Source organism: Blautia sp. AF14-40 (assembly GCF_003479665.1).
In the GTDB taxonomy this organism is placed as follows: domain Bacteria; phylum Bacillota; class Clostridia; order Lachnospirales; family Lachnospiraceae; genus Fusicatenibacter; species Fusicatenibacter saccharivorans.
Genome location: NZ_QUHK01000024.1, coordinates 1 through 43,152 on the forward strand (window position 1 = coordinate 1; position 43,152 = coordinate 43,152).

The 43,152-nt window shown below is 49.1% G+C and carries 37 protein-coding genes, 3 tRNA genes and 1 pseudogene; 32 read left to right on the forward strand and 9 right to left on the reverse strand.

What is annotated here, in order from left to right; translation table 11 throughout:
- Window positions 1-184: 184 nt before the first annotated feature.
- A tRNA-Asn gene (locus DWW13_RS14335) sits at window positions 185-256 on the forward strand.
- Between the two features lie 158 nt (window positions 257-414).
- Here DWW13_RS14335 and DWW13_RS14340 read toward each other — a convergent pair.
- Window positions 415-1,272 (reverse strand): AraC family transcriptional regulator, encoded by an 858-nt coding sequence (locus DWW13_RS14340; protein ID WP_117761929.1) that lies wholly within the window; start codon window positions 1,270-1,272, stop codon window positions 415-417.
- Between the two features lie 245 nt (window positions 1,273-1,517).
- On the opposite strand from DWW13_RS14340, the gene DWW13_RS14345 reads away from it, so the two are divergent.
- Both DWW13_RS14345 and DWW13_RS14350 read left to right on the forward strand, forming a co-directional pair.
- A complete protein-coding gene (locus DWW13_RS14345) occupies window positions 1,518-3,713 on the forward strand; it encodes an alpha-galactosidase (RefSeq protein WP_117761930.1) in 2,196 nt (731 codons plus the stop codon).
- A gap of 197 nt (window positions 3,714-3,910) precedes the next feature.
- Entirely contained in the window at window positions 3,911-4,795 is an 885-nt protein-coding gene (locus tag DWW13_RS14350; protein WP_117761931.1) for an SH3 domain-containing protein, read from the forward strand.
- A gap of 110 nt (window positions 4,796-4,905) precedes the next feature.
- Here the strand turns inward: DWW13_RS14350 and DWW13_RS14355 are convergent.
- The 3 genes from DWW13_RS14355 to DWW13_RS14365 all read right to left on the reverse strand — a co-directional run bounded on the left by DWW13_RS14355 (window position 4,906) and on the right by DWW13_RS14365 (window position 6,165).
- A tRNA-Cys gene (locus DWW13_RS14355) sits at window positions 4,906-4,977 on the reverse strand.
- Window positions 4,978-4,980: 3 nt separating this feature from the next.
- Window positions 4,981-5,052, reverse strand: a tRNA-Glu gene (locus DWW13_RS14360).
- 150 nt (window positions 5,053-5,202) lie between these two features.
- Window positions 5,203-6,165, reverse strand: a complete 963-nt coding sequence (locus tag DWW13_RS14365) for an AraC family transcriptional regulator (protein ID WP_117761932.1) — start codon at window positions 6,163-6,165, stop codon at window positions 5,203-5,205.
- 101 nt (window positions 6,166-6,266) lie between these two features.
- On the opposite strand from DWW13_RS14365, the gene DWW13_RS14370 reads away from it, so the two are divergent.
- The 7 genes from DWW13_RS14370 (at window position 6,267) to DWW13_RS14400 (ending at window position 17,007) form a co-directional block, all read left to right on the forward strand.
- The gene (locus DWW13_RS14370; RefSeq protein ID WP_022461722.1) at window positions 6,267-7,898 is read left to right on the forward strand and encodes a glycoside hydrolase family 13 protein; all 1,632 of its coding nucleotides are present in this window, start codon (window positions 6,267-6,269) and stop codon (window positions 7,896-7,898) included.
- Between the two features lie 66 nt (window positions 7,899-7,964).
- Window positions 7,965-9,461 (forward strand): response regulator transcription factor, encoded by a 1,497-nt coding sequence (locus DWW13_RS14375; RefSeq protein WP_117761933.1) that lies wholly within the window; start codon window positions 7,965-7,967, stop codon window positions 9,459-9,461.
- Window positions 9,439-11,151 carry a sensor histidine kinase gene (locus tag DWW13_RS14380; RefSeq protein WP_117761934.1) on the forward strand — a complete coding sequence of 571 codons (1,713 nt, stop codon included), beginning with the start codon at window positions 9,439-9,441 and terminating at the stop codon, window positions 11,149-11,151. The genes DWW13_RS14375 and DWW13_RS14380 overlap by 23 nt, the downstream gene beginning before the upstream one ends.
- Window positions 11,152-11,404: 253 nt before the next feature.
- A complete protein-coding gene (locus DWW13_RS14385; RefSeq protein WP_243004588.1) occupies window positions 11,405-12,391 on the forward strand; it encodes an ABC transporter permease in 987 nt (328 codons plus the stop codon).
- 11 nt (window positions 12,392-12,402) lie between these two features.
- Window positions 12,403-13,302 (forward strand): carbohydrate ABC transporter permease, encoded by a 900-nt coding sequence (locus tag DWW13_RS14390; protein WP_022461726.1) that lies wholly within the window; start codon window positions 12,403-12,405, stop codon window positions 13,300-13,302.
- Window positions 13,303-13,323: 21 nt separating this feature from the next.
- Window positions 13,324-14,946 carry an extracellular solute-binding protein gene (locus DWW13_RS14395; RefSeq protein ID WP_117761935.1) on the forward strand — a complete coding sequence of 541 codons (1,623 nt, stop codon included), beginning with the start codon at window positions 13,324-13,326 and terminating at the stop codon, window positions 14,944-14,946.
- Window positions 14,947-15,123: 177 nt separating this feature from the next.
- Window positions 15,124-17,007, forward strand: coding sequence for a serine hydrolase domain-containing protein (locus DWW13_RS14400; RefSeq protein ID WP_158579774.1), 1,884 nt, complete (start codon window positions 15,124-15,126; stop codon window positions 17,005-17,007).
- A gap of 87 nt (window positions 17,008-17,094) precedes the next feature.
- Here DWW13_RS14400 and DWW13_RS14405 read toward each other — a convergent pair whose 3' ends face one another.
- Window positions 17,095-18,159: a PTS transporter subunit IIC gene (locus tag DWW13_RS14405; protein ID WP_117804871.1), complete on the reverse strand. Its 1,065-nt coding sequence runs from the start codon at window positions 18,157-18,159 to the stop codon at window positions 17,095-17,097.
- A 207-nt stretch (window positions 18,160-18,366) separates the two neighbouring features.
- Here DWW13_RS14405 and srtB point away from each other — a divergent pair, with 207 nt between their 5' ends.
- From srtB to DWW13_RS14455, 10 genes are all read left to right on the forward strand, one after another.
- Window positions 18,367-19,218, forward strand: coding sequence for a class B sortase (srtB, locus tag DWW13_RS14410; protein WP_117761938.1), 852 nt, complete (start codon window positions 18,367-18,369; stop codon window positions 19,216-19,218).
- Between the two features lie 26 nt (window positions 19,219-19,244).
- Window positions 19,245-19,979 carry an NAD-dependent protein deacylase gene (locus DWW13_RS14415; RefSeq protein WP_117761939.1) on the forward strand — a complete coding sequence of 245 codons (735 nt, stop codon included), beginning with the start codon at window positions 19,245-19,247 and terminating at the stop codon, window positions 19,977-19,979.
- Between the two features lie 32 nt (window positions 19,980-20,011).
- Window positions 20,012-20,203: a DUF951 domain-containing protein gene (locus tag DWW13_RS14420; RefSeq protein ID WP_022461609.1), complete on the forward strand. Its 192-nt coding sequence runs from the start codon at window positions 20,012-20,014 to the stop codon at window positions 20,201-20,203.
- A 147-nt stretch (window positions 20,204-20,350) separates the two neighbouring features.
- Complete coding sequence (gene rpsF, locus DWW13_RS14425) at window positions 20,351-20,638, forward strand: 30S ribosomal protein S6 (protein WP_022461610.1); 288 nt, start codon at window positions 20,351-20,353, stop codon at window positions 20,636-20,638.
- An 11-nt stretch (window positions 20,639-20,649) separates the two neighbouring features.
- Window positions 20,650-21,111 (forward strand): single-stranded DNA-binding protein, encoded by a 462-nt coding sequence (locus DWW13_RS14430; RefSeq protein ID WP_055220137.1) that lies wholly within the window; start codon window positions 20,650-20,652, stop codon window positions 21,109-21,111.
- Between the two features lie 20 nt (window positions 21,112-21,131).
- The gene (gene rpsR / locus DWW13_RS14435) at window positions 21,132-21,380 is read left to right on the forward strand and encodes a 30S ribosomal protein S18 (protein ID WP_022461611.1); all 249 of its coding nucleotides are present in this window, start codon (window positions 21,132-21,134) and stop codon (window positions 21,378-21,380) included.
- 189 nt (window positions 21,381-21,569) lie between these two features.
- Complete coding sequence (locus tag DWW13_RS14440) at window positions 21,570-23,615, forward strand: DHH family phosphoesterase (protein ID WP_117802327.1); 2,046 nt, start codon at window positions 21,570-21,572, stop codon at window positions 23,613-23,615.
- Window position 23,616: 1 nt separating this feature from the next.
- Window positions 23,617-24,063 (forward strand): 50S ribosomal protein L9, encoded by a 447-nt coding sequence (gene rplI / locus DWW13_RS14445; RefSeq protein ID WP_118659358.1) that lies wholly within the window; start codon window positions 23,617-23,619, stop codon window positions 24,061-24,063.
- Window positions 24,064-24,067: 4 nt separating this feature from the next.
- Window positions 24,068-25,402, forward strand: a complete 1,335-nt coding sequence (gene dnaB / locus DWW13_RS14450) for a replicative DNA helicase (protein WP_022461614.1) — start codon at window positions 24,068-24,070, stop codon at window positions 25,400-25,402.
- Between the two features lie 299 nt (window positions 25,403-25,701).
- Window positions 25,702-26,298, forward strand: a complete 597-nt coding sequence (locus DWW13_RS14455; protein ID WP_055220134.1) for a MerR family transcriptional regulator — start codon at window positions 25,702-25,704, stop codon at window positions 26,296-26,298.
- Window positions 26,299-26,361: 63 nt separating this feature from the next.
- Here the strand turns inward: DWW13_RS14455 and DWW13_RS14460 are convergent, their stop codons facing one another.
- A complete protein-coding gene (locus tag DWW13_RS14460; RefSeq protein WP_022461615.1) occupies window positions 26,362-26,565 on the reverse strand; it encodes a DUF1858 domain-containing protein in 204 nt (67 codons plus the stop codon).
- A 206-nt stretch (window positions 26,566-26,771) separates the two neighbouring features.
- On the opposite strand from DWW13_RS14460, the gene DWW13_RS14465 reads away from it, so the two are divergent.
- Entirely contained in the window at window positions 26,772-26,942 is a 171-nt protein-coding gene (locus DWW13_RS14465; RefSeq protein WP_022461616.1) for a DUF362 domain-containing protein, read from the forward strand.
- Window positions 26,943-27,010: 68 nt separating this feature from the next.
- Here the strand turns inward: DWW13_RS14465 and DWW13_RS14470 are convergent, their stop codons facing one another.
- Window positions 27,011-27,760: an adaptor protein MecA gene (locus tag DWW13_RS14470; protein ID WP_055220132.1), complete on the reverse strand. Its 750-nt coding sequence runs from the start codon at window positions 27,758-27,760 to the stop codon at window positions 27,011-27,013.
- A 695-nt stretch (window positions 27,761-28,455) separates the two neighbouring features.
- Between DWW13_RS14470 and DWW13_RS14475 the strand changes: the two genes are divergently transcribed.
- The 4 genes from DWW13_RS14475 (at window position 28,456) to DWW13_RS14490 (ending at window position 33,278) form a co-directional block, all read left to right on the forward strand.
- Window positions 28,456-30,156, forward strand: coding sequence for a glycosyl hydrolase family 18 protein (locus DWW13_RS14475; protein WP_158565888.1), 1,701 nt, complete (start codon window positions 28,456-28,458; stop codon window positions 30,154-30,156).
- A gap of 60 nt (window positions 30,157-30,216) precedes the next feature.
- The gene (locus DWW13_RS14480; RefSeq protein WP_118720414.1) at window positions 30,217-31,233 is read left to right on the forward strand and encodes a hypothetical protein; all 1,017 of its coding nucleotides are present in this window, start codon (window positions 30,217-30,219) and stop codon (window positions 31,231-31,233) included.
- Between the two features lie 82 nt (window positions 31,234-31,315).
- Window positions 31,316-32,107, forward strand: coding sequence for an N-acetylmuramoyl-L-alanine amidase (locus tag DWW13_RS14485; protein ID WP_330410121.1), 792 nt, complete (start codon window positions 31,316-31,318; stop codon window positions 32,105-32,107).
- Entirely contained in the window at window positions 32,004-33,278 is a 1,275-nt protein-coding gene (locus tag DWW13_RS14490) for a transglutaminase domain-containing protein (protein WP_118699997.1), read from the forward strand. Before DWW13_RS14485 ends, DWW13_RS14490 begins: the two co-directional genes overlap by 104 nt.
- Window positions 33,279-33,398: 120 nt before the next feature.
- On the opposite strand, the pseudogene DWW13_RS20200 reads toward DWW13_RS14490, so the two are convergent.
- Window positions 33,399-33,554, reverse strand: a pseudogene (locus tag DWW13_RS20200) (electron transfer flavoprotein subunit beta); the annotation flags it as partial.
- A gap of 144 nt (window positions 33,555-33,698) precedes the next feature.
- Between DWW13_RS20200 and DWW13_RS14500 the strand changes: the two are divergent.
- The 7 genes from DWW13_RS14500 to DWW13_RS14530 all read left to right on the forward strand — a co-directional run bounded on the left by DWW13_RS14500 (window position 33,699) and on the right by DWW13_RS14530 (window position 41,899).
- Window positions 33,699-35,360, forward strand: a complete 1,662-nt coding sequence (locus DWW13_RS14500; protein ID WP_117761975.1) for a class I SAM-dependent methyltransferase — start codon at window positions 33,699-33,701, stop codon at window positions 35,358-35,360.
- A 10-nt stretch (window positions 35,361-35,370) separates the two neighbouring features.
- On the forward strand, window positions 35,371-36,312 hold the full coding sequence (locus tag DWW13_RS14505; protein ID WP_118720416.1) for an ABC transporter permease: 942 nt from the start codon (window positions 35,371-35,373) through the stop codon (window positions 36,310-36,312).
- A complete protein-coding gene (nikC, locus tag DWW13_RS14510) occupies window positions 36,309-37,115 on the forward strand; it encodes a nickel transporter permease (protein WP_118640452.1) in 807 nt (268 codons plus the stop codon). The genes DWW13_RS14505 and nikC overlap by 4 nt, the downstream gene beginning before the upstream one ends.
- 36 nt (window positions 37,116-37,151) lie before the next feature.
- Window positions 37,152-37,988 carry an ABC transporter ATP-binding protein gene (locus DWW13_RS14515; protein ID WP_118640453.1) on the forward strand — a complete coding sequence of 279 codons (837 nt, stop codon included), beginning with the start codon at window positions 37,152-37,154 and terminating at the stop codon, window positions 37,986-37,988.
- The gene (locus DWW13_RS14520) at window positions 37,981-38,748 is read left to right on the forward strand and encodes an ABC transporter ATP-binding protein (RefSeq protein WP_243026157.1); all 768 of its coding nucleotides are present in this window, start codon (window positions 37,981-37,983) and stop codon (window positions 38,746-38,748) included. The genes DWW13_RS14515 and DWW13_RS14520 overlap by 8 nt, the downstream gene beginning before the upstream one ends.
- 71 nt (window positions 38,749-38,819) lie before the next feature.
- Window positions 38,820-40,382 carry an ABC transporter substrate-binding protein gene (locus DWW13_RS14525; protein ID WP_118720418.1) on the forward strand — a complete coding sequence of 521 codons (1,563 nt, stop codon included), beginning with the start codon at window positions 38,820-38,822 and terminating at the stop codon, window positions 40,380-40,382.
- 107 nt (window positions 40,383-40,489) lie between these two features.
- On the forward strand, window positions 40,490-41,899 hold the full coding sequence (locus DWW13_RS14530) for a Sapep family Mn(2+)-dependent dipeptidase (protein ID WP_118720420.1): 1,410 nt from the start codon (window positions 40,490-40,492) through the stop codon (window positions 41,897-41,899).
- Between the two features lie 109 nt (window positions 41,900-42,008).
- Here DWW13_RS14530 and DWW13_RS14535 read toward each other — a convergent pair.
- Window positions 42,009-43,152: ABC-ATPase domain-containing protein (locus DWW13_RS14535; RefSeq protein WP_199674860.1), on the reverse strand; the 1,144-nt coding region annotated here is incomplete at its 5' end.

A 43,152-nucleotide genomic window follows, 5' to 3' on the forward strand; every position in this document is an offset into this window, starting at 1 on the left:
GACCTAATTGGTTGTGTTCACAGAAATGGAATGATAGATGTAAAGTATGTGCGGTTTTGAAGGTATATCAGAAAGGCCATCGGAGAGATCCGGTGGCTTTTTGTAATTATTTTCCGCAAAATACTTGTTTTTCGAAAAAGATTGTGTTATAGTAACGATTGTCAGGAAAAGATTCCTGAGGTATTCCTCGATAGCTCAATGGTAGAGCATTCGGCTGTTAACCGAAGGGTTGTTGGTTCGAGCCCAACTCGGGGAGCTAAGATGAAGAAGCGATACAGAAATGAGAAATCATAACTGTATCGCTTTTTTGATGTCTGTAGCCATTAAGAAACGCCATCTAACATTTTGACGGTTTTCCATAACATTTCTTCCTGTTCATGGAAGAAAGATTTCGTTATAATAAAATCAGACAGATCACGGAACATGTGCAGAGTCAGGAGTCGTGTCAAGGCGGAACTTTTTCCGATAGGCGCTTGGCGTCATGCCCTGCTTCTGGCGGAAGGCTTTGGTAAAAACTTCGGCATTCCGGTAACCACAGGAAAAAGCGACCGTTTCGATGGGGAGATCCGTATATGATAAAAGCTCAAGCGCACGCGTGATCCGGCAGGAAGAAAGATAGTCCTGCGGTGAGGTATGGAGATATTTCTGAAACAGGGTATAAAGGTAACTCCGGTTGATGCATACATATCTGGCAATATCCGAGACAAGAATTTCATTGGAATAATTATTTCGGATAAACTCAACGGCTTTTTCCACGTAAAGATTGCCGATCTCCCGTGCAGAAGGATCGGCAAGCGTGATTTCGCGGGAAAGAATTGAGAAAAACTGGTACAGACAGCCTTCCAGAAGATACTGGTCAGAGGTGTCATAGGTATTGTGCTTCTGCATCTGAAACAGGAGGGACTGCAGTTCACCGGAAAAACTGCACTGGTAGACAGGGTGCTCCTCGGAAAGACCGAGTTCCTGTACATAAGAGGCAGCTTTTTCGCCGTCAAAACCGATCCAGAGATAGGTCCAGGGATCATCCGCATCGGCTTCATAGTAGGTGCGGACATTTGGCATCAGGAAAAAGCCCTGTCCGGCGGTTAGGCGGTAAGTGCGGTTTCCGATGGTAAAAGTGCCTTTCCCGGAAATAATATAGTGGATCACGTAATTGGGGCGTACAGCAGGGCCGTAGCTGTGGAACGGCTGGCAGGCTTCGTAGCCGCAGAAGCAGAGATAAAGATCCGAAAATTTATGCTTTGGGACAGGAAGTGTCCAGGAAGTTTCCATAAGTATACCTCACAAAATGAATCATCAGAAAAGCCGGAATGTCACAAAAGGATGAGATTCCGAAATATCAGTAAAATTATATCGTGTTTTGCAGGATACTGCAAGCAGCTGTAGGAGATCAAAAGCCCGGAGTAGCAGCCGTTACGGTTCACGCAGCACCGGAACACTTGTTGTTCGGGTATGTAAGAAAGTGATTTTGGTGTGAGCAGCCCGAAAAAATGCGATAAGATAAAGGAGAAAAAACCATGGCAATCAAAGTAAGTGAAAATGGACGGTTATTTACCCTCCAGACAAAAGACAGCAGTTACCAGATGTTCGCAGATGACAAAAATGTGCTTCTGCATCTCTACTATGGAGAAAAAATCGGTGAGGAAAATCTTTCCGGTCTGATTTTCTGTACGGATATGGGATTTGCAGGAAATCCGGAGGAAGCCGGAAGCGATCGCACGTATTCTCTGGATACACTGCCGCAGGAAGTACCTTCGAGCGGAGTCGGCGATTACCGTGATGATATGGTTCGGATTCGTCAGGTGGATGGAAGCTGTGCGGCAGATTTCCGTTTCGATTCTTATGAAATCCTCGATCATTCCTATGCGGTTCCGGGTATGCCGGCACTGTACGATACAGAGGAAGAAAAAGGAGAAACGCTTGTCATCACGATGAAAGAGAAAGCTTCCGGTGTTGTACTGAAATTGTTCTACGGAGTATTTGAAAACGAAAACGTGATTACGAGAGCGGCAAGACTGGAAAACCACGGAGAGACGGCAATCGAGCTGGAAAAAATGCTGTCTTTCAGCATGGATCTGATGTATGAAAATTATGAGATGATCTATTTCTCCGGCCGTCATGCGATGGAGCGTACGGCAGAGCGGATTCCGGTGCAGCGCGCAAAAGTCGAGATCGGCAGCATCCGCGGCACGTCGAGCCATCATTACAATTCGGCCGTAATCCTCTGCGAGGAGGGGGCTGACGAGACACACGGTTCCTGCATCGGCGCATGCCTTGTTTACAGCGGAAACTTTGTTGCAGCGGCACAGAAGGATCAGAAAAACCAGACCCGTTTCCAGATGGGTATTCACCCGGCAAACTTCTGTTTCCACCTGGAAAAAGGAAAAGTGTTCGATACCCCGCAGGTGATCCTGAGCTACTCCGGAAGCGGCCTTACCAAACTGTCACAGCAGTATCATGAGATCATCCGCGAGCATATCTGCCGCGGTGCGTATAAACATGCCGAACGTCCGATCCTGATCAACAACTGGGAGGCAACGTATTTTGATTTCAATGAAGAGAAAATTCTGAAAATCGCAGAGCAGGCGCAGAAACTCGGCATCGAAATGCTGGTGCTTGATGATGGCTGGTTCGGAAAACGAGATGATGACAACAGCGGCCTTGGCGACTGGTTTGTCAACGAGAAGAAGATGAACGGTTCCATGGCACAGCTTGCAGAAAAAATCCACAAGATGGGCATGAAATTCGGTCTCTGGTTCGAGCCGGAGATGATTTCCGAGGACAGTGATCTCTACCGTGCACATCCGGACTGGGCATTTGCAGTTCCGGGACGTGTGCCAAACCATGGAAGAAATCAGCTTGTACTGGATATGACGCGTGACGATGTGCGGGAGTATCTGCTGGAGCGTTTGACGACCATCGTCCACGATGCAGAAATTGATTATGTCAAATGGGATATGAACCGCAGTGTCTGCGATGTTTACAGCCATGTGGCAGCACAGAGCCGAAACGGAGAGCTGTATCACCGCTATGTGCTCGGTGTTTATGATCTGCTCGAGCGTTTCCTTGCCGCGTGCCCGGATCTGCTGCTTGAGGGATGCAGCGGAGGCGGCGGAAGATTTGATGCCGGTATGATGTATTATTCCCCGCAGATCTGGTGCAGTGATAACACGGACGCGATCAACCGTCTGTCGATTCAGTATGGAAGTTCCTTCTTCTATCCTATCAGCACGGTTGGATCCCACGTTTCGGTATGCCCGAACCATCAGACCGGCCGCGTAACTCCATTCAAGACAAGAGGTGATGTAGCTCTTGCAGGAAGCTTCGGCTATGAGATGGACCTGAACAAGATTTCGGATGAAGAGAAAGAGATGGTAAAAGAGCAGGTTGCTGCAATGCATACATATTACGATCTGACGCACGAAGGCCTGTATTACCGTCTGACCGGGCTGAAAAAGCAGGATTTCATGGCATGGGAGTTCGTGGCAAAAGATCAGAGCCGCGCACTGCTTACACTGGTAAAGACGGATGCAGAAGGAAATCCGCTTCCGGTTCACACGAAAGTGTGCGGTCTTGCAGAGGATAAGCTGTACCGCTGCAGTCTGGATGGAGAAATCCGCTCCGGCCGTACTTGGAACCGTGCGGGACTGACGCTGCAGCAGGTGCTGGGAGAGTATGAGAGTATCCGGGTCGAATTTACAGAAGTAAAATAAAAAAGATAAGAAAAATCTTCAACTGGATTTGAGAGGAAGGGAACCTCAATCTGGTTGGAGATTTTTTTGCATAAAGAAAATCAAAGCAGGAGGGAAGGAACGTACTCTTTACAGTGCAAAAATAGTTATGATACAATAAGCAAAAGAAATTTTCTGACAGAAAATAAAGAGGGAACTGTCAAGAAAGGAAATTGTACATGAGAAACAAAAAAAACTGTTTAGCTGTTCTTCTGATGACAACTATTGTGGTAATGGGATGTGGAAATCAGCAGGTGGAAAAGGAGAATCCATCGGTTGTCTCCGAAAGAGCATCCAGTGTCCAGGATGAGTCAGAAGATGGTGAAAAAGAGTTTCTTTCTACATACCAGAATATTATAATCACACTTCCAGAAGGCTGGAATGTAATGAGAGATGAAAAAATTCAATGCAGTTTCATATCGGAAGATGGGGAAAGTCTTGAGATATCGTATCGGGAAGGAATGGCAAAAGTGATACTTATGGATTTCCCGGAGGACGAAGAGAGTGCTGAAAAATTAATCGATCAAAATGAAATAACCGGGGAAAACAGCATCAGTGATTTTGTAGCGAAAACAGTTAACGAAGGAAAAAGTAAAGAGAGTTCCTTTTATCGTTTCCAGGTAAAAAATTCCCTGCAGATTCCGACCGCATTTTTCTGCGGAGTGAAAACGGAGAATGAAGGGTATCAGATTATATGGAAAAAAGGAAACGGCAGCAACGATACACAGCAAATCGTGCCGGAAATACTGGAGTCTCTGCAGTTCCCGGACAATGAGCTGCTGACAGAAACATTTCAGACGGCCTGCCAGGAGCAGAAAAGAGCGCTGGAAGCAGAAAATAATTCGGATGGCGTGAAAAAGCAGAAGGGTAAGAAAACCGTCACCTGTATCTCACCGGTCAATGTACGTACAGAACCCAACGTCAGCACAAGCCAGGTTATCGGAGCTCTGACGACAGGGGAAGAAGTGGAAATGCTCGGAAAAGAGAACGGATGGTACAAGATTTCGTATGAGGGAAAAACGGCGTATGTGTACGAAGACTATGTGAAAGAAAAAGAAAATTAAAAAAGAATGATATTTTCAAAAAAGCTGCCGAAGCAAACAGAACCGGTAGCTTTTTTGAAATAATTTTGAAAAAGAAAAATCCCAGAAACTATCTGTTTCCGGGAAAGAAGAGGCGTCGACCGGATTTGAACCGGTGGATACTGGTGTTGCAGACCATTGCCTTACCACTTGGCTACGACGCCATATGACTCCGACGGGAATCGAACCCGTGTTACCGCCGTGAAAGGGCGATGTCTTAACCGCTTGACCACGGAGCCGAAGTTTTTGATTTGTCTGCCGTGATTTTTGCTCAGCGACAAGTAGTATATTATCATAAGAAAACGAGTTTGGCAAGTGTTTTTTGAAAAAAAATCAAAAATTTTTGAGATTTGTGTTGTCGTGCATTCAGAAGGAAAAAATTTGCCGGGTCAGGGCATGGCTTTTCGATATTCTTCCGGTGACATACCAAAAGTCCGGCGGAAAATGCTGGCAAAATAGCTGGGGCTTTCAAATCCGGTATGCAGAGCAATTTCCAAGATAGAAAGCGAGCTGCCGGTAAGAAGATCTGCGGCTTGGGTTACGCGGTACTGGTTGATATAGGAAATAGGCGTTGTGTGAAAGTGCGTTTTGAAGAAACGACAAAAATATTGTGGATTCATATTGAGTATAGCAGCAAGATCTGAAAGACGGATTTTGGAATCATAGTTATCCTGAATATAACGTAAGAGTTTTTTACACTGATCAGATCTTTCTTTTTTACGAGTGCAGAGGGGTTCCGGATGAAGAAAAAGCTGGTATTGCGCCAGAAGTGCAAGAATCCGATACATGTCACTTTTGATCAGAAGAAACCAGCCGATGGGTTTGGTATCGTATGCATACAGGATTTCCTGGAAAAGCTCAGATAATGTCAGTACAAATGTTTTCTGTGTCTGAGAGGAGGCTTCAGCAGCAGAAAGCTCTTCCAATGGAAAAGCCGGAAGAAGCAGTTGATGAGAGAGCAGCGGACGAATCCAGTCTGCTTCACAGGAATCCAGATAGGCACATGAGAGAATTTCTGGAAGAAATACAAGGGCATGGTGAATCGAAGGGGTAGTTCCAATGCTGCAGAGCTGATGCAGTTCGTGACTGTTGATGAAAAGAAAAGTACCTTCGGAAATTGTCCGGGTTTCAGTTTTCAGTGTCAGAGTGAGAGTACCTTTTTCAACCCAGATCCATTCTAATTCTTTATGCCAGTGAAAAGGAACAGAGAGCCCGCCATGCGCATAATCCTGATGATAGATATGGAGCGGAACAGGTTCGGTTCCATGCACGGTAAAATCCCGGATTCCGCCAGAAAGAACAGGGGAACAAGATTCAGGAGAAAAGAGCTCTTTTGAACGTTCTTTTTTCATAAAAGTCAAAATCCTTTCATTAAATACGAAAATCAGGTTAGAAAATATAAGATAATATCATTATACTGCTCTTATAGGAAAAAAGAAAGAGAGGACAGAAAATGAAAAGAGAGTGGTGGCATAGCTTAACCGTATATCAGATTTACACCAGAAGCTTCTGTGACAGCAACGGAGACGGCATCGGCGATTTTGGAGGGATTCTGCAGAAGCTGGACTATCTGCAGGAGCTTGGTGTTGGAGCCATCTGGCTTTCGCCTTTTAACGATTCTCCTAATTACGACAATGGATATGATGTCAGTGACTATTATAAAGTAATGGAAGAAGCGGGCACAATGGAAGAGCTGGAAGAACTGATCGCAGCCTGTGAAAAGCGGGAAATTGTGGTCATGATGGATCTTGTTTTAAATCATAGTTCCCATCTGCACCCATGGTTCCTGGAAGCCAGAAAGGATCGAAACAGTAAATACCATGATTTTTACATCTGGAAGGAAGGAACGAAGGAGCAGCCGCCAGAAGGCGGCGGAGCATTCTTTGGAGGAAGCACCTGGGAATGGGTGCCGGAGGTTCAGGAATATTATTATCACAGTTTCAGTGTAATGCAGCCGGATCTGAACTGGAAAAATCCGTCGCTTCGGAAAGAGCTGTACCGGATGATCCAGTTCTGGATGGATAAAGGGATCCGTGGTTTCCGGCTGGATGCAATTGACAATATTGTAAAAGATGGACATGGAGGAAATGATACTCATTCGGAGCAGATTCATACATACTTAATGGAAATGAATCAGAATACGTATGGAAAATCAGAACAGATCCTGACAGTGGGGGAAACCGGAGGTGCTACGGTAGAAATGGCACAGCAGTATTCTGATCCGGAAAGCCAGGAGCTCAGTATGATTTTTCAGTTTGAACTGATGGGAATCGACGGCATCCGAAGTGGAAACTGGGATCCGAAACCGTATACGCTGCCGCAACTGAAGCAGCTCTTTGAAAAATGGCAGACGGGACTGGAAGAAAAAGGATGGAACAGCCTGTTCTGGGGAAACCATGATTTTCCGCGTGTCGTATCGCGCTTTGGAAATGACAGGGAACCGTATCGGGAAAAATCAGCAAAAATGTTGGCTGTCCTTCTCCATGGGATGAAAGGAACTCCTTATATTTACCAGGGGGAAGAAATCGGTATGACAAATGTGTCAGGGCTTCGGATCGAGGACTATCAGGATATCGAGTCTGTAAATTTTGCCGAAGACCGTAAAAAAGAAGGCTGGGAGGAAGAAAAAATTCGTACCTATCTTGCACGGAACAGCCGGGACCATGCGCGGACGCCAATGCAGTGGAATGCGGAAAAACACGCCGGATTTACAGCGGGAACACCGTGGATGGCGGAAAATCAGAATTACGAGGAGATCAATGTGGAAAACAGCAGAAAAAATCCGGATTCCCTCTTCTATTTCTATCAAAAACTAATTGCGCTGCGTAGGAAAAATGACACTCTTGTTTATGGGGATTTCCGTCTGATTGAGGAAGAAAATCCGGATATTTTTGCTTATGAGAGAAATCTGGGAGAGAAAAAGCTGATTGTGCTCTGCAATTTCCGGGATACCGCGGCAGAGATGAAAGCCCGATATGATTTGACAAAAGGAACGGTTCTGATTCATAATGATACAGAAAGCCTCACAAAAGAAGTGTGGAAGTTACAGCCGTATGAGGCGTATATGATTGAACTTCTGCAGTAAAAAGACAGAAATGAAAAGCAGCAGGAGAAGAAAACTGCAGGAGCAACTGGAAACAGGAGGGAGAAAATGTATCGCGTTCTTCTTGTAGAAGATGAAGAAATTGAACTGGAGACATTGCGGGATTATATTGACTGGAAAAAGAACGGGATTTCCAGAGTATTTACCGCGCGCAATGGCAGAAGGGCACTGGAGTGCCTGGAAGAAAATATGGCAGATATTGTGATTACGGATATTCAGATGCCAGGAATGAGTGGAATTGAACTGGCAGAGACGATCGTACGCCGGGGATATCCATGCAAAATTGTTTTTCTGACAGGATATGATGATTTTTCCTATATCCATTCCGCTTTTCAGGTGAATGCCGTGGATTACCTTTTAAAGCCATTTACGATTGAAGAAGTAGAAGCATGTCTGAAAAAAGTGAGAAGTGAACTGGAGAAAAGAGAGATAGCAGACTGGTCGCGGAAAACGGCGGCGAAGCAGTTGCTGGAAATGGCTTTGCGGGAAAAACAGGAAACAGAGCTTTTACGGAAAAATTTCCGTGGTGTATTTGGAGAAGAACTGGAAGAGTGCAGGTTTGGAATCATAGCGGTTTATGGAAAAACGGAAGAAAACATCTGTAGCCAAATTCAGGAAAAATACAAGGGCATCCGTTACATCAGCAAAACGGAACGGATCAGTATGCTGCTGCTGGCGGGGTATCTGTCGGTGAAAGATACGGCATTTCAGATCTGGAATGATTTGAAAGAAGACGCACCGAGAGCCGTTGGATGGTGCAGTGGAGCATGGACAGCTGACTGCCTGTACGAAAAGGCGGAAAAACTTCGGAACTGTTGTGTTCTGGCATTTCATATGGATCCACCGGAACTTTTCTGTGCAGATGAAAAAGAAACGGAAGAGGAAAAAGCATATCATTTCCGGGAACAGAAGGAGCGGAGAGAAGAAATCTGTCGTCTGGTCAGCAACGGGAAAAAGCAGGAAACGCTGCAGACCATGAAAGATTATTTTCAACAGCTAAAGGGGCTTGCGCCGAAAACATTTGCGGGAGAAGTTTACAATCTCTATATGTATCTATGGAACCGTCTTGTTTTGAGCGATGAACTGCTGGAAAACTGGATGGAAGCAGAAAAAATTTTGAGAGAAAATGAAATTTTTGAAGCAAACAACAGTTATCAGATGCGGGAAAAGATGAAGCAGTATCTGGAACGGATGTTGGCATTTTTTGAAGAACAGAATCAAAATCCAAATTACTATGCCGTTTATCAGGTAAAAACATATCTTCAGGAGCACTGCTCGGAAAGCGCAGATATCGAGAAGCTGGCCGCGGAGGTTGGTTTGTCTCCGAATTATCTGAGGAGCCTGTTTAAAGAGGCAACAGGAAAAACGATTTTGGAATACAATACGGAAATGCGTCTGCAGAGGGCGGCGGAACTGTTAAAGAATAAGAAAAATAAAGTACGGGAAGTGAGTCTGGCGGTTGGATATGAAAATGTTTCTTACTTTGGCGTTGTTTTTCAGAAAAGATTTGGAGTGACACCAAATGAATATCGTAAAATGGTATAAAAATCGGAGTTTTCAGTTTAAACTGGTGATCGGCTATCTGGTACTGGCACTGATTCCAATGCTGTGTGTTACCTGGTACAGTTATGGAAAAACAAGGAATGTGCTTCTTACTGAAGCATATCAGAGTGCAGAACAGGAAGCAGAACGAATTGAAAAAAATTTTTCTACGATGGTCGAGCCTTACGAAACAATTCTGGATGTGCTGTATGTGGATCAGATGCTGAGCGGATATTTGTTTCAGGATTACAGCAACGATTCTTATGAAGATATGTTTTACTATATTGATAAGAAGCTCAGCGAAATCTGTCTGATGAATGCAGGAATTTACAAAATCTGTTTTTACAGCAACAATGAAACGCTTCCGCAGGATAATTATTATTTTTATTCCATGCAGGATCTAGATCGGAGGGAATGTGTGCTGACATTTGATGCGATAGGGGAAACGGTATTCTGTGGGACATCTGGAGACGGAAAAGCATTTCATATGAATCGTCTGATGAATTTTTATCCACAGGGCGGGATGAAGGGCGTACTGTCGTTACAGATTGAAAATCAGCAGATACAGCCCCTCCTCGAAACAATAAATTCCACCGATGAAATTTATCTGGTGGATCAAAAAGGATATATTCTGGCTGCTTCCGAACCGGAAATGGCAGGCCTTCCGATCCGGACCAGAATGCCGGAAGAGGATCTGGAGCAGAAAGCGCAGATTGAGTTTGAGCGTGACGGCATTTCAAAAATCGGAAATATCCAGAGCGGAGTTTTCGGAACAAAAATTCTTGTGATTTCGGATAAGGAGACGGTTTTAAAAGACGCAAAAGCTGTTTCAAGAAGGATGCTGTTCCTGATCCTCTGCAGCGCGGCTATGGTATTTCTCTGCATTATCTGTTACACAAGATGGATTTCCATGCGGGTGCAGAAAGTGGTGTATGCAGCAAAACGGATGGGACAGGGAGAATTTGATTACCGTCTGGAAAATATGGGAGAAGATGAGATCGGACAGATCGGGCTGGCGTTTAATCAGCTCAGTGATCAGATTCAGGAGCTAATTCGGGAAAATTACGAAAAGAAAATCCGGATTCAGACGAGCGAACTGAATCTGCTGCAGGAACAGATCAATCCGCACTTTCTTTACAATGCACTTGCGGTTATTTCAGCACTGGCGATGCGGGAAGGTGGAAAACAGACGATGCAGGCGGTCAAAAATTTGTCCAGCTTCTACCGGATTTCCCTGAATAAGGGAAAACAGGTGCTTTCCATCCAGGAAGAAGTGGAACTGCTGCAGAGCTATCTGAAAATCCAGCAGATGCGTTTTCGGGACAGCGTACAGGTGGAGTATGAGATTGCAAGAGAAGTACTGACATATCGAACCATTAAACTTCTTCTGCAGCCGCTGGTTGAAAATGCCATTCACCATGCGAGAAAAGAGGAAGAAGTTCTCCACATTGCGGTCAGAATTCAAAAAGAAGAAAGGGATGTGGTATTCCAGGTGACAGATGATGGATGTGGAATCGAGGCGGAAAAACTGATTAAACTGCGAAGTTCTCTGCGGCGCTTAGAGGAAGGATATGGACTGAGAAATGTTGCAAACAGGGTTCGTCTGGCTTATGGAGAGGATTATGGTGTCCGAATAGAAAGCCAGGAAGGATATGGAACGACAGTTTCTGTCAGAATTCCAGTAAACGAATAAAAAATCAAACAAAGCAGAAATAACTTCGTATTGTTTGCATAGAAGAGGAAACAGAAACCGGCTGATAAAGGTGATTTTGCCCGTCAGCCGGTTTCTGTTTCGTTAGATATTGACAGAAATCGTAAGAAAACAACAGAATAAAAAAGAGAATTATAAAACTCCGTTAAATCGAGATAGAAATCATAAAAAAGTGAGATTGTTGCAGGACAGACTATCCATTAGAATGGAAACATAGACAGCAAGAGTGTACAAGATGAACAAAAAGAAGAAAGAAGGAGAAGGCATGAAAAAAGAAAACGTGCATGCAAAGCACAAAAAAAGCCTCGCGGAACGGTTCTGGAAACAGAAATATCTGTTTTTACTGCTGCTTCCATCGTTGGTATGGGTCATTCTGATCTGCTATGCACCAATGACAGGACTGTATATGTCCTTCATCAACTACACGCCGCAGGGTAGCGGCTATTTTGCGGATATGGTGAATTCGCAGTTTGTCGGTCTTGACTGGTTCAAGTATTTCTTTTCCACAGATTTCACAAAAATCATGAGAAACACACTGGCAACCAGCTTACTGACACTGTTATTCTCATTCCCGCTGCCAATCATTCTGGCGCTTTGCCTGAATGAAGTTCGAAACCAGAAGGCAAAGAAATTTGTACAGACCGCATCTTATATTCCCTATTTTATTTCCTGGGTTATTGCGGCAAACATTTTCCTTACATTCCTTTCTTCAGACGGCGTCATCAACAATCTGTTAAAATTCCTCGGATTAACCGATGAGTCGATTCTGTTTTTCCAGAAAGGACCATATTTCTGGTGGATCATCGCGATCGCAAATGCGTGGAAGGTACTTGGATACAATGCGATTATCTATATGGCGGCAATCTCCGGCATCAGCCAGGATATGTATGAAGCAGCGGATGTGGATGGTGCGACGAGAATGCAGAAGATTCTGCATATCACACTTCCGGCATTAAAGCCGACCATTATGATTCTTCTGATTCTGGCAATCGGAGGTGTTCTGAATACAGGATATGAGCAGCAGCTGTTGATGTCTAATGATGCTATTTTAAATTATTCTGATGTACTTGATACGTATGCATACCGCTATGGTCTGAAAAACGGAATGTATTCTTACGGTACTGCAGTAGGATTCTTTAAATCCGCAGTCTCCTTCATTCTGGTCATCAGTGCAAATGCACTTTCGAAGAAATTCAGTGATGATAATACGGCACTGTTTTAGGAGGAAGGAAAATGAGAGAAAAAGCAATTAAAATCAAAAGAAAACGTTGTGCCAGTGACTGGTTTCTTGATATTTTCAAAGTGGTTTTTCTGGTGTTAGTTACTGTGATCTGTGTGTATCCGTTCTGGAACATTTTTGTGGTATCCATTAACGATGCAACCGATGCACTGCGCGGCGGGCTCTACTTTCTGCCGAGAAAACTGAGTCTGGCAAGTTATAAAGATATTCTGGGACGTGCCACATTTTTGCATGGCATTCTGATCACTGTACTTCGTACTGCAATTGGTACACCGCTGGCGGTCCTTGTCACGACAGCACTTGCCTATGTGCTTTCCAGAAAAGAGCTGCTGTTCCGGAAACAGCTGAACCTGTTCTTTATCTTCACCATGTATTTTGGCGGCGGAATGGTTCCGTATTATATGGTATTAAAGAGCCTTGGAATGCTGAATAATTTCATTGTATTTATTTTCCCGAACCTGGTAAGTGTTTATAATATGATTCTGGTAAAGAATTATATAGAGGGAATGCCGGCAGAGATTTTTGAATCGGCGAAAATTGACGGAGCAAACGATCTGACAGTTTTCTTTAAAATGGTAATTCCATTGTCCAAGCCGATTATTATGACCATTGCACTGTTTGTTGCAATTACCCATTGGAATTCTTGGTTCGATGCATATTTGTTTACGAATGCACAGTCTTTAAAAACAATGCAGTCCATTTTGGTTGAAATTCTGAATCAGTATCAGACTTCATCAGCGAACCAGGCGGCAAATCAGGCGTCACAGACCATTACGCCGGACAGCATTCGAATGGCTGCTACGATGATTGCGACCATTCCGATTATCATGGTTTATCCGTTTATTCAGAAATATTTTGTTAAAGGAATCATGCTCGGATCTGTAAAGAGCTGATGATAGAAGGAGGAAAAGAAAATGAAGTTCAAAAAAAGTATCGCAATGGCGATGAGTGTCCTGATGGCAGCGGGAATGCTTGCAGGATGCGGATCAAATGGCAGTACATCATCAAGTACTGCATCCGGCAGTGCATCATCTGCATCGGGCGAGGTATCAACAGACGGAGTTACGATTTCTATCTTTGACAAAAACTCCGGAAGCAATACCTTTGATGATCCAGTTGCAAAAGCAATTGAGGAAAAAACAGGTGTCAAAATTCAGGTAGAAAATCCAACCGGAGATCCGCTGGAAAAATTGAACCTGATGCTGACCGGTCAGAATTACCCGGATATCGTCCTGATGGATCGTGGAAATGATATTGTAAACCGTTACATTGAGGCAGGCGCACTGCTTCCGTTGAATGATCTGATCGATGAGTACGGTCCGGATGTAAAAGAGATGTACGGGGAAACCTTAAACAAGAGTCGTTATACCGATGGAAAGAATTACTATCTGAATAACTGGTACGGAGAAGATCCGGATCCGGTAGCCGGTGTTCTGATGCGCTATGATTATCTGTGCGAAATCGTTGGAAAAGACCGCGCAGACAGCGATGAGCCATTTACACAGGAAGAGTATATTGACATTTGCAAGAAATTCAAAGAACTTCATCCGACCATTGACGGAAAAGAGAGTATTGCCATTACCTTTGATGCAGAATCCAAAAACTACGATGGAACATTAAAAGGAATGTATGGTCTGAAAACATATTATCAGGATGGGGACAATCTGGAACATGTTGCCAAAGCACCAAACTTCAAAGAGATGATGTCCTTTGCCAATGAACTGTATACCGAAGGCCTTCTGGACAAAGAGTGGGTTGTCAACAAGAAAAATCAGTGGACGCAGAAACTGTCTGCAGGTAACGTATTCAGTACCTTTGCTTCCTACTGGGATACCGATGCAGCAAATACAGCACTTGCTTCTTCTGTAGGAGAAGATGCAAAATTCTATTCCTATAAAATCCTTGGAAACGGAATCAGTGCAGATGAAACTACTTACTGCGGAAGAAGTACACTTGGCTGGGATGCAATCGCGATCACCAAGAATTGTAAAAATCCGGAAGCAGCCATGAAGATGATCAACTACCTTGCAAGCGAAGAAGGACAGTATCTTCTGATGTGGGGTATTGAGGGAACCAACTGGAATATGGAAGATGGAAAACACGTTCCGAACGATGATCTGATTGAAGGATTCCAGACGGATTTTGACAAAACAAAACTGGATACCGGCGTCCGCAAATGGACTTGGTTTGTAAAGAACGGAAATGGTACAGACGGAACTCCATACGATGTATCACAGTATAAAGTAAAAGAGACCCGGCAGGTGGCTATGAATCACTTTGGTGAGAACGACAGATGGGATACCGCAGAGTTTACAGGCCTTGCCCCGGCAGGAAGCACTCCGGATGGCTTGAAATGGCAGAAAATCCAGGATATCTACGATCAGGAATATCCGAAGATTGTGAATGCAGACAGCCACGATGCGGCAATGGAAGAGTACGACAAGATGATTTCCGAAATGAATGACGCAGGACTGGAAGATGTAGAAAAAGTTATCACACAGAATTATCAGGAGCGTATGAAACTCTGGAATGAGTAAGCTAAAGTAAAATAAAAAAATCACACACGGAAAAGAACCGGCAGAAATCGAAATACAGATTTCTATGTCGGTTCTTTTTTATCAGAAGAAGCATTGCGATTTTCAAGGAATCTGGATATAATGAGGAAAACTGGAAAAACAGGGAAATCCAACCGCATGAGACAGGAGGCATCGTACATGGCAGCGAAAGAACAGTTAACCGCAATGGAAATGATCTGGGGATTTATGAGTGGGACGACAGGACATATGGGAAAGACGGACTTTGCGCCGCAGAAGGAAGCGTTCGGGGATTTTGCATCTCCGGAAACGTATTTTCCGCGCGTGGTGCCGGAGAGCGAAGGCATCTCATCGGAAAAGCTGACGCAGATGCTTCGTGAGCTCGCCGCTGCGCGCCATACGGACATGCATCATCTGCTGGTCCTGCGGAATGGACATGTCATCTGCGAATGCAATTTCGCCCCATACCGCAGCGGCATCTGGCATGCGACGTATTCTATGTGTAAGAGCATCACTGGCATGGCGGCTGGTTTTCTGATCAGTGAAGGAAAACTTTCCCTGGACGAGAACGTCTATGATATTTTTGAAAAACGAAACGGTCTGCTGCAGAAGATCCTGCGCCCGAATCTGACCGTGAAGCATCTTCTGACGATGAAGAGCGGCGTACAGTTCAACGAGATGGGCGTTGTTTCCGGCAACGACTGGGTGGACAGCTTCTTAAATGCGCCGGTCAAGGGAACGCCGGGCGAAGCGTTTGAGTACAACAGTATGAACACGTATCTGCTGTCTGCAATCATACAGGAGCGCACCGGCATGAAGATGGTGGATTACCTGCGGCCGCGCCTGTTCGAGCCGCTCGGTATCAAAAAAATCTTCTGGGAGAGCTGCCCGGCAGGGATTACGAAAGGCGGCTGGGGCCTCTTCCTGTGCCCGGAGGACGCGGCCAAGCTCGGGGTGATGTACGTGAACGGCGGAAAATTCGAAGGAAAACAGATCGTCCCGGCGGAATGGGTCGCAGCGTCCACCTCCGTTCATGCGACACCGCCGGAAAAGATGGGAAAATATGGCTATGGTTACCAGGTCTGGATGGAGGAGCGGCCGGGCAGCTTTGCGTTCAATGGCATGCTGGGGCAGAACGTGCTCGGTTATCCGGATACCGGCGTGGTGATTGTGACGAATGCTGGCAGCAATGAGCTGTTCCAGACGTGTGAGATGCTTGACATTGTGCGGAAGTATTTCGGTGCGGAATTTGGTGCAGAGCTGAAATCCGGCGAGGCGGAAAGCCCGATGGCATATCAGAAGCTGGTGCAGACCTGCCGTGATCTGGAGGGCGCGAAAGAGACACCGGGAAGAATCCTGCGCGGCGGCTGGAAGCGGAGAACACCGGGGCCGCGGAACAGCGGAACACCGCGTCAGATCGATATGGCGCAGCTTCTGCACGGAAAAGAATATAAAATGGAGGACACGCATGTCGGCATGTTTCCGCTGACGCTGCAGGTCTTCCACAACAACTTTTCCGACGGCATCCGCCGCATCGGTTTCTTCTATGAAAAAGGCCGTTTCTTTGTCGAGCTGACCGAGGGAGAAAAAACACAGCGCATTGAGATCGGTCTTACGGGGTCCAAAGTTGTAGAATGGGTGGAAAACGAGGAATCGTATCTGCTCGGAACGACGGGACAGTTTGCGGAGAATGAAGACGGCGAACTGGTGCTGAAGCTTGAGTTTGCATTTCTGGAAGAGGCCGCAAGACGGAGGGTCAAAATCATTTTCCAGCGTGATTTCGAGCGGATCAGACTGGAGTGGAATGAGACGCCGGGCAAGGATCTGATTATCGAGGGCCTTGAATCCCTCGTGACGGATGTGGCGATCGCACCGCTTCTGCCGTCGCGGTTCCGCGAGCGGAGCCTTGACATGATCCATCTGCTGATGGCACAGACCATTGAGCCAATGGTAGAGGCACACCGTGTGCGGCCGGGGGAAGAAACGGGGACAGAAGAAGCGGCAGCGGAAGCTGAATCGGCCGCGGCAGTGGAAAATGCGGAAAACGCAGAAGAAACGGTGTAAAAACAGAAAAAATCAGAAGAGAAATGTGGATAAAAAAGGGAATGGAGCTGCCGGATGCGCAGTTCCATTCCCTTTTAAAAATACAGATTACAGATTCAAAGCCATATCGCCGGATTTGATCAGGTTTGCCTTGCGGAATACCTCTGAGAAGAACAAGGTGATCACAGCCGGAAGCACGAAGTGGAGCAGAATGATTTTGATGATGACGAGCTTCGGATCATCGTAAGTGATCATCGTCTGATACGTTGTGATCTGTCCGACAAGACCTGCGGAACCCATGCCGCTTCCCGTTGCATTATTCTGCATATTGGCGAGGATTGTGGAGACGGGTCCTAAAATCGCACTCGAGAAGATGACGGGCAGCCAGATCAGTGGATGACGCATGATGTTCGGCACCTGAAGCATCGAGGTTCCAAGACCCTGTGCGACAAGGCCGCCGAATTTGTTTTCCCGATAACTTGCAACCGCGAATCCGACCATGTTGCAGCAGCAGCCGATCGTTGCGGCACCGGCGGCAAGACCGGAAAGATTCAGAATGATGCCGAGTGCAGCGGAGCTGATCGGCAGTGTCAGAACCATACCCATGACGACCGAAACAACGATGCCCATGATGAACGGCCGCTGTTCCGTTGCCCAGTTGATGATGCTTCCAAGGCCTGTCATCATCTGGGAGATCGGCGGTCCGACGAGCAGTCCGACAACGGAACCGGCTCCGATGGTGATGACCGGTGTCACGATGATATCAACCTTGGTCTTGCCGGAAACCAGATGGCCGCAGGTGATGCCTGCGAAAGCTGCGATGAAAGCGCCGAGCGGTTCGCCAGGTCCTGCCAGAACGGCATTTCCGTCCACAAAGAATGTGCCGCCGGTGATCTTGCCGGCATAACCGCCGACCATGGCGGCGACGGCTGCAGAAACCGTGACAAGCGGGCTTTCCCCATATTTCACTGCCACGCCGACACCGATACCGGCACTTGTCAGGGCTGCGGCAGCTTTTCCAAGCAGATAGATCACATTTCCAGTCGAACCGCCGATCAGAAGACCGATCTGCTGAATCATTGTACCGATAATCAGGGTTGCAAAAAGACCCTGCGTCATGCCGCCGAAGCCATCAATGAAGATGTGCGAGGCGACTTTTTTGATTGTTCGCATATGGAATTCCTCCTCATGTATGTGGTGTGTTACTGTATTCACAAGTGACTTGTCAGTCGACTTTTAGTCTATCATAAGATGGGGGCGGGTGCAATCCTTTTCCGGGGGCATAAGTTGACAAAAGAAAGGGGCACGCTTATAATTGAGACAAATTCAGAGCGCTTCCAGAAAACAGCGCAGACAGTAAAAAAGTGATAAAGGAGACGCATGGGAAAACAGAAAAAGAAACAGAAAAAACGCGGCAATCCGCTTTGGACTCTGGTATTTTTAGCGGCACTTGCTGTTTTCTGCTTTTCCGGGTATAAGCTGATCGGCATTTACCTGGATTACAAGACCGGTACGGATGAATACCGGGATCTGCAGCAGTATACGACGGAAATTACAAAAACACCGGAGACACCGGCACCAAAGAAAACAGAGGAGCCGCAGGCGGAATCCAAACCGGCGGAGCCTTCCGAACCGGAGCCGGAACCACTGTCGTATCCGACAGAACCGCCGCTTGCCGTCGATTTTGAATCCCTAAAAGCGATTAACCCGGATGTGAAGGGATGGCTTTATATCGAAGCTCTTGACATCAGTTACCCGGTCGTACAGGGGCCGGACAACGATGCGTATCTTCATACGACGTATGAGGGAACGAGCAACTTTGCGGGTTCCATTTTCCTCGATTACCAGAATCAGGGTGATTTCAGTGATGGAAACACAATCGTTTACGGTCATAATATGAAGAATCTCTCCATGTTCGGAAAATTGAAACAGATGAAGGAGCAGGAAAAATATAGGGACAGCGTCTATTTCTGGATGCTGACGTCGGAATCAAACGATGTGTACCAGATTTTTTCTGCCTTTTATACGGAGGCAGACAGTGATGTCTACACGCTGTATTCCGGCGGGGGTGAAGCGTTTGTACAGTATCTGAATACCATGGCGGCGCGGTCAGAGATTCCGGTGGAGCAGCCGGAGATGGATGAACACAGCCATATTATTGTGCTGTCCACCTGTGCGGCGAGCGATACGACTGGACGGTTCGTCGTTCTGGGCGTGCGGCGGAACCGGTAATGATTGGTCAGGAGGAGGAATGACAGATGGAAGAGGAAAGAAAAATCGAAGAACTGCAGAGATTGATTGATACGCATGAAAATATCGTATTCTTCGGCGGCGCGGGCGTGTCCACGGAGAGCGGGATTCCGGATTTCCGGAGCGTGGATGGCCTTTATCATCAGAAGTATGACGTTCCGCCGGAGACAATTTTAAGCCACAGCTATTTCCTGCGGTACCCGGAAAAGTTTTATGCTTTTTACCGCGACAAAATGCTTCCGGTCGGCGCAGAACCGAACGCGGCGCATAAGAAACTTGCAGAGCTCGAAGCGGCGGGAAAATTAAAAGCGATTGTGACGCAGAACATTGACGGACTGCATCAGGCGGCGGGAAGTAAAGTAGTGTATGAACTGCATGGAAGCACACACCGCAATTACTGTATGAAATGCGGGGCATTCTGCGATACAGAGCTGGTGAGAAGGAGCAGCGGCGTTCCAAGATGTGAAAAATGCGGAGGCATGATCAAACCGGATGTCGTACTCTACGAGGAGAGTCTGAATGAGAAAGTGCTCGACGGTGCGATCCGCTCGATTGCGGCGGCAGATCTTCTGATTGTCGGCGGAACGTCACTTGCGGTTTATCCGGCGGCAGGCCTTCTCCAGTATTTTGAGGGCGATGCGCTGGTTCTCATCAACAAGGGCGCAACGCCGATGGATAAAAACGCGGATCTTCTGATCCAGCAGCCGATCGGGCAGGTGCTCGGCAGCATCAAAGTAAGATAGATTTTAATTAGAAAATATAAGGCGGAAGAAACATGGCAGAACATTACGAAGTAGGCGATATTGTAAAACTGAAAAAGCCGCATCCGTGCGGCAGCAGCGAGTGGGAAATCCTGCGTGTCGGCGCAGATTTCCGTCTCAAATGCACCGGCTGCGGCCACCAGATCATGGTAGCACGCAAGCTGGTCGAGAAAAACACCCGCGGATTACGAAAAAAAGATGCGTAATATCGTGAAAAAAACAAGAAAACACGCGAAAAAGGGCTTGCTATAAGCCCTTTTTTATGTTAAAATAACAAATTGTGACGTATAAAAATAATTCCTTGCTCCCCATAATGAAAATGGGGTGCCAAAAAGTCCAAAAGGAGGTAAAGCATGAACAAGTACGAATTAGCACTGGTTGTGAATGCAAAACTTGAAGAAGAGGAACGCGCAGCTGTAGTTGAGAAAGCCAAAGGTTATGTAACCCGTTACGGCGGAACAGTTGGCGAAGTAGAAGAGTGGGGCAAAAAACGCCTTGCATACGAAATTCAGCATATGCGTGAAGCATATTACTACTTTATTCAGTTTGAAGCAGACGCAACAGCTCCGGCAGAGATCGAGAGCCATATGCGTATTATGGATAACGTACTGAGATACTTAGTCGTTAAAAAGGAAGCTTAAGAGGTAAGCGAATGAATAAAGTTATATTGATGGGAAGATTGACCAGAGATCCCGATGTCAGATACTCTGCTGGAGAGAACTCCACAGCGGTAGCCCGTTATACACTGGCTGTTGACCGCAGATTCCGCAGAGACGGCGATTCCGCAACCGCAGACTTTATCGGATGCGTTGCTTTCGGCCGCCAGGCAGAATTTGCAGAGAAATACCTGCGTCAGGGAACGAAGATCGCCATCACCGGCCGCATTCAGACCGGAAGCTACACCAACCGTGAAGGCCAGAAGGTCTACACGACAGACGTAGTTGTAGAAGAGCAGGAGTTTGCAGAGAGCAAAAATGCAGGCGGAAACAACGGAGGATACTCCGCACCGCAGCATAACAATCCGGCTCCGTCCGCGAATACATCTGACCTGGGCAGCGCCGATGGTTTTATGAATATTCCCGATGGCATTGACGAAGAATTGCCATTTAATTGATAGAAAAGGAGAGATTGATCATGGCTTATAATAATAGTGAAAGACCAGCTTCCAGAAGACCGGCCCGCAGAAGAAGAAAAGTTTGTGTTTTCTGTGGTGGAGAAGAGATCAGCTACAAGGATGCAGCTAAACTGAAAAAATATGTATCCGAGCGTGGTAAAATCCTGCCGAGACGTGTAACTGGAACCTGCGCAAAACATCAGAGAGCAGTAACAGTAGCCGTTAAGAGAGCAAGACATATGGCTATTATGCCGTACGTAGATGATTGATTCTGACTTGCGCTAAGCACTGTCCGAACGTTCATTTTGAATCGGTAAATAAATGGAGGTATCTGCCCGAAAAGGGCGGGTACCTTTTTTGTATCCAGAAGTATCTTGTTGCCAAAGTACAGGTCAAAGTGGTATAATCGGAAGGACAGGAGTGAAATACAACACGCAACGTTGGAAAGGTGTTAGGAAATGAAAAGCAAAATGAAGTTGAGCGGCCAATTGCGGAGCTATCTTCGATGGCCGCTGATTTTGTCCATCCTGATGCTTGTGATGAATATCGGCATGTATTTTGTGGATGTGATGGCAGGAATGTGGTTCACGCTGTTTTTTGCAGTCTATGTGATCGCAGCCGCAGTTCTCTATTACAGACAGCGTCCGCAGGTGATCAACGAGCTGATTACCTTTGCGACCGAATACGGCCAGGTTCAGAAGCATCTGATCCAGGAACTGGCGCTGCCCTATGCCGTTATGGATTCGCAGGGAAAACTTCTCTGGGTCAACAAAGAGTTTACAAAAATCACAGGGAAGGATACACAGTATCATAAATGTATCGCCACCATTTTTCCGGAGCTGACGGTCGAGCGGCTGCCGAAAAATGAGGAGGAGACCGACATCAACGTGGCTTACGGCGAAAAGAATTTCCGTGCCCATGTAAAAAGCGTCTGCATCGACGAGCTGATCCAGAATTCGGAGATGATCAACACAGATATCAAAGGCTATTTTATTCAGGCACTGTATCTGTTCGATGAGACGGAGCTCCGCGAGTATATGCGGAAATTCGAGGACGAAACGATGGTCACCGGTCTTCTGTATCTGGACAACTACGACGAGGCGCTGGAGAGCGTCGAGGAGGTCCGCCGTTCCCTTCTGACCGCACTGGTCGAGCGAAAGATCAACAAATATTTCAACGATCTCGATGGACTGGTGAAGCGGTATGAGAACGACAAATACATCGTGGTCATGCGCCGGAGTTCGTTAAATGAACTGAAAGAGAAAAAGTTCGATATCCTCGAGGACGTCAAGACCATCAACATCGGAAACGAGATGGCGGTCACAATCAGTATGGGTATCGGAGCAGATGCTGGATCGTTTGCGAAAAACTCCGAGTATGCGAAAATCGCGATCGACCTGGCTCTTGGCCGGGGCGGCGATCAGGTCGTTTTAAAGGACGGTTCGAAGATTCAGTATTTCGGCGGAAAAACGCAGGCTGTGGAAAAGAATACGAGAGTCAAAGCCCGCGTCAAGGCGCACGCGCTGAAAGAATTTATGAACACGAAAGAGAAGGTCGTTGTCATGGGACACCGCCTGCCGGATGCCGATTCGTTCGGTGCGGCCATCGGTATCTACCGTGCGGCGAAAACGCTGAATAAAAAAGCGTACATCGTCATCGACAACCCGACCAGCTCGATCATTCCGCTGATGAATACGTTCCGCGACAACCAGGATTATGAGGCGGACATGTTTGTCAACAACCATGAGGCGAAAGAGATCATGGACGACAACACGCTGCTCGTTGTGGTCGATACGAACAAACCGAGCATCACACAGTGTGAGGATCTGCTGTACATGGCGAAAATGATTGTCGTGCTGGATCATCACCGGCAGGGAAGCGATACGATCCGCAACTCGGTGCTTTCCTATATTGAGCCGTATGCATCATCCGCGAGCGAGATGGTTGCCGAGATTCTCCAGTATTTTACCGAAGGAATCCGCATCCGGAACGTGGAGGCGGATAGCATCTATGCCGGCATCATGATCGATACCGACAACTTTATGCAGAAAACAGGTGTCCGCACGTTCGAGGCGGCAGCGTTCCTGCGCCGCTGCGGTGCGGATGTGACGCGTGTGCGCAAGCTGTTCCGTGAGGATATGAACGATTACAAGGCAAGAGGAGAGACGATCCGCAATGCGGAGCTGTTCCGCGGCCAGTTCGCGATTTCCGAATGCCCGAGCGACTATGTGGACAGCCCGACGGTGGTCGGAGCACAGGCGGCGAACGAGCTGCTGAACATTGTCGGTGTCAAGGCGTCCTTTGTACTGACCGAGTATAAAGGCGTGATCTATATCAGCGCCCGCGCGATTGATGAGGTCAATGTACAGATCATCATGGAGCGGATGGGCGGCGGCGGTCATCTGAATATGGCAGGATGCCAGCTTGAGACCGTCGATCTGGAGGGGGCGCGCAGCCTCCTAAAATCAACCTTAACAGAAATGCAGGATGGAGGAGAAATCTGATATGAAAGTTATCTTACTGGAAGACGTAAAAGCACTTGGTAAAAAAGGACAGACTGTAAACGTAAGTGACGGATATGCAAGAAACATGCTTCTGCCGAAAAAGCTTGGCATCGAGGCAACCGCAAAGAACCTGAATGAACTGAAACTGCAGAAAGCACACGAGGACAAAGTGGCAGCAGAGCAGCTTGCCGAGGCACAGGCTTTCGCAAAAGAGATCGAGGAAAAACAGGTTACCGTAGCCATCAAAGTCGGTGAAGGCGGAAAAGTATTCGGAAGTGTATCGGCAAAAGAAATTGCAGAAGCAGCCAAAGAACAGCTTGGATACGACATTGACAAAAAGAAAATGCAGCTTCCGAACCCGATCAAGGTTCTCGGAACGACAGAAGTGCCGATCCGCCTGCATACCAAAGTAACTGCAAAGCTGAAAGTTATCGTAAAAGAAGCATAATTCTATGGAAGAAGCACTGATTAAACGAATCCTTCCGCACAGCATCGAGGCGGAGCAGTCGGTCATCGGTTCCATGCTGATGGGACGCGAAGCCATCATGGCAGCATCGGAAATCCTGACGAGCGACGATTTTTACCAGCACCAGTACGGCGTCATTTTTGATGCCATGGTGGAGCTGTTCAATGAGGGAAAACCGGTCGATCTGGTCACCCTGCAGAACCGCCTGCGTGAAAAGGATGTTCCGCCGGAGATCAGTTCGATGGAGTTTGTCCGCGATCTTTTAAATGCGGTGCCGACTTCGGCGAATGTGCGCCATTATGCGAACATCGTCAGCGAGAAAGCGGTGCTGCGCCGTCTCATTAAGCTGACAGAAGAGATTGAGAATGACTGCTATCTGAACAAAGAGCCGGTGGAAGTCATCATGGAGGAGACGGAAAAGAAGATGTTCCAGTTATTGGGCCAGCGGAATTCCGGAGACTTCATGCCGATCCGCCAGGTTGTCATCAATACGCTGGAGAACATCGAGCGTGCATCGAAGACGAAGGGAAATGTCACGGGTATTCCGACCGGATTCACGGATCTGGACTACAAGACATCGGGTCTGCAGAACTCTGACTTTATCCTGATTGCGGCACGTCCGTCTATGGGTAAAACGGCGTTTGTCCTCAATATTGCGCAGTATATGGCGTTTAAGAAAGACAAAGCCGTTGCGATTTTCAGTCTCGAGATGTCGCGGGAGCAGCTGATGAACCGTCTGCTCTCGATGGAGTCGAAAGTAGATTCCCAGCATCTGAGAACCGGAAACCTGAAAGACGACGAATGGAGCAAGCTGATCGAGAGCGCCGGCATGATCGGTGAATCCCGACTGATGATCGACGATACACCTGGTATCTCGATCGGAGAGATGCGGTCGAAATGCCGCAAATACAAGCTGGAGCACGGTCTTGATATCATCATCATTGACTACCTGCAGCTGATGTCGGGAAGCGGAAAGAGCTCCTCGGAATCGCGTCAGCAGGAGATTTCGGATATCAGCCGTTCCTTAAAAGCACTCGCGAGAGAGCTGAATGTGCCGGTTGTTGCACTGTCCCAGCTTTCCCGGGCTGTTGAGCAGCGTACCGACCACCGTCCGATGCTTTCCGACCTGCGTGAGTCGGGAGCGATCGAGCAGGATGCCGACGTTGTTATGTTTATCTATCGAGATGATTACTATAATAAGGATTCCGAGAATAAGGGAATCGCGGAAATCATCATCGCCAAACAGCGAAACGGCCCGATCGGAACCGTCAATCTGGTCTGGCTGCCGGATTATACGAAATTTGCGAATGCAGAGAGATAAAAGAAAATATTTGTAACTATTCAGAGCCATGCGAAATTGAGGGGAAAAGTGCGACTCATGCTTGCATGAATGAGCACTTTTCCCCTCAATTTCATATGGCGAGAAGCCACATCGAGATGTAGCGTAGCGGAATCGAGATGGGGCTCTGAATAGTATGGTGTCAGAACGTGTCGTGGGATAGTCCTGCGGCACGTTTTTTGTGTATAATTGTATGAATTTGTCGGAATATTACGATGAGATTTTCTTGCGGCAGGGGATAACAGATCCTATAATAAAGGGAAGAAGGGAGTGGCTGCCGTATGGAAAATAGAACGTATCTGGTCACGGAGGCGGAGAAGCTGACCGGGGAGAAAGCGCATGTGCTCCGGTACTGGGAGGACGAGCTCGGCATGGAAATCCACCGCAATTCGCTGGGACACCGCTGCTATACTGCGCAGGACATTCAGATTTTTCTGGGAATCCGGGAACTGAAGAAAAAGGGGCTTCACCTGAAAGCGATCCGCGAGCTGATGCCGAAGCTGGTGCAGGCAACGGCGGAGATCAAAGCGTTTCCGGCGGAAGCGGCAGAGACGGCAAAGGAGAAGCCGGATCCGGCAATACCGGGAAAAGCGGACGAAGTGCCGGAGGTGGTTGTCGATCTTCTGCCCGAGCGGGAAGCAGAACAGCTGGCGGACACTGTGATGCGGCAGGAAGAGGAGGAGCGTCAGACGGAGTTTTACCGCGTGCTCGGCCGTCTGCTCGATCAGATGATACAGAAGCGGCGCCAGGAAGAGCGGAGCCGCCGTGTGGATGAGGCGATCCGCCGCCACCAGCAGAGCCGGAGAGAAGCAGCGGCGACGCTGGAGCAGAAAGGAAAACGGACGAAAGCAAAACGGGGCCATCGGAACAATGGGTAAATCGGACAGAAAAAAAGAACGCCTGTGAGAGGCGTTCTTTTTGGAACTACGCGGAAATCCGGCTTATTTTGCAGCCAGATAATCGTTGATCTGGTCTTCCAGAACCTGAGCGTCCAGGCCGTGAACCATAGCTGCTTCTTCCAGGGACTCACCCTGTGCAGAAGGGCAGCCGATGCAGTGCATGCCGGCTCCCATCAGGATTCCGATGATATTTGTATCCATTGCGATTAACTCGCCGATTGTCATGTCTTTCGAGATCTTTGCCATCTTAAAGTTCCTCCTTTAAATGTGTATATACCCGTCGTTCCGATTTTGACGGCTATTTTGATTATAGCGTACCCCCGGGGGGAATGCAAGAACAAATTCATAAGATTATAGAATGTTTATAATTTTGTACTTGTATTTCAGGGGGCAATCGTTTACAATGTGGATAGTACCGAAAGGGCCAAAAAATCTACAAGGAGGATAAGATCATGGCATATGTAATCACAGACGAATGTGTAAGCTGCGGAACCTGCGCTGGAGAATGTCCAGTAGAGGCTATCGCTGAGGGAGATTCCCATTACGAAATCAACCCGGATGTATGCGTTGAGTGCGGAACATGCGCAAGCGTATGTCCAACCGAGGCTATCACAGAAGAGTAATTTGTACGGAACGTACAAAAAAGGAAGTCCTTCGCGGACTTCCTTTTTTTATACATACGTTTCAAAACTTACAGAGAAGCCAGCTCCTGCAGAGCATTCTCTTTTACCATTGCATTTCCATGTTCCAGCAGAAATGCTTCAGCGGCCAGGGAGAAGGATTCCTGTCTGCCGTACTCGGAAAGAATGTTGCAGACCTTGTTGAATTCCTCCGGTTTGCAGCCGGACTGGTGCAGAACGAGCTGATAGTTGGCATCTGCCCTGTTCTTATAGAGGGAATTGCTGCCGGTAAAATACTGGTTCAGCGCTTTTGCGGAGCTGATGACATCGTCGAGGGTTGAGAAGTGGAAGGTGCGTACCAGATCCACATTCTTTTCCTCGGATGCTGCAGGCTCTTTTTCGTTTTCCTTCTGTGCCGCTTTCTTTGCGATTTCCTGTGCCTTGTTCTTCACATCGCAGAGCTTGTGGAACAGGTCGATGATGTCGTCCGCGCCGGAATACTGTACCGGTTCCGGTCCGTCCGTATCGTCGCCGGATGGAGCAAATTTGGCGAAGCGGGTGTCGAGCTCCTGTGGATCCTCGACTCTGGTGATAATGAGGACAATGCTGTCCGGAGCCACCGGAACGGCCTCGACCATGAGCGGGGCATTATCCACATTGAAGCCGAACTGCTGGTTGGCTTCAAGCATCATATCCTGAAACAGGCTGCGGGCCTTTTCCGTGCCGTAAGCCAGTTCGCTGAGCTTTAAATTTCTTTCGGCAAGATCGGCGCTGGTCAGTGTGCAGCGGATCTTGTTATCATTGATTTTTTCTATTTTCATAACTCTCACGTCCTTAATTACTCTTTACTTATATAAATAGGGCTGCTTACAATATAGTATAACACATCACGGAAAGAAGTAAAGAACTTAAGATTTTTTTTACATTTCGCATAATTTTTTCAGAAATGAAGGGACAAACTTTATTTGTAATTCCCCCGGCTTGAAGTATAATAGGAGTTGGGGAAACCTTTGCTTCTGCCCGGAGGGTGCATACTCCGGCCAGAAGCAGGCACAGAAAAAACGGATCGGATAAGAAGGCGTCCCCGTGAAACATGATCATTGAAACTAAAAACAAAAGTATTTCATACGGATCGATGGGGCTTTCTTTTTTGTACGTCACAACTGCAAATAAGCCATGAAACAAACAATCGACAAAACTTTTTAAACAGATTTTCTGAAAAATACCCAATAGCAAAAAGCAACGATACTTTCGTTACTGTTCAATCAGCAGTGAAACACCTGCTGTTTCGCTGCGTAAGAACATGATTCAGGTGTGAGCAGCCCTCCTTTTGCAAAGCAAAACTTTAAATGAGGGCTGCGAATGTTACAGTTCGCTGGGAACCAGTGAACTGTAACGATACTTTCTGACTCGCATGCGGTTCCCTTGCGCATAACGGTTGCTATTGGGTATTTTTTTTGTTATAATGGGCGCAAGTGGGGAGATCTTCAGAGAGAAGAAAAGGGGAAAAGAACACATGAAGGAGCAACAGAAGAAAAAAGCAGCGCCGGTACTGGTCGTACTGATTTTGATCGTGCTAGTCGGTGCAGCAGGCGTTGTTTCATTTTTGATAAACCGATATAAACCCGGAACCGAATACATGGCCGGGAACGAATATTTTAACCTGACAGACGAAAACAGCGTTGCGCTGATCCAGAACGGAGAACTTCTGGAAGAGCAGGCCGTCCTTATCGGAGGAGAGCCGTATGCGGCGTACACATATGTAGAATCCCAGCTGAACAGCTGCTTCTACTGGGATGAAGAAACAAAAGGAATCCTGCTTACAACGAGCGGCGGCGTGCAGACACTGCTTCCGGGCGATGCGGCCATTGCCAAAACACCGGGCGGACAGCCTGCCGTACAGCAGGAGAGCGACGGAACGGTTTACATTTCGCTGGATGTCGTAAAAGAATACACAGATCTCGACTATGCATATTACAGCGATCCCAATCGTGTTGTAATCCGGAATGAATGGGACGGCGTGGAGCAGGCGACGGTACAGTCAGACACCGCGCAGGTGCGCCAGAAAGGCGGCATCAAGAGTCTGATTCTTGCGGATGTACAGAAGGGTGACACCCTGCTGTATCTGGAAAATCTGGACAACTGGTGCAAAGTCATGACGGCGGACGGCTATACCGGATACATCCAGACAGAGGATATCTCCGAGCCGGAGGCCATCGAAGCGCGGACGGCAAAGAAAGATTCCTATGAAAGAATTACACGGGATCACAAAATCAATCTGGTCTGGCATCAGAGCACATCGACCGAGTCGAACGACGCGATGGCAGAGATGACAGCAGAAATGACCGGCGTGAACGTGATTTCACCGACCTGGTTTTCCGTGACAGACGAAACCGGTACGATTTCCAGCCTTGCGAGCGCCGATTACGTGAAACTGGCGCATGAAGCGGGACGGGAAGTCTGGGGATTGATTGATAACTTTAATGAAGCATTTGACGAAACAACCGATCTTGCCTACGCATCCGTGCGCAGCAGAATCATTGAGCAGCTGCTCGCCGAGGCAGCATCGTGCGGCATGGACGGCATCAACGTGGATTTCGAGAATCTGAAAGAGGCCGGAATCCCGCATTACCTGCAGTTTCTGCGGGAACTGACGAGCGCGGCGCATGCACAGAATCTTGTGGTGTCGGTCGATACGCCGGTACCGCAGGCTTACACGATGTATTATCAGCGCGGCGAGCAGGCAAGATTTGTGGACTATATGATTGTCATGGCCTATGACGAGCATTTCGCGGGAAGCGAGGAGGCAGGCTCTGTTTCATCCCTCCCGTTCGTACAGCAGGCCGTGGAGGAGATGACGCGGGTGATGCCTGCCGATCAGGTGATCTGCGGAATCCCGTTTTATACCCGTGTCTGGACGGAAAAGTTCGGACAGAGCGCCATTACCAGCGAGGTGCTGGGCATGGATGGCGCCAAAAACTATGCAAAAGAGAATCAGATGACAGAAACCTGGGATGCATCCCTTGGCCAGAATGTGGCAACGGTAGAAACTTCCGATGCCAGATACACGATCTGGATGGAGGATGAGCAGTCCATGGAGGAAAAACTGAAAGTGATCCAAAGCGCCGATCTCGCCGGAGTGGCAGAGTGGAAGCTCGGATTCGAGCGCGCAGACATCTGGAGTCTGATTTCAGAATATATTGAAACAAACAGTTGACGAGGAGTCCGGGAAGGATAAGGGGAATGATAAAAGCCCGGGCACGAAGGAGGAGTATACATGTCAGAAAACAATCACGAAGAATTATTTAAAACAACGCTGATGGGCGGTTTCGATAAGGACGATGTCATGACGAAAGTGCAGAACCTGAAAGATCAGGCGTATGCCGCTCAGAAGAAACTGGAAGCGAAGATCGAGGAAAACGAGCAGGAAATCGAGAAGCTGAACCGCAAGATCCGCGAGCGTGAGGATAAAATCGAGGAGCTCGAAAAAAACATTCATGAGAAATACCAGAGCTATATCGACAATTATGACAGCATCAGCGGCCTTGTGTTTGAGGCACAGGTGAAAGCGAAAAAACTGACACAGGAAACAGAGGAGAGCTGCAGAAAGCTAAAAGAAGAGACCGAGGAAGCCTGCCGCCGGAAAACCGAAGAAACGGACGAGTCCTGCCGCGAGAAAACGGAGGAAACGGATGAGGCGTGCTGCAAAAAGAGAGAGGAGACAAACGAGTCCTGCCGGAAACAGCAGGAAGAGACAAAGGAATCCTGTGCAAAGCAGCGCCGCGAGACGAAGGAACAGTGCGAATACATGGTAGAGAGCGCACGTCAGAAGGGCGAGGAACTGGCTGCTGTTTATGAAGAAAAACTGCAGGCCGAAGCAGAAGAAATCCAGAGCCATATGGACGCGGAACTGCAGAAAGCCAACACCAGATACCAGAAGATTTACGCCGAGATGGAAACCATGACAAGTGTACTCGAGAAGAACCGCAGAATTTTTGAGGAGGCTTTTGCCGGCATCGAAAAAATGCGTGAGGAGATGAAACGTTCTGCATCGGAAGTGGAAACCTTCATGAAAGATCCGGTAAAAAGTATCTTTCCCGGAGAGGCAAAAGAAACAGCCGCAGAGCCAGACCGTGAAGATACCGCAGAAGAAGCAGAGGAAGAAGACGAAATCGTCGAAAATTCTGCAGTCATCGATCTCGAAAATGAGCCGGATTATCTCGATGATGACAACGACGAAGAAGAGGATGAAATCCCGAATCGCGCGCATGATGAAGAAGATGAGGAAGAGTAACCGGAAGCAATAAGAGTTGTAACCTGCCCCGCTGCTGCATAAAATGACCAAGAAAGGAAATTTGCAGCAGGGGGCTTTTCATTTGGAAAAAGGGAAAAAACTGGAATGGCTGATGGCGGTGATTCTGCTTTCGGCGGCGTATGTTCTGTCCCGCGAGGGCGCACGGCTGGTGGCAGCACAGAAGGCAGCCACAAAAGTAGTGGTGCTGGACAGCGGCCACGGCGGCGACGATCCCGGCAAAATCGGGGCAAACGGTGTCAAAGAAAAGGACATCAACCTTGCGATTGCCCGTCTGCTGAAAAAGAAGCTGGAAAAGCAGGGAATCCTTGTGGTGATGACGCGGGAAGGGGAGGATGATCTCTCCGATCCGGGAGCCGTGAATGCGAAAGTGCAGGATCTGCAGCGGCGCGTGCAGCTGATTCATAAAAAAAAGCCGGACTGTGTGATCAGCATTCACCAGAACAGCTACCCGGATGCGGCGGTCAAAGGGGCGCAGGTGTTTTATTATACGGATTCAAAAGAAGGCGAAAAACTGGCGCTCTGCATGCAGGCTGCACTGGTCGCGGGGCTCGATCCGGCGAATCACAGGAAAGCCAAGGGAAACAAAACGTATTACATGCTGAAGAAGACAGACGCAGTGCTGGTGATCTGCGAGTGCGGATTCCTCTCAAATCCGGAGGAGGAAGCGCTCCTGAACACAAAGGAGTACCAGAAAAAGGTGGCGGATGCACTGTGTGACGGCGTTTTAACGTATCTGGGAGAAAAGAAGAATGGCAAAGAGAAGACACAGACGAAGACGGAAGAGACCGCTGCGGGCGCTGCTTCCGCTTATGCTTGCCCTGCTGGCGGCTTATCTGGTATTCGGAGAATTTGATGAGAGCGATCCCGCGCAGAACGGAAACGGAGCGGACAGCAGCACTGCTTCACAGACGGCAGACGAAAACAATGGTCTGTCAGAAAATGGCGCAACACAGTTTCAGGCGGAAAATACAGATGAGGAGGAGCTGGCGAAGCGGTATTATTACAGCCAGCTCGATGAAAACAGACAGATGATTTACCGCGAACTGGTGCAGGGAATCGCGGAACACCAGGAAACCATCATCACAAAAGGCGGCGATCCCGATGTGACGGCGGAGGTTTATGGATGGGTCTATATGGATTACCCGGAGTACTGCTGGATCAACGGAGCATCACATGTCACGGGATACGGCGAGCCGAAGAACTACTGCGAGGTAGTTCCAGAATACACGATTCCTGCGGAGGAGATTACAGGACGCCAGACCCAGGTCAAAGGGGCGGGAAATGATTTCTTAAGTGATATCGACCGTTCGATGGATGACTATGGGAAGATCAAGGCTGTCTTTGAAAAATGTATCCGGCAGATTGATTATGTGAAAGATGCGCCGGAGAATCAGACACTCTACAGCGGACTTGTGAACAGACAGACGGTCTGCGCAGGCTATGCCAGAACGTTCCAGTATCTGATGAACCGCCTGGACATCCCGGTCATTTATGTGACGGGAACGACAGACACCGGCGAGGCGCACGGCTGGAATATCGTAAAGTGTGGAGACAATTATTACAACGTCGATGTAACCTGGGGCGATCCGGTATTCGCAGAGGGCGAGAGCGGCGAGTACAATCTGCCGGACGACCTGATCTACTACGATTTTCTCTGCGTTTCCGATGCGGAATTTTCGGACACGCATCAGGCGGATGCGAATCTGCCGCTCCCGGCGTGCAATGCAGATGACCTCGAGTATTACCGCCAGATCGGCCGGTACATGGATACATTTGATGCGACGCAGATTCTGTGGGAAATGGAGACGGATATTGAAGAGACAAAAGAGTATTCCGAATTTAAATTTGCCACCGATGATCTGATGGCGCAGGTCATGGAAGCCCGACCGGAGCTTCTCGATAAGGCTTCCGGCTATCTTTGCAGCTATTACGGACTCGGGTCCGTAAAATATACATACAGTGAGGATACGGCGACAAGAAAGCTGATGGTATTCTGGCAATATAAAGGAGAACCGAGTGAATGACGGTTCTCCTTTAAAAATATCCGGAAACAAAATGTCGATCAGCTCGCGCTCGAGAAACTCGATGGTAATCAGGCACGAATAAGGGAGTTCGGAAACCTGGGAAACACTCACAAGATCCTGACGGACGGTGATGGAATGATCCGTGACATCGGTAACCTCTGCGACCCAGGCGGCATGCGGGATCGTCAGATGTTTCGCAATCAAAGGGCCGACCTGCGCGGTATCGCCGTCGGTTGTCTGACGTCCGCAGATAATCAGATCCGCGCCGCCGATCACCTGAATACCCTGCGCCGGCGTTAAGAATATCCCCCGTGGGGGCTTGTGAAAAAGGCCGATTTTTGGTAGAGTAAAGGGATATTTGAGCGGTTGGAGAACGACCGCGCCGGGAAAGTTAAGAAAAAGAAGAAAGAAGCGGAAGATATGGAACAGGAATTATTACAGGAAATTGCCTCCTACTGGGGAACCCGTGCGGAGGGGTATTCTGAGGTCAATGAAAAAGAACTGGCGGGAAGCCAGAGAGAAGCGTGGCTGCATGTATTAGAGGAGCAGTTTCCAGAGAAAAAGAAAGAAGAGATGAAGATTCTCGATATCGGAACCGGCCCGGGATTCTTCCCGATGATTTTGTCGGAGGCAGGTTATACGGTGGCGGCTGTTGACTACACGGAGGAGATGCTGGAAAAGGCGAAAGAGAATCTGGGAAAATATACGAAATACGGTCTGGAGCGCGTGACGCTGCAGCGGATGGATGCACAGAATCTGGAGTTTGCGGATGAGACCTTTGATGTTGTCATTTCCAGAAATCTGACCTGGAATCTGGAAAAGCCGGAGCAGGCATACCAAGAGTGGATGCGTGTCCTGAAACCGGGCGGCGTGTTGCTCAATTTTGATGCGAACTGGTACGGTTATCTCTATGACGAGGAGAAAAAAGAAGCGTACGAGGCAGACCGGAAGAAAGTGGAAGAGCAGCAGCTCGACGACCATTATCTGTGCACGGACATTGACCGCATGGAAAACATTGCGCGTCAGGTGCCGCTCTCTGCGATGGAACGGCCGGCGTGGGATACGAAGGTGCTCGAATCCCTCGGCGTCTGTTCCATCCAGACCGATTCCGAAATCTGGAAGCGCGTCTGGAGCGAGGAAGAGAGACTGAACTATGCATCGACACCGATGTTTCTGGTGCGCGCGGAAAAAAGCGCAGAGCAGCCCTTCCAGCTTGGTGATGTGACCGTCCGCCGCGGCGAAAAATATCAGGGGGTTTCCGAAGACGGCCTCTGGTATCCGGCGGCAAAACCGGGCGATATGGTAACAGAAGGGGGCCCTGTCGTTGCTTACGGAAGAATTGTGCGCGAGCCGGAGTACGACGACCGCAAAGAGCAGATTGTCCATTACTGGGAGAAGCGGAGCGAGAACTTTTTAGAGCAGAGACGCTCCGAACTTGCAAACCCGATTGCGAAGCGCTGGATGAAAGAGATTGAAAAACAGATCCCGGCGGGAAGACGGTTAAAGATCCTTGATGTGGGCTGCGGAGCCGGATTTTTCTCGATCCTGCTGGCAAAAGAGGGCCACGAGGTCTTCGGCATCGACCTGACACCAGAGATGATTGAGAATGCGATCCAGCTCGCCGAAGAAGAGAATGCCGACTGCTGCTTCCAGGTCATGGACGCGGAAAATCCGATGTTTGCGGATGAAACGTTCGATGTTGTCATTTCCCGAAACCTGACGTGGACGCTGCCGAATGCGGAGCATGCTTACGGCGAGTGGATGCGTGTGCTGAAAACGGGCGGTGTGCTGCTGAACTTCGATGCCAATTACGGAAAAGAAGATGTTGCCGATACGAAGGGACTTCCGGAGGCGCATGCCCATTTCAAGGTTGGAAACGAGATGCTCGAAGAGTGCGAACGGATCAAATCACAGCTCCCGATCAGCCGCAAAAACCGGCCGGCGTACGATGTGGCGGTGCTGTGCGAAAACACAGCGGGAGAAATCCGCATTGATACGAGCCTTGGAAAACGCATTTATCTGGAAAAAGACGAGTTCTATAACCCGGCACCGATGTTTTCGATTTGTGCCGTGAAGCAGTAAAGGAGTATTTGTGAAAAAATATTTGTTAAAACGACTGCTTCGCCTGATTCCGGTATTCCTCGGCGTGACGATTCTCGCTTTTCTGCTGACGGGACTTTCCTCGGTCGATGCGGTGGATTTAAAAGAGAGCAGCAGTGGCGGCGTGATGTCGGAGGCGGAAAAAGAAGCGATGCGGGAGGAGCTGGGACTGAATGAGCCGAAAGCTGTCCAGTACCTGCAATGGCTGAAAAACGCCCTGCGCGGTGACTTCGGGGAGTCGTACGTTTCCGGCAAACCGGTGCTTGTAAGCTTCTGCGAAAAACTGCCCGCAACGATTGCACTTGCGGCGCTGGCGCTTGCCATGACGGTCTGTCTTTCGTTTCCGCTCGGTATCTTAAGTGCAAAATATCAGAATACGTGGGCGGACCGCGGTATCAGCCTGTTCTGCTTTGCAGGTAATTCGTTTCCGGGGTTTTTCACTGCACTTCTTCTCTTGTATTTCTTTTCGCTGAAATGGAATCTTTTTCCGGTTCTCAGTATGGGAAAGGGATGGAAAAGCTGTGTGCTTCCGGCGGCGACGCTTGCGGTTTCGATGACGGCAAAATACACCCGTCAGGTGCGTTCTGCCGTGCTTGCAGAGCTGGAGCAGGAGTACGTGGCGGGTGCACGGGCACGTGGGTTAAGTGAAAACCGGATTCTGCTCGGAAATGTATTAAAATCCGTGCTGCTTCGGATGGTCACGCTGCTATTCTTATCCGCCGGTTCGCTGCTTGGAGGAACCGCCATCGTTGAGACGATTTTCATGTGGAATGGTGTCGGAAAAATGGCCGTGGATGCCGTTTCCATGCACGATATTCCCGTGATTCAGGCATATCTGGTGTGGATGGCGGCGATCTATCTGCTGCTGCATCTCATTGCTGATCTGATGATGGGTGCACTGGACCCGCGGGCGAAGTTGGAGGGAATGCGATGAAAAAAGAACAGAAAAGAAAGATCCTTTTTTATGGCATCCTCGCCGGTGCGCTACTGCTGTTTGCCGCGTGTGCGGCCCATCTGACACCGTACGATCCGTATGAGCAGAATCTGGAACTGTCCCTTCTTCCGCCGTCCGCGGCGCACTGGATGGGGACGGACCGCTATGGAAGAGATCTGTTTTCAAGGATTCTCTCCGGCGCGCGGGTCAGCATTTTTTCAGCACTTCTTGTCGTTGCGGCAAGCGCTCTGATCGGAACACTCGCCGGAATTTTCAGCGGCTGGCTGGAAGGCAAAACGGATACGGTTCTGATGCAGATCTCCGATATTTTTCTGGCCTTTCCGGGTATGGTATTTGCAATCGCATTTTCCGGCGTTCTGCAGAGCGGCATGACGGGAGCCGTTGTGTCGCTGATCCTTGTTTCCTGGCCGAAATATGCACGGCTTGCGCGGAACCGTGTGCTGGCATTGAAACACATGCCGTTCATCGCGGCGGCGCGCCTTACAGGAAACGGAACATGGAAGATGATCGGACGCCATATTCTGCCGAATCTTGCGGGGCAGACGATTGTCACAGCGGTGCTCGATATCGGAACGATGATGCTGGAAATCGCAGGTCTGTCCTTCCTCGGCCTTGGTGCGGAAGCGCCGTCGGCGGAGTGGGGAGCGATGATGAGCAACGGAAGAAGTATGCTGCAGACCGCGCCCTGGGTCATTCTGGCGCCGGGACTGGCGATTTTTCTGACCGTTCTTGTCTGCAATCTGCTTGGTGAGGCGGTACGGAAAACGGTGGATCAGGGATAAGGGGCAAACGAAAATGGAAACAAAGGGAGCAAAAACATGAGCGAAAAACTGCTGGAAATCAGCGGCCTTTCTGTCTGTTATGAAGGGGAGCAAATTTTAAATAACATCTGTTTTTCCGTCGAAAAAGGAGAAACCGTCGGCATCGCCGGGGAGTCGGGCAGTGGAAAAAGTACCTTGCTGCGAGCGATCCTGCGGCTGATGGGAAAGAATGGTTCCATCACCGGCGGGCAGATCACATTTCGCGGAGAGGAGCTGACGGGCATGTCCGAAAAGAAGCTGCGGAGTCTGTGCGGTTCAGAAATTGGTATGATTTTCCAGAATACAGGGGCATCACTCTGTCCGACCCGGAAAATCGGAGCACAGATCTGTGAAAGCGTGCGCGCCCATGAGAAACGCTGCGGATTCATCACCCCGATTTCTGGGGGAATGTCTGGCAGAAAAAGCCGCAGAGAAATCAAAGATATGACGCTCCAGCGATTTGCGGATATGGGGCTTTCGGATGGCGAGACGATCTGGAACAGCTATCCATCGTCGCTCTCCGGCGGCATGAACCAGCGCGTCGGGATTGCGCTCGCAATGCTGCTGCATCCGTCGCTTCTTCTGGCGGACGAGCCGACGAGTGCACTCGATGTGGTTTCGCAGGCGCAGGTGCTGCGGGAGCTTCAGGCGTTGCAGCAGAAAGAGCAGACGGGGATGGTGCTGGTGACGCACAATCTTGCGGTTCTCGAGCAGATGGCAGACCGGGTTGCTGTTTTGAAGGATGGAAACATCGTGGAGCAGGGGGAGACAAGGACGGTTTTCGATCACCCCAAGGATGAATATACAAAAAATCTCCTTGCGGCTGTGCCGGGAAGAGGGAAGAACGATGCATAATCATAACATGCTGGAAGTAAACAACTTAAGCAAAAACTTTGCTGGAACCGGCCGGGAAACGGAATTTGCCGCCGTGGACGGCATCAGCTTCACACTGGATGCGGGGGAATGTCTTGGCCTGATCGGGGAGAGCGGATGCGGAAAAAGCACGACGGCCCGTCTGATCACCGGATTGGTCCAGGCGGATGCAGGCAGCGTTCTGTTGGAAGGCGAGGAAATCCTCGGAAGAAAAGGCAGGCGGCAGCGCGAAGTTTACCGGAAAATACAGATGGTATTCCAGATCCCGCAGGATTCCTTCGATCCAATGCAGACGCTCGAAACCGGGATTCTGGAAGCTTTTCGGAATCAGGGAATGAGCCGGAAAGAGGCGTGTCTTCATCTGCCGGAGCTGCTGAAAAAAGTGGAACTTAGTTCGGAAACGGCGATGCGCTATCCCCGCGAGACGAGCGGCGGAGAGTGCCAGAGAGCCGCAATTGCGCGGGCTCTTGCTGTGCAGCCGTCTCTTCTGATCTGCGACGAGGCAACGAGTGCGCTCGATGCGGCGGTACAGGCGCAGATCGTTCAACTGCTGAAAAAACTGCAGCGGGAAGAAGGACTTGCGATGCTGTGGATCGGCCACGACCTTGCGCTGGTGCGGGAACTCTGCAGCCGTGTGATTGTCATGCGGCAGGGAAAAATCGTGGAGCAGGGGGAGACGCGGGAGGTATTGGAGTACCCGAAAGAGGAATATACGAAACTGTTGATGGAGTATAGTCTGTGAGAAAACTGTTGAAACAGAAAATCAGACAGCGGAAATGGTGGTGCCATTTGCGAAAACAGGAGAAGTACAGAATGCAGAGAAAGAACGGCAGAAGGAAAAAAATTGCATATGTTTTGTGCGGCATTCTGGCGGTGGTACTGTTTTCTGGTTGTCAGAGCACAGCGGCAGATGGTACAGATGAAAAAGTTTTCGTATACGGCGACACGACATTCAACGCCGAAAACGACGAGTCCGATGTCAACCCGCACAACGGCTATTCCGGCTGGGCGTGTATCCGCTATGGGATCGGTGAGACGCTGTTTCATTATTCCGATTCTATGGAGATCGAGCCATGGCTGGCAGAAAGCTATGAGATTGTGGACGATACAACATGGCGGATTACACTGCATGAAGGCATCTCCTTTACGAGTGGGCGCACTCTCGACGCAGAGGCGGTCAAAGAATGTCTCGAGGATCTGATCGCAGTACATGACCGTGCACGCGGGGATCTGAAAATTGAGAGCATCAAGGCAGACGGCCTGATCGTAACAATTCACACCGAACAGCCTGTCCCGGCGCTTCTGAATTATCTGTCTGACCCATATGGATGCATCATTGATATGCAGGCAGGTGTGACGGATGACGGCAATGTCGCCGGAACCGGCCCGTACCGCGCAGTACAGGTGGAGACGGATCAGGGACTGACGCTCGTGAAAAATGACAATTACTGGAACGGAACGCCAAAGCTCGACCGGATCGAAGTAAAAACGATCCGCGACGGCGATACGATGACGATGGCGTTACAGTCAGGCGAGCTCGACGCGGCGTACGGCCTGCCATATTCCAATCTGATCCTGTTCCGCGATGAACCATACACGATTTCTTCGGCGGATACGTCGCGTACCTTCTTCGGACAGTTCAACGGATCATCCGAGGTGCTGCAGGACGACCGCGTGCGCGAGGCAGTCATCGGAGCGATCGACCGGGAGGGCTTTGTGAATACGCTGATGGAAGGAAACGGAAGCGTGGCGGAAGGCCCGTTCCCCTCTTACTTTGCATTCGGCGACAGCAAAGTGCAGGAGGAGTCCTATGATCTTGAGTATTCCAGAGAACTGCTGGCTGAAGCAGGCTGGACCGATGAGGACGGCGACGGCTACGTGGAAAAAGACGGAAAACGCCTGACCATCTGCTGGCTCACGTATCCGAGCCGCCAGGAACTGCCGCTTCTCGCGGAGAGTGCACAGGCATCGCTGAAGAAAATCGGAATCGAAGTACAGATCCAGTGCACGGCAAATCATTTGGAACTGCTGAAAAAAGGAAACTGGGATGTTTATGTCAGCGCATTTGTCAGCGCACCGACGGGCGATCCCGAGTATTTCTTTACAACGCACTGCCTGCAGGATTCCTCCAAGAACCGCGGCGGTTATTACAGTGAGACACTCGAGATGCTGGAGCAGCAGTTAAGCGGCGAGTTTGATACCGAAAAACGAACCGAACTGGCCATCGAGATGACGCAGACGCTGCTGGATGACCACATGTTTTTCTTCGCATCACACCTCAAAATGTCGATGGTATCCGGTGAGGGCGTGACGGGGCTTACGGCGCATCCGTGCGATTATTATGAAATTACAGTCAATTTGGACAAAAACAAATGATTATTTGGAAAAAGAGCAGAAAATGTGGATTTTCTGCTCTTTCTGCGCTATGATAGGAAAAGAACGGCACTGCGACGGTGCCAGAGAAGAGAAAAGGAGAAGTTACGATGCGGAAAGAAGAATTGAGAACATATATTGAAAACCACGAATCCGAAATGATCGAGGATCTGAAAAGCCTGATCCGGATTCCAAGCGAAAAACAGGCGGCAGAGCCAGGCAAACCATTCGGCGCACCGGCGGCAGAAGCACTGGCGCAGGGAATCGAAATTCTGGAAAAATACGGCTTTGCCGTAACCAACTACGACAACTACGCGATTGCAGCTGACTTTAATCAGGAAGAAAAGGGCCTTGATATTCTCGCCCATCTCGATGTCGTACCGGCAGGCGAAGGCTGGCAGGAGACCGATCCATTCACCCCGCTCATCAAAGAAGGAAAAATGTTCGGCCGCGGAACCGCAGACGACAAAGGACCGGCGATCGCAGCTATCTACGCAATGCGCGCTGTCAAAGAACTCGGTTACCCATTAAAGAAAAATGTCCGTCTTGTCCTCGGTTCCGACGAGGAGTGTGGAAGCTCTGACCTCGAATATTATTATAAGAAAGAAGTGGAAGCACCATGCACCTTCTCACCGGATGCCGAATTCCCGGTCATCAACATTGAAAAAGGCGGCATGCGCGGCCACTTCGAAAAAACATCCGCTGCCGGAACGACAGGCGTGCGCCTCGTATCCTTACAGGCCGGCACCAAACTGAACGTTGTACCAGGCAAAGCATATGCAGAGCTTGCCGGCATGGCAAAAGAAGACCTGAAAACCTGCGCTGACGAGACTGAGCAGAAGACCGGCGTTTCCTTCGTTCTGGAAGACACCGAAAACGGCAATATAAAAATCACCGCCTGCGGTGCCTTTGCCCACGCATCCACCCCGGAAATGGGTAACAACGCACTGACTGCACTGCTGCAGCTTCTCGCATCCGTTGGAATGGAAGAGAGTGAACTGAAAAACGACATCAGTTTCCTTGCAAAAGTTTACCCGCACGGCGACGGCAAAGGCGCAGGCCTCGGTGTCGCCATGTCAGATGAAGAGTCCGGCGAGCTCACCTTAAGCCTCGACCTCATGAACTACGATGGCAAAACCCTGACCGGTTCCTACGACTGCCGCGCCCCGATCTGCGCGACAAAAGAAAACCTGTACGATACCGCCGGGCAGAACATGAAAAAAGGCGGCTTCTCCATGGAAGGCAGCGGAATGTTCCCACCACACCACGTCCCGGCCGACAGCCCGTTTGTCCAGACCCTGCTGCAGTGCTACACGGATGTCACTGGAAAACCAGGCAAACCATTTGCGATCGGCGGCGGAACGTATGTGCATCATCTGAAAAACGGCGTTGCGTTTGGATGCGCAGACCTTGAAGTCGACAACCGTATGCACGGAGCAGACGAGTTCGTGGAAATCGAATGCCTGAAAGAATGCGTTGTGATCTTCGCGGAGGCGATTCTGCGGATCTGCGGGGAATAAATAATTGAAAAATAAAAGATAAAAAAGATCTTCAGCCAAACCGATAGATTCTGAAAAGAACAAGGTTTGCCTGAAGATTTTTTATGGCTCTGAATTGTTACAAATTTTCTCAGAACCGCAGTTCCCTGCACCGGTTCAGGCATGCAAAGATTTCCTGCCGTCTCGGCCGTGCCAGATCGCCTGGCCTTCCCGGGGCGAGAAGAGAAGCAAGACCTTTTTCATCCATCTGTTTTTCCAGCAGATCCACCACCTGCACCAGTGTTTTCTTACCGTCCATCTTGTGCTCCGCTGCTTCTAAAAGAAGCGCAGCCAGCCCGTTCAGCTGTTCACTGTCCGTGAGCTGTTCCATGGCGCGCAGATCCGTCAGAGATTTGTTGATGAGGATGGATTCCCGTCCCATCACTTTGACTTTCGTGCGGTCACTTCCCGTCAGGCCTTTACCCGGCTGCGGGCAGCGGTGAAAGGCTGGAACGGAAAAAGGGCGTATGGAGGCAGTAAACGGCGGAAATTCCGCGGCTGTGGTTTTTGCGCGATCCGTAATGTCATAAGGAACGTATTCTTTCATCTGAATGACAGTGTCTGCCACATGGAAGTAAGAACCGGAGCTTCCGGCAACGAGAACCGACGAGATGCCGAGCTTCTCATACAGATCCCGCACGCGGCTGATAAACGGTGTGATCGGTTCCTCGCTGTCGGCAACGACGCGCTGCATCAGCTCATCGCGCACCATAAAGTTGGTGGCGGATGTGTCCTCATCAATCAGAAAGAGGCTCGTGCCGGATTCGATGCCCTCGATCACGTTGGCGGCCTGCGAGGTGCTTCCGCTGGCATCTGGAGTCGAAAATGAGGTGGTGTCGCTCTTTCCGGGAAGATCGTGGATGAAGAGGGAGATATCGACATTGCTGATGCTTCTGGAGTCCTCGGAGCGGAGCTTTCCGGCGCTTGCATCGGTGATGACATATTCACGGCCGTCCCCGGCGATGTGGTTGTATACGCCGCGCTCAAGAGCCTGCAGAAGGGTAGATTTTCCGTGGAAGCCTCCGCCTACGATCAGTGTGACACCGAGTGGAATTCCCATGCCGGAAACAGGTCCGCGGTTTGGAAGATCGAGGGTAACGCGCAGGGATTCCGGTGAGGTAAACGGAACGGCGTGCTTCATCGGCAGATCGGAAACACCGGTCTCGCGCGGGAGAATGGAGCCGTCGGCGATGATGATATGCTCCCTTCTAGGTAGACAAGTGAAATAATAAAAA

Bases quoted from the DNA above. Each gene is read 5' to 3' on its own strand.
- DWW13_RS14345 (WP_117761930.1), top strand. From the start codon at position 1,518: ATGGCAATCAAAGTAAGTGAAAATGGACGGTTATTTACCCTCCAGACA.
- DWW13_RS14390 (WP_022461726.1), top strand. From the start codon at position 12,403: ATGAGAGAAAAAGCAATTAAAATCAAAAGAAAACGTTGTGCCAGTGAC.
- DWW13_RS14420 (WP_022461609.1), top strand. From the start codon at position 20,012: ATGGCAGAACATTACGAAGTAGGCGATATTGTAAAACTGAAAAAGCCG.
- DWW13_RS14375 (WP_117761933.1), top strand. From the start codon at position 7,965: ATGTATCGCGTTCTTCTTGTAGAAGATGAAGAAATTGAACTGGAGACA.
- DWW13_RS14370 (WP_022461722.1), top strand. From the start codon at position 6,267: ATGAAAAGAGAGTGGTGGCATAGCTTAACCGTATATCAGATTTACACC.
- srtB (WP_117761938.1), top strand. From the start codon at position 18,367: ATGGGAAAACAGAAAAAGAAACAGAAAAAACGCGGCAATCCGCTTTGG.
- DWW13_RS14440 (WP_117802327.1), top strand. From the start codon at position 21,570: ATGAAAAGCAAAATGAAGTTGAGCGGCCAATTGCGGAGCTATCTTCGA.
- DWW13_RS14520 (WP_243026157.1), top strand. From the start codon at position 37,981: ATGCATAATCATAACATGCTGGAAGTAAACAACTTAAGCAAAAACTTT.
- DWW13_RS14455 (WP_055220134.1), top strand. From the start codon at position 25,702: ATGGAAAATAGAACGTATCTGGTCACGGAGGCGGAGAAGCTGACCGGG.
- DWW13_RS14490 (WP_118699997.1), top strand. From the start codon at position 32,004: ATGGCAAAGAGAAGACACAGACGAAGACGGAAGAGACCGCTGCGGGCG.
- nikC (WP_118640452.1), top strand. From the start codon at position 36,309: ATGAAAAAAGAACAGAAAAGAAAGATCCTTTTTTATGGCATCCTCGCC.
- DWW13_RS14530 (WP_118720420.1), top strand. From the start codon at position 40,490: ATGCGGAAAGAAGAATTGAGAACATATATTGAAAACCACGAATCCGAA.
- DWW13_RS14500 (WP_117761975.1), top strand. From the start codon at position 33,699: ATGGAACAGGAATTATTACAGGAAATTGCCTCCTACTGGGGAACCCGT.
- DWW13_RS14470 (WP_055220132.1), bottom strand. From the start codon at position 27,760: ATGAAAATAGAAAAAATCAATGATAACAAGATCCGCTGCACACTGACC.
- DWW13_RS14475 (WP_158565888.1), top strand. From the start codon at position 28,456: ATGAAGGAGCAACAGAAGAAAAAAGCAGCGCCGGTACTGGTCGTACTG.
- DWW13_RS14340 (WP_117761929.1), bottom strand. From the start codon at position 1,272: ATGGAAACTTCCTGGACACTTCCTGTCCCAAAGCATAAATTTTCGGAT.
- DWW13_RS14350 (WP_117761931.1), top strand. From the start codon at position 3,911: ATGAGAAACAAAAAAAACTGTTTAGCTGTTCTTCTGATGACAACTATT.
- DWW13_RS14395 (WP_117761935.1), top strand. From the start codon at position 13,324: ATGAAGTTCAAAAAAAGTATCGCAATGGCGATGAGTGTCCTGATGGCA.
- rplI (WP_118659358.1), top strand. From the start codon at position 23,617: ATGAAAGTTATCTTACTGGAAGACGTAAAAGCACTTGGTAAAAAAGGA.
- DWW13_RS14460 (WP_022461615.1), bottom strand. From the start codon at position 26,565: ATGGCAAAGATCTCGAAAGACATGACAATCGGCGAGTTAATCGCAATG.
- DWW13_RS14415 (WP_117761939.1), top strand. From the start codon at position 19,245: ATGGAAGAGGAAAGAAAAATCGAAGAACTGCAGAGATTGATTGATACG.
- DWW13_RS14385 (WP_243004588.1), top strand. From the start codon at position 11,405: ATGAACAAAAAGAAGAAAGAAGGAGAAGGCATGAAAAAAGAAAACGTG.
- DWW13_RS14405 (WP_117804871.1), bottom strand. From the start codon at position 18,159: ATGCGAACAATCAAAAAAGTCGCCTCGCACATCTTCATTGATGGCTTC.
- rpsR (WP_022461611.1), top strand. From the start codon at position 21,132: ATGGCTTATAATAATAGTGAAAGACCAGCTTCCAGAAGACCGGCCCGC.
- DWW13_RS14400 (WP_158579774.1), top strand. From the start codon at position 15,124: ATGGCAGCGAAAGAACAGTTAACCGCAATGGAAATGATCTGGGGATTT.
- DWW13_RS14430 (WP_055220137.1), top strand. From the start codon at position 20,650: ATGAATAAAGTTATATTGATGGGAAGATTGACCAGAGATCCCGATGTC.
- DWW13_RS14480 (WP_118720414.1), top strand. From the start codon at position 30,217: ATGTCAGAAAACAATCACGAAGAATTATTTAAAACAACGCTGATGGGC.
- DWW13_RS14380 (WP_117761934.1), top strand. From the start codon at position 9,439: ATGAATATCGTAAAATGGTATAAAAATCGGAGTTTTCAGTTTAAACTG.
- DWW13_RS14525 (WP_118720418.1), top strand. From the start codon at position 38,820: ATGCAGAGAAAGAACGGCAGAAGGAAAAAAATTGCATATGTTTTGTGC.
- dnaB (WP_022461614.1), top strand. From the start codon at position 24,068: ATGGAAGAAGCACTGATTAAACGAATCCTTCCGCACAGCATCGAGGCG.
- rpsF (WP_022461610.1), top strand. From the start codon at position 20,351: ATGAACAAGTACGAATTAGCACTGGTTGTGAATGCAAAACTTGAAGAA.
- DWW13_RS14365 (WP_117761932.1), bottom strand. From the start codon at position 6,165: ATGAAAAAAGAACGTTCAAAAGAGCTCTTTTCTCCTGAATCTTGTTCC.
- DWW13_RS14515 (WP_118640453.1), top strand. From the start codon at position 37,152: ATGAGCGAAAAACTGCTGGAAATCAGCGGCCTTTCTGTCTGTTATGAA.
- DWW13_RS14465 (WP_022461616.1), top strand. From the start codon at position 26,772: ATGGCATATGTAATCACAGACGAATGTGTAAGCTGCGGAACCTGCGCT.